55 protein-coding genes and 1 riboswitch (2 of these 56 cut by a window edge) are annotated in these 55,849 nt (G+C 73.1%); of the genes, 21 read left to right on the forward strand and 34 right to left on the reverse strand.

The features are described from left to right. Positions 1-658: the 5' portion of an extradiol ring-cleavage dioxygenase gene (locus tag E4622_RS08415; protein ID WP_134739772.1), read on the reverse strand. Its footprint begins 203 nt before the window's first position; the window shows 658 of its 861 coding nt (coding positions 1-658); it begins with the start codon at positions 656-658; the stop codon falls past the left edge of the window. A gap of 116 nt (positions 659-774) precedes the next feature. Here E4622_RS08415 and E4622_RS08420 point away from each other — a divergent pair, with 116 nt between their 5' ends. Then, positions 775-1,587 (forward strand): IclR family transcriptional regulator C-terminal domain-containing protein, encoded by an 813-nt coding sequence (locus tag E4622_RS08420; protein WP_134739773.1) that lies wholly within the window; start codon positions 775-777, stop codon positions 1,585-1,587. A gap of 18 nt (positions 1,588-1,605) precedes the next feature. Here the strand turns inward: E4622_RS08420 and E4622_RS08425 are convergent, their stop codons facing one another. After that, positions 1,606-3,066: an amidohydrolase family protein gene (locus E4622_RS08425; protein ID WP_134739774.1), complete on the reverse strand. Its 1,461-nt coding sequence runs from the start codon at positions 3,064-3,066 to the stop codon at positions 1,606-1,608. A 155-nt stretch (positions 3,067-3,221) separates the two neighbouring features. On the opposite strand from E4622_RS08425, the gene E4622_RS08430 reads away from it, so the two are divergent. Genes E4622_RS08430 through E4622_RS08440 form a run of 3 tightly spaced genes read left to right on the forward strand, consistent with a single transcriptional unit; the run spans position 3,222 to position 6,216 of the window. After that, entirely contained in the window at positions 3,222-4,385 is a 1,164-nt protein-coding gene (locus E4622_RS08430; protein ID WP_134739775.1) for a CoA transferase, read from the forward strand. Between the two features lie 26 nt (positions 4,386-4,411). Beyond that, entirely contained in the window at positions 4,412-5,230 is an 819-nt protein-coding gene (locus E4622_RS08435) for a citryl-CoA lyase (protein WP_134739776.1), read from the forward strand. Then, on the forward strand, positions 5,227-6,216 hold the full coding sequence (locus E4622_RS08440; RefSeq protein WP_209021844.1) for a zinc-binding dehydrogenase: 990 nt from the start codon (positions 5,227-5,229) through the stop codon (positions 6,214-6,216). Before E4622_RS08435 ends, E4622_RS08440 begins: the two co-directional genes overlap by 4 nt. Before the next feature lie 3 nt (positions 6,217-6,219). Here the strand turns inward: E4622_RS08440 and E4622_RS08445 are convergent, their stop codons facing one another. Next, positions 6,220-7,641, reverse strand: coding sequence for a cystathionine beta-synthase (locus tag E4622_RS08445; RefSeq protein ID WP_134739777.1), 1,422 nt, complete (start codon positions 7,639-7,641; stop codon positions 6,220-6,222). A gap of 36 nt (positions 7,642-7,677) precedes the next feature. Between E4622_RS08445 and E4622_RS08450 the strand changes: the two genes are divergently transcribed. After that, on the forward strand, positions 7,678-8,715 hold the full coding sequence (locus tag E4622_RS08450) for an SGNH/GDSL hydrolase family protein (RefSeq protein ID WP_134739778.1): 1,038 nt from the start codon (positions 7,678-7,680) through the stop codon (positions 8,713-8,715). 86 nt (positions 8,716-8,801) lie between these two features. On the opposite strand, the gene E4622_RS08455 is transcribed toward E4622_RS08450, so the two are convergent. The 12 genes from E4622_RS08455 to E4622_RS08510 all read right to left on the reverse strand — a co-directional run bounded on the left by E4622_RS08455 (position 8,802) and on the right by E4622_RS08510 (position 22,157). Further along, on the reverse strand, positions 8,802-9,689 hold the full coding sequence (locus E4622_RS08455) for a Bax inhibitor-1/YccA family protein (protein ID WP_134739779.1): 888 nt from the start codon (positions 9,687-9,689) through the stop codon (positions 8,802-8,804). 146 nt (positions 9,690-9,835) lie between these two features. Further along, the gene (locus tag E4622_RS08460; RefSeq protein ID WP_134739780.1) at positions 9,836-10,483 is read right to left on the reverse strand and encodes a class I SAM-dependent methyltransferase; all 648 of its coding nucleotides are present in this window, start codon (positions 10,481-10,483) and stop codon (positions 9,836-9,838) included. A 52-nt stretch (positions 10,484-10,535) separates the two neighbouring features. Then, positions 10,536-11,738: an HNH endonuclease signature motif containing protein gene (locus E4622_RS08465; RefSeq protein ID WP_134739781.1), complete on the reverse strand. Its 1,203-nt coding sequence runs from the start codon at positions 11,736-11,738 to the stop codon at positions 10,536-10,538. A 255-nt stretch (positions 11,739-11,993) separates the two neighbouring features. Continuing rightward, positions 11,994-12,680 carry an SRPBCC family protein gene (locus E4622_RS08470; protein WP_134739782.1) on the reverse strand — a complete coding sequence of 229 codons (687 nt, stop codon included), beginning with the start codon at positions 12,678-12,680 and terminating at the stop codon, positions 11,994-11,996. Continuing rightward, positions 12,680-13,537 carry a xanthine dehydrogenase family protein subunit M gene (locus E4622_RS08475; RefSeq protein WP_134739783.1) on the reverse strand — a complete coding sequence of 286 codons (858 nt, stop codon included), beginning with the start codon at positions 13,535-13,537 and terminating at the stop codon, positions 12,680-12,682. Before E4622_RS08475 ends, E4622_RS08470 begins: the two co-directional genes overlap by 1 nt. Further along, positions 13,537-16,032 (reverse strand): xanthine dehydrogenase family protein molybdopterin-binding subunit, encoded by a 2,496-nt coding sequence (locus E4622_RS08480; RefSeq protein WP_245155950.1) that lies wholly within the window; start codon positions 16,030-16,032, stop codon positions 13,537-13,539. The genes E4622_RS08475 and E4622_RS08480 overlap by 1 nt, the downstream gene beginning before the upstream one ends. Beyond that, positions 16,029-16,499, reverse strand: a complete 471-nt coding sequence (locus E4622_RS08485) for a (2Fe-2S)-binding protein (RefSeq protein ID WP_134739784.1) — start codon at positions 16,497-16,499, stop codon at positions 16,029-16,031. Before E4622_RS08485 ends, E4622_RS08480 begins: the two co-directional genes overlap by 4 nt. Before the next feature lie 180 nt (positions 16,500-16,679). Further along, complete coding sequence (locus E4622_RS08490; protein ID WP_134739785.1) at positions 16,680-17,915, reverse strand: transcriptional regulator; 1,236 nt, start codon at positions 17,913-17,915, stop codon at positions 16,680-16,682. 82 nt (positions 17,916-17,997) lie between these two features. Beyond that, a complete protein-coding gene (locus E4622_RS08495) occupies positions 17,998-19,053 on the reverse strand; it encodes an alpha/beta fold hydrolase (RefSeq protein ID WP_134739786.1) in 1,056 nt (351 codons plus the stop codon). Next, positions 19,050-20,189, reverse strand: a complete 1,140-nt coding sequence (locus E4622_RS08500; RefSeq protein WP_134739787.1) for an XdhC/CoxI family protein — start codon at positions 20,187-20,189, stop codon at positions 19,050-19,052. The genes E4622_RS08495 and E4622_RS08500 overlap by 4 nt, the downstream gene beginning before the upstream one ends. Beyond that, entirely contained in the window at positions 20,182-21,288 is a 1,107-nt protein-coding gene (locus tag E4622_RS08505) for a VWA domain-containing protein (protein ID WP_134739788.1), read from the reverse strand. Before E4622_RS08505 ends, E4622_RS08500 begins: the two co-directional genes overlap by 8 nt. Continuing rightward, on the reverse strand, positions 21,285-22,157 hold the full coding sequence (locus E4622_RS08510; protein WP_134739789.1) for a MoxR family ATPase: 873 nt from the start codon (positions 22,155-22,157) through the stop codon (positions 21,285-21,287). Before E4622_RS08510 ends, E4622_RS08505 begins: the two co-directional genes overlap by 4 nt. A 73-nt stretch (positions 22,158-22,230) precedes the next feature. On the opposite strand from E4622_RS08510, the gene E4622_RS08515 reads away from it, so the two are divergent. Continuing rightward, positions 22,231-22,485, forward strand: coding sequence for a DUF3253 domain-containing protein (locus tag E4622_RS08515; protein WP_134739790.1), 255 nt, complete (start codon positions 22,231-22,233; stop codon positions 22,483-22,485). Here the strand turns inward: E4622_RS08515 and E4622_RS23115 are convergent. From E4622_RS23115 to E4622_RS08525, 3 genes are read right to left on the reverse strand one after another with little or no spacing between them, the layout of a single operon-like run. Continuing rightward, the gene (locus E4622_RS23115) at positions 22,482-23,033 is read right to left on the reverse strand and encodes a nucleotidyltransferase family protein (RefSeq protein WP_167736019.1); all 552 of its coding nucleotides are present in this window, start codon (positions 23,031-23,033) and stop codon (positions 22,482-22,484) included. The genes E4622_RS08515 and E4622_RS23115 overlap by 4 nt on opposite strands. Beyond that, entirely contained in the window at positions 23,030-23,713 is a 684-nt protein-coding gene (locus E4622_RS23120; protein WP_167736020.1) for a hypothetical protein, read from the reverse strand. Before E4622_RS23120 ends, E4622_RS23115 begins: the two co-directional genes overlap by 4 nt. Further along, entirely contained in the window at positions 23,710-24,276 is a 567-nt protein-coding gene (locus E4622_RS08525) for a sigma-70 family RNA polymerase sigma factor (RefSeq protein ID WP_134739791.1), read from the reverse strand. The genes E4622_RS23120 and E4622_RS08525 overlap by 4 nt, the downstream gene beginning before the upstream one ends. Positions 24,277-24,560: 284 nt before the next feature. Here E4622_RS08525 and E4622_RS08530 point away from each other — a divergent pair, with 284 nt between their 5' ends. Continuing rightward, complete coding sequence (locus tag E4622_RS08530; protein ID WP_134739792.1) at positions 24,561-26,375, forward strand: serine/threonine-protein kinase; 1,815 nt, start codon at positions 24,561-24,563, stop codon at positions 26,373-26,375. Positions 26,376-26,703: 328 nt separating this feature from the next. On the opposite strand, the gene groL is transcribed toward E4622_RS08530, so the two are convergent. The 4 genes from groL to E4622_RS08550 all read right to left on the reverse strand — a co-directional run bounded on the left by groL (position 26,704) and on the right by E4622_RS08550 (position 31,126). Continuing rightward, a complete protein-coding gene (groL, locus tag E4622_RS08535) occupies positions 26,704-28,335 on the reverse strand; it encodes a chaperonin GroEL (RefSeq protein WP_134739793.1) in 1,632 nt (543 codons plus the stop codon). 198 nt (positions 28,336-28,533) lie between these two features. Then, on the reverse strand, positions 28,534-29,733 hold the full coding sequence (locus tag E4622_RS08540) for a hypothetical protein (protein ID WP_134739794.1): 1,200 nt from the start codon (positions 29,731-29,733) through the stop codon (positions 28,534-28,536). Then, the gene (locus E4622_RS08545) at positions 29,730-30,230 is read right to left on the reverse strand and encodes a SigE family RNA polymerase sigma factor (RefSeq protein WP_134739795.1); all 501 of its coding nucleotides are present in this window, start codon (positions 30,228-30,230) and stop codon (positions 29,730-29,732) included. Before E4622_RS08545 ends, E4622_RS08540 begins: the two co-directional genes overlap by 4 nt. Before the next feature lie 56 nt (positions 30,231-30,286). Continuing rightward, positions 30,287-31,126, reverse strand: a complete 840-nt coding sequence (locus E4622_RS08550; protein ID WP_134739796.1) for a hypothetical protein — start codon at positions 31,124-31,126, stop codon at positions 30,287-30,289. 91 nt (positions 31,127-31,217) lie between these two features. On the opposite strand from E4622_RS08550, the gene E4622_RS08555 reads away from it, so the two are divergent. The 3 genes from E4622_RS08555 to E4622_RS08565 all read left to right on the forward strand — a co-directional run bounded on the left by E4622_RS08555 (position 31,218) and on the right by E4622_RS08565 (position 33,195). Further along, positions 31,218-31,586: a YciI family protein gene (locus E4622_RS08555; RefSeq protein WP_167736021.1), complete on the forward strand. Its 369-nt coding sequence runs from the start codon at positions 31,218-31,220 to the stop codon at positions 31,584-31,586. Beyond that, the gene (locus tag E4622_RS08560; protein ID WP_245155951.1) at positions 31,583-31,936 is read left to right on the forward strand and encodes a YciI family protein; all 354 of its coding nucleotides are present in this window, start codon (positions 31,583-31,585) and stop codon (positions 31,934-31,936) included. Before E4622_RS08555 ends, E4622_RS08560 begins: the two co-directional genes overlap by 4 nt. A 71-nt stretch (positions 31,937-32,007) precedes the next feature. Next, complete coding sequence (locus E4622_RS08565) at positions 32,008-33,195, forward strand: DUF6596 domain-containing protein (RefSeq protein WP_245156011.1); 1,188 nt, start codon at positions 32,008-32,010, stop codon at positions 33,193-33,195. On the opposite strand, the gene E4622_RS08570 is transcribed toward E4622_RS08565, so the two are convergent. The 4 genes from E4622_RS08570 to otsB all read right to left on the reverse strand — a co-directional run bounded on the left by E4622_RS08570 (position 33,170) and on the right by otsB (position 38,425). After that, positions 33,170-33,445: a MoaD/ThiS family protein gene (locus E4622_RS08570; protein WP_134739798.1), complete on the reverse strand. Its 276-nt coding sequence runs from the start codon at positions 33,443-33,445 to the stop codon at positions 33,170-33,172. The two genes, E4622_RS08565 and E4622_RS08570, sit on opposite strands and share 26 nt — an antisense overlap. A gap of 40 nt (positions 33,446-33,485) precedes the next feature. Next, a complete protein-coding gene (gene thrC, locus E4622_RS08575; RefSeq protein ID WP_134739799.1) occupies positions 33,486-34,769 on the reverse strand; it encodes a threonine synthase in 1,284 nt (427 codons plus the stop codon). A 10-nt stretch (positions 34,770-34,779) separates the two neighbouring features. After that, positions 34,780-34,912: riboswitch (SAM riboswitch) on the reverse strand. A 97-nt stretch (positions 34,913-35,009) separates the two neighbouring features. Then, positions 35,010-37,331 (reverse strand): endopeptidase La, encoded by a 2,322-nt coding sequence (lon, locus tag E4622_RS08580; protein ID WP_134739800.1) that lies wholly within the window; start codon positions 37,329-37,331, stop codon positions 35,010-35,012. Positions 37,332-37,579: 248 nt separating this feature from the next. Next, positions 37,580-38,425 (reverse strand): trehalose-phosphatase, encoded by an 846-nt coding sequence (otsB, locus tag E4622_RS08585; protein ID WP_134739801.1) that lies wholly within the window; start codon positions 38,423-38,425, stop codon positions 37,580-37,582. 64 nt (positions 38,426-38,489) lie between these two features. On the opposite strand from otsB, the gene E4622_RS08590 reads away from it, so the two are divergent. Then, positions 38,490-39,287, forward strand: coding sequence for a hypothetical protein (locus E4622_RS08590; RefSeq protein ID WP_134739802.1), 798 nt, complete (start codon positions 38,490-38,492; stop codon positions 39,285-39,287). Positions 39,288-39,291: 4 nt separating this feature from the next. Here E4622_RS08590 and E4622_RS08595 read toward each other — a convergent pair whose 3' ends face one another. Together E4622_RS08595 and E4622_RS08600 are read right to left on the reverse strand one after the other, a co-directional pair. Beyond that, the gene (locus E4622_RS08595) at positions 39,292-39,753 is read right to left on the reverse strand and encodes a LytR C-terminal domain-containing protein (protein WP_245155952.1); all 462 of its coding nucleotides are present in this window, start codon (positions 39,751-39,753) and stop codon (positions 39,292-39,294) included. A gap of 35 nt (positions 39,754-39,788) precedes the next feature. Next, complete coding sequence (locus E4622_RS08600; protein ID WP_134739803.1) at positions 39,789-40,085, reverse strand: DUF3263 domain-containing protein; 297 nt, start codon at positions 40,083-40,085, stop codon at positions 39,789-39,791. Between the two features lie 127 nt (positions 40,086-40,212). On the opposite strand from E4622_RS08600, the gene E4622_RS08605 reads away from it, so the two are divergent. Beyond that, complete coding sequence (locus tag E4622_RS08605) at positions 40,213-41,202, forward strand: Gfo/Idh/MocA family oxidoreductase (protein ID WP_134739804.1); 990 nt, start codon at positions 40,213-40,215, stop codon at positions 41,200-41,202. A 127-nt stretch (positions 41,203-41,329) separates the two neighbouring features. Here the strand turns inward: E4622_RS08605 and E4622_RS08610 are convergent, their stop codons facing one another. Next, positions 41,330-41,971: a response regulator transcription factor gene (locus tag E4622_RS08610; protein ID WP_134739805.1), complete on the reverse strand. Its 642-nt coding sequence runs from the start codon at positions 41,969-41,971 to the stop codon at positions 41,330-41,332. Further along, positions 41,968-43,299, reverse strand: coding sequence for a sensor domain-containing protein (locus E4622_RS08615; protein ID WP_167736022.1), 1,332 nt, complete (start codon positions 43,297-43,299; stop codon positions 41,968-41,970). Before E4622_RS08615 ends, E4622_RS08610 begins: the two co-directional genes overlap by 4 nt. Positions 43,300-43,404: 105 nt before the next feature. Here E4622_RS08615 and E4622_RS08620 point away from each other — a divergent pair, with 105 nt between their 5' ends. The 6 genes from E4622_RS08620 (at position 43,405) to E4622_RS08645 (ending at position 50,042) form a co-directional block, all read left to right on the forward strand. After that, positions 43,405-44,832: a trehalose-6-phosphate synthase gene (locus tag E4622_RS08620; RefSeq protein ID WP_245155953.1), complete on the forward strand. Its 1,428-nt coding sequence runs from the start codon at positions 43,405-43,407 to the stop codon at positions 44,830-44,832. Then, positions 44,829-45,239 (forward strand): GNAT family N-acetyltransferase, encoded by a 411-nt coding sequence (locus E4622_RS08625; RefSeq protein ID WP_134739808.1) that lies wholly within the window; start codon positions 44,829-44,831, stop codon positions 45,237-45,239. The genes E4622_RS08620 and E4622_RS08625 overlap by 4 nt, the downstream gene beginning before the upstream one ends. A gap of 24 nt (positions 45,240-45,263) precedes the next feature. After that, the gene (locus tag E4622_RS08630) at positions 45,264-46,409 is read left to right on the forward strand and encodes an alpha/beta fold hydrolase (RefSeq protein ID WP_209021845.1); all 1,146 of its coding nucleotides are present in this window, start codon (positions 45,264-45,266) and stop codon (positions 46,407-46,409) included. Between the two features lie 86 nt (positions 46,410-46,495). Further along, positions 46,496-47,227 (forward strand): D-Ala-D-Ala carboxypeptidase family metallohydrolase, encoded by a 732-nt coding sequence (locus E4622_RS08635; protein ID WP_245155954.1) that lies wholly within the window; start codon positions 46,496-46,498, stop codon positions 47,225-47,227. Between the two features lie 35 nt (positions 47,228-47,262). Continuing rightward, the gene (locus E4622_RS08640; protein WP_134739810.1) at positions 47,263-48,597 is read left to right on the forward strand and encodes an MFS transporter; all 1,335 of its coding nucleotides are present in this window, start codon (positions 47,263-47,265) and stop codon (positions 48,595-48,597) included. Next, entirely contained in the window at positions 48,594-50,042 is a 1,449-nt protein-coding gene (locus E4622_RS08645; protein ID WP_134739811.1) for an aminotransferase class V-fold PLP-dependent enzyme, read from the forward strand. The genes E4622_RS08640 and E4622_RS08645 overlap by 4 nt, the downstream gene beginning before the upstream one ends. A gap of 29 nt (positions 50,043-50,071) precedes the next feature. Here the strand turns inward: E4622_RS08645 and E4622_RS08650 are convergent, their stop codons facing one another. The 4 genes from E4622_RS08650 to E4622_RS08665 are packed head-to-tail and all read right to left on the reverse strand — an operon-like array spanning position 50,072 to position 52,588. Continuing rightward, on the reverse strand, positions 50,072-50,353 hold the full coding sequence (locus E4622_RS08650) for a GNAT family N-acetyltransferase (protein ID WP_134739812.1): 282 nt from the start codon (positions 50,351-50,353) through the stop codon (positions 50,072-50,074). Positions 50,354-50,373: 20 nt separating this feature from the next. Then, positions 50,374-51,288 carry a sugar kinase gene (locus E4622_RS08655; RefSeq protein WP_134739813.1) on the reverse strand — a complete coding sequence of 305 codons (915 nt, stop codon included), beginning with the start codon at positions 51,286-51,288 and terminating at the stop codon, positions 50,374-50,376. Continuing rightward, positions 51,285-51,935, reverse strand: a complete 651-nt coding sequence (locus E4622_RS08660) for a class II aldolase/adducin family protein (RefSeq protein ID WP_134739814.1) — start codon at positions 51,933-51,935, stop codon at positions 51,285-51,287. The genes E4622_RS08655 and E4622_RS08660 overlap by 4 nt, the downstream gene beginning before the upstream one ends. Then, a complete protein-coding gene (locus E4622_RS08665; protein ID WP_167736023.1) occupies positions 51,932-52,588 on the reverse strand; it encodes a TetR/AcrR family transcriptional regulator in 657 nt (218 codons plus the stop codon). Before E4622_RS08665 ends, E4622_RS08660 begins: the two co-directional genes overlap by 4 nt. A gap of 66 nt (positions 52,589-52,654) precedes the next feature. On the opposite strand from E4622_RS08665, the gene E4622_RS08670 reads away from it, so the two are divergent. The 3 genes in view from E4622_RS08670 to E4622_RS08680 are tightly spaced (at most 44 nt apart) and all read left to right on the forward strand, a layout consistent with a single transcriptional unit that may run on beyond the window. Continuing rightward, positions 52,655-54,160 carry an FAD-dependent oxidoreductase gene (locus E4622_RS08670; RefSeq protein WP_134739816.1) on the forward strand — a complete coding sequence of 502 codons (1,506 nt, stop codon included), beginning with the start codon at positions 52,655-52,657 and terminating at the stop codon, positions 54,158-54,160. Then, positions 54,157-55,194, forward strand: coding sequence for a hypothetical protein (locus E4622_RS08675; RefSeq protein WP_134739817.1), 1,038 nt, complete (start codon positions 54,157-54,159; stop codon positions 55,192-55,194). Before E4622_RS08670 ends, E4622_RS08675 begins: the two co-directional genes overlap by 4 nt. 44 nt (positions 55,195-55,238) lie before the next feature. Further along, positions 55,239-55,849: the 5' portion of a uracil-DNA glycosylase gene (locus E4622_RS08680; protein ID WP_134739818.1), read on the forward strand. 94 nt of this gene lie beyond the right edge of the window; the window shows 611 of its 705 coding nt (coding positions 1-611); the start codon lies at positions 55,239-55,241; the stop codon falls past the right edge of the window.

The raw sequence follows: 55,849 nt of genomic DNA on the forward strand, positions 1-55,849 counted from the left end.
CGATCCACTCGACGGCCTTGGCGTCGAACTCCGGGTCCGGCCCGTGCGGCCCGAACTGGCGCGGCCCGCCGAGCTCGAGGGAGAGGTGGCCGGTGCCGATCACGGCGACGCGCAGGTGGCTGGGCCAGGCGTCGATGAGCTCGCGGATGGTCTGGCCGAACTTCACGAACCGCTCGGGTCGCGGCAGCGGCGGGGCGAAGATGTTGGTGTAGATCGGCACGATCGGCAGGTCGTTCTGGGGCCGCACCGTGAAGATCGGGCAGGTGATCGAGTGGTCGACGCGCAGCTCGTTGGAGAACGCCAGGTCGAAGCCCTTGTCGATGCCCTCGCGCAGCATGTACTCCGAGAGCCCCTCGTGGCCCTTGAAGAGCAGCTTGGGGAGCCCGAACTCCCGCATCTCGTTCTCCCAGTTGCCGTCGTAGAACGGCGCCTTGCCCACCAGGAACTGCGGCATGTTGTCCAGCCACAGCTGGTGGAAGTGGTCGGAGCCGACCATCACCAGCACGTCGGGGCGCATCCGCGTGAGCGTCTCTCGGTACGACGCCACCTTGCTCACCCACTCGGCGGCGAACGGCGGCGCCTCCTCCGGCGCCAGCTGGCTGGTCCGGTAGTAGAACGGGTGGTGGGTCGTGGCCAGGATCGCGACCAGCTTCGCCATCGTCAGCGGTTCCTCTCGGTGGGACTCGGGGTGGGACGCGACGTACAGGCGTCCGCTGTGCGGATGCGCAAGGGCAGAGGTCGCGGATCAGGCGTCCGCTGTGCGAACATGCTGCCATGGCAGGACGCGGACAGGGTGCCGACTTCGTGGAGGCGCTGGCGCGCGGGCTGGACGTGCTCACGTGCTTCGACGCGACCCGGCGCGAGATGAGCCTGAGCGAGATCGCCACGGCGACGGGGCTGGCCCGCCCCACCGCGCGCCGCCTGCTGCTGACGCTCGAGGAGCTGGGGTTCGTGCGCTCCGGCAAGGGCAGCTTCGCGCTGACCCCGCAGGTGCTCCGGCTCGGCTCGGCCTACGCCAGCTCGCTCGGCCTGTGGGAGATGGCGCGCCCGCACCTCGAGGACCTGGTGGTCCGCACCGGCGAGTCGTCGTCCATGTCGCAGCTCGACGGCGCCGACATCGTCTACGTCGCCCGCGCGGCCGTGCCGAAGATCATCGCGCTGCGCGTCGACATCGGCACGCTCTTCCCGGCCGTGCTCACCTCGCAGGGCAAGGTCCTGCTGGCCGCGCTGCCCGCCGAGGAGCGTGAGCGCGTGCTCGCGCTGCCGACGCGCTCCGGCCTCGTCCAGCCCGAGGTCGACCGCGACGCCCTGGAGACCGAGCTGCGCGCGGTGCGCGCCCGGGGCTGGGCGCTCGCCGACGAGGAGCTGGCGCGCGGCGTGCGGTCGATCGCCGTACCGGTGCGCGACGGCGAGGGCGCCGTGCGCGCCGCCATGAACGTCACCGTCCATGCCGCCGAGACCAGCGTCGAGACGCTCACCGGCACCTACCTGCCGCTGCTGCTCCAGGCCGCGGGCGAGATCTCCGCCGACTGGGCGCTGTGGCTCTCGCGGCCCATGACCGAGCCGACCCGGCGAGCCCACCCCTGACCTCATGACCACCCCGGCTCAGCGGTGGTGGTGCGTCGAGGAGTCGGCGTAGTCGGTGTAGGTGTAGGGGTTGTCGAGCACCTTGGACTCCGGGATGTCGGGGCTCATGCCGGCCAGCCACTCCTCCTCGCCCAGGGTGCTGCGCAGGTGCGAGATGGTGTCGTCGACCGCGGCGCGGGCCTTGGCCAGGTCGGCGTCGACCAGGCGGTGCTCGTGCTTCACGACGCGGCCGTTGACCAGGACCGTGTGCACGTCGCCGCGCTGGGCCTGGAAGACGACGTGGCCGTAGGGGTTGAGCACCGGGAACATCACCGGCGACGCGTCGTTCTTGACCAGCACCACGTCGGCCTTCTTGCCCACCTCCAGGCTGCCGACGACGTCACCGAGGCCGAGCGCCTCGGCGCCGCCCCGCGTCGCCCAGCCCACGACGTCGGCCGCGCGCAGGCCGATGTGGGTGACGGTCTCGTCCTTGGCGTGGGCCTCGTGGTGCTCGCGGGTGCGGTCCGAGGACAGCGTGGAGCGCATCGCCGAGAAGGCGTCGCCGCTCCACCAGACGCTGGTGTCGACCGAGAGCGAGATCGGCACGCCGTGCCGGCGCAGCGCCCAGCTCGACGGGTAGCCCTGGCCGCAGCTGGCCTCGCTCTCCGCCGAGACCGACGCGTGCCCGCCGGTGGCCGCGATGCGCTGGTAGGAGTCGTCGCTGAGGGTCGCGGCGTGGACGTAGACCGTCTCGGGCGTCATGAACCCGTGGTCGTGCATCAGCCGGATGCCGTCGTCGTTGGTGGCGCCCCAGACGCCGGCGTGGGTGGTGACGGGCGCGCCGAGGTCGCGGGCGACCTCGAAGGCCGCCTTCTCGGGGAACGCCGGGTCGCCGGTGACGTCGAAGGCCATCTGGAAGCCGAGCATGTCCGTGCGCTTCATGCGGCGCTCGACGAAGGAGCGGAAGTCCGGCGACGTCGCCCACTCCCACGGCCCGGCCTGGATGTTGCCGTAGGCGAGCACGAAGCGGCCCGGCACCTCCTCGAGGGCGTCGACGGCCGCCTCCGCGTGGTCGACGGTCTGCAGGTTGTGCGACCAGTCGACGCTGGTCGTCACTCCGGCCTCCAGTGCCTCGAGGCCGCTCAGCAGGTTGCCGGCGTAGATGTCCTGCGGGCGGAAGTGCTTGCCATGCTCCAGGTAGTTCCACACGAAGTACTGCGTGAGCGTCCAGTCGGCGCCGTAGCCGCGCAGCGCGGTCTGCCACATGTGGCGGTGGGTGTCGACCATGCCCGGCATCACGATCCCGCCGGTGGCGTCGATCTCGGCGGTGCCCTCGGGCACCTCGAGCTGCGGCCCCACGGCAGCGATGCTCTCGCCGACCACCAGGACGTCGGCGCCCTCCAGCACGGTGCGGCCCGCGTCCATGGTCAGGACCGTGCCGCCGCGGAAGACCACCGCGGGGGCGTCGGCGACGGCGCGCGTGTCGGTGCTGTGGGCCATGTCGGAACCTCCGTGCTCGCTGATGCGGACAGATGTCCGCAGGCGCTCACTTTTCTGTAACCCCCGTCACCCTGTCAAGGGCGAATTGGTCCGCTTGACACCCTCCCTGAGGCGGGTGAGAGTGGGCGGACAGTCGTCCGCAATCGAGGAGCCCCATGAGTGACACCGCCCGAGGACCCCTCGACGGGGTGCTCGTCGCCGACTTCTCGCGGGTCCTCGCCGGCCCCTACGCCACGATGCTGCTCGCCGACCTGGGCGCCGAGGTGGTCAAGGTCGAGAGCCCCGCCGGCGACGACACCCGCCACTGGGTCCCGCCCACCCGCGACGAGGTCGGCACCTACTACCTCGCGATCAACCGCAACAAGCGCTCGATCGTGCTCGACCTCAAGGACGACGACGACGTCGCGGTCGCCCACACGCTCTCGGAGCGCGCGGACGTCTTCATCCACAACTTCAAGCCCGGCGGGCTCGACCGCTTCGGGCTCGGCTACGACGACGTCGCGGCGCGCAACCCGGCCAGCGTCTACTGCTCGATCAGCGGCTTCGGCTCGGCCCAGGGCGCGTCCCTGCCGGGATACGACCTGCTGGTGCAGGGCATGTCGGGCCTGATGAGCCTGACCGGCAGCCCGGACGGGCCGGCCTACCGCGCGGGCATCTCGGTCTTCGACGTGATGACCGGGCTCAACTCCGTGATCGGGATCCTCGCGGCGCTGCGGCACCGTGACGCCACCGGCGAGGGCCAGCACGTCGAGACCAACCTGCTGTCCACGGCCCTGTCCTCGCTGGTCAACCAGACCTCGGCGTACGTCGCCGGCGGGGTCGTGCCGCACCGCATGGGCAACTCCCACCTCAGCCTGTTCCCCTACGAGCCGCTGGCCACGGGCGACGGCGACCTGATCGTGGTGGCCGGCAACGACGGGCAGTTCGCCCGGCTCGCCGGCGCGCTGGGGGTCCCCGAGCTCGTCGAGGACGAGCGCTTCTCCAGCGTGGGGCGGCGCAACGACCACCGCGAGGAGCTGCGCCCGCTGCTGCTCGAGGCCCTGTCGCGCCGGTCGGCGCAGGAGTGGTTCGACGTGCTGACCGAGGCCGGCGTGCCGTGCGGCCCCATCAACGACGTGCAGGGCGGCGTGGAGCTGGGCGAGCGGCTCGGCCTCGAGCCGGTGGTGCTCGCCGGCGACGTGCCGACCGTGCGCAACCCGATCCGGATGAGCGCCAGCCCGGCGCGCTACGACCTGCCGCCGCCGGGGCTGGACGAGCACGGCGACGAGATCCGGGCCTGGCTCGCTGAGCCGTCGAAGCCGTCCGACGCGACCTCCTGACCACCACCGAGCCGAAGGGGCCACCGATGTCCGCCACTCCCCCGCCCAGCAGCACGCCCAGCTTCCCCACGTCCCTGGGCACCTCGGACCTCACCAGCATGTCGCTGATGGGTCACGACGTGACCGAGGAGCTGATGGGCAACGTCTCGTTCGGAGAGCTGGCCTACTGGCTGATCACCCTCGAGCGCCCGACCAAGCAGCAGAGCCGGCTGTTCGAGGCGGTGCTGCTGGGCCTTGCCGACCACGGCTTCACGCCCACCGCGATCGCGACCCGGGTCACCTTCCTCAGCGCGCCCGACTCCATCCAGGGCGCCCTCGCAGCGGGGCTGCTCGGCGGTGGGTCCCGCTTCCTGGGGGTCACCGAGGACACCGGTCGCTTCCTGGGCGACGTGCTCGCGGGGCTGGACCGGCTGCCCGAGGACGAGGCCGGCTGGGACGAGGTGGCGCTCGGCGCCGTGCGCGCGCAGCGCGAGAAGGGCGCCTTCGTGCCCGGTCTGGGCCACCCCGTGCACAAGGACGGCGACCCGCGGACCCCGCGGCTGGTGCAGATCGCCCACGAGGAGGGCCTCTACGGCGCCCACCTGGCGCTCTTCGAGGCCATCGGCCGCACCCACGAGCAGGTCCTGGGCAAGCGGCTGCCGCTCAACGGCGCCGGCGTCAGCGGCGCCGCGCTCGCCGACCTCGGCATCCCCCAGGAGCTGCTGCGCGGCACGGTCCTGCTGGCCCGGTGCGCGGGGCTGCTCGGCCACATCGCCGAGGAGATCCGCAGCCCGGGCGTCGCGGCCGAGATCTACCGCACCGTCGACCGCAACGCGGTCTACGTCGACCCGGCGGCGCAGGCGTGAGCACCGTGCGCGCGGCGCTCGTCGACGTCTGCGGCCAGCCGCCGGTCGTGGGCGAGCGTCCCGCGCCGCAGGCCGGTCCCGGGCAGGCGCTCGTGCGCACCGTGACCGCGCCGATCACGCCACTCGACCTGCTGTGCGCGAGCGGGACGTCGTACTTCGGCGAGCCGGCCACGCCCTACGTGCCGGGCGTCCAGGGCGTCGGCGTCGTGGAGTCCTCCTCCACCGTGCCAGTCGGCACGTCGGTGTGGTTCCCGACGTCCGCCGGGATGGCGCCGGGAGACGGCAGCATCGCCGAGCGCGTGGTCGTGGCGGAGTCCGAGCTGGTCGTGCTCTCCGGCACCGTCGACGAGCAGCACCTGGCCGCGCTCGGCCTGTCCGCGATCGCCGCCTGGACCGCGCTGCTGCTGCGCGGGGCGCTGGAGGCCGGCGAGCGGGTGCTGGTCCTGGGCTCGAGCGGGGTCGTCGGCACGGTCGCCCTGCAGGCCGCACGGCTGCACGGGGCGGGGGCCGTCTGGGGGGCGGCCCTCGAGCCCGGCGCCCGGCAGGCCGCAACCGAGCTCGGGGCCGACGGGTTCGTGCAGCTGGAGCGCGACGACAGCGCCGAGGACCTGGCCGAGCGGATGCGCGACATCGTGGGCGAGGTCGACCTCGTGCTCGACCCGCTCTGCGGAGTGCCGGCCACCGCCGCGCTGAGCTGCCTGGCCCCGCACGGCCGCCTGGTCAACCTCGGCAGCAGCGCCGGGCCGACGGCGACGTTCGCCTCGGCACACCTGCGCAGCGGGCCGCGCACGATCCTGGGCTACACCAACAACGACCTGACGGCCGAGCAGCGCGCGGGCGCCATGGCCGCCATCGAGGAGCACGCCGCCGCGGGGCGGCTGGCGGTGCCCTACGAGGTCTTCGGCCTCCACCAGGTCGGCGAGGCCTGGACCCGCCAGGCCGCGGGCGAGGTCCACGGCCGCGCGGTCATCGACCTGCGGCAGTGAGCCTCAGGCGCGGGTGAGGAACGTCAGCAGGTCCTGACGGGTCAGCACGCCCACGGGCTTGCCGTCCTCCTGCACGAGCACCGCGTCGGCCGACCCGAGCAGGGTGGCGGCGTCGCGGGCGTCCTCGGTCGAGCCGATCGTCGGCAACGGCGGGGACATGTGGTCCTCGACCGGGTCGGTGAGCCGCGCGGTGCCGGCGTAGAGCGCGTCGAGGAGGGTGCGCTCGGAGACCGAGCCTGCCACCTCGGCCGCCACGATGGGCGGCTCGGCGCGCACGACGGGCATCTGCGAGACGCCGTACTCCTGGAGGATGTGGACCGCCTCGGCGATGGTCTCGCTCGGGTGGGTGTGCACGAGCTCGGGCAGTCGCTCCGACTTGCCGCGCAGCACCTCCCCCACCGTCTGGGCGGCGGTCTTCTGGCCGCTGTCGAAGCCGTACTGGGCGAGCCACTCGTCGTTGAACACCTTGGTGAGGTAGCCGCGGCCCGAGTCGGGCAGCAGCACCACGATCACCGCGCCCTCGCCCTCGGGGGTGCCGGCGATCTCGTGGGCGAGCTGCTTCGCGGCGTACGCCGCCATGCCGGACGAGCCGCCGACTAGCAGCGCCTCCTCGCGGGCCAGCCGGCGGGTGAACGCGAAGGAGTCGGCGTCGGAGACCTCGATGACCCGGTCGGCGACCGTGCGGTCGTAGGTGTCGGGCCAGAAGTCCTCGCCGACTCCCTCGACGAGGTAGGGGCGGCCGCTGCCGCCGGAGTAGACCGAGCCCGCCGGGTCGGCGCCGATCACCTTGATGTCGGGGTTCTGCTCCTTGAGGTATCGCCCCACGCCGGTGATGGTGCCGCCGGTGCCCATGCCCGTGACGAAGTGCGTGATGCGGCCCTCGGTCTGCGCCCAGATCTCGGGGCCGGTGGTCTCGTAGTGCGAGCGCGGGTTGTGGACGTTGGCGTACTGGTTGGGCTTCCAGGCGCCCGGCTGCGAGCTCAGGCGGTCGGAGACGTTGTAGTAGGAGTCGGGGTGCTCGGGTGCCACGGCGGTCGGGCAGACCACGACCTCGGCGCCGTAGGCCTTGAGGACGTTGCGCTTGTCCTCGCTGACCTTGTCGGGGCACACGAAGATGCATTTGTAGCCCTTCGCCTGCGCCACCATCGCCAGGCCCACGCCGGTGTTGCCCGAGGTCGGCTCGACGATGGTGCCGCCGGGCTGGAGCTCGCCCGAGGCCTCGGCAGCCTCGATCATCCGGGTGGCGATGCGGTCCTTCACCGACCCGCCCGGGTTGAGGTACTCGATCTTCGCGAGCACCAGGGGCCCCGTGGGGACGCCGCCGGCGTCCTCGGTGTCCGCCCCTCCCGGCAGGTCCAGGGTGCGCGAGAGGCGCAACAGCGGGGTGTTGCCGATCAGGTCGAGGAGAGAGTTCACATACTGCACACGTCCAACATAGAGCGCTTGCGTAGACTCACCTACGTGGGGAGAGCCGGTGCTGCCAGAAAGCTGGCTGCCGCCGCGGCATACGGCGGTGGCGGCCTGTCCGTGCTCGGCGGCGGGCTGTACGCCGTCCTGGCCGCCGAGGCCAAGCTCGCCCGCAAGGCGATCGGGCGCACCAGCGGCGCCCCGCCCGACGCGACCGGGTGGTACGGCCGAGGCCGTCCCGGCCCCGCCCTCAAGATCGCGCTGCTGGGTGACTCGAGTGCCGCCGGCTACGGCGTCGGCGACGTCACCGAGACGCCGGGCGCCGTCCTCGCCAACGGCCTGGCCGAGTACGCCGAGCGCCGGGTCTACCTGCGCGCGTTCTGCGTCGTGGGCGCCAAGTCCTCCCAGCTCGACGACCAGATCGACAAGGCGCTGACGATCGAGCCCGACGTCGCCGTCATCCTCGTCGGCGCCAACGACGTCACCCACAAGATGCTGCCGTCGGAGTCGGTGCGCCACCTCTCCGAGGGCGTACGTCGCCTGGTCGACGCCGGCGTCCAGGTCATCGTCGGCACCTGCCCGGACCTCGGCACGGTCAAGCCGATCGGCCCTCCGCTCAAGCAGATCGCCCGCACCTGGTCACGCCGGCTGGCCGCCGCCCAGACGATCGCGGTGATCAACGAGGGCGGGCGCACCGTGTCGCTCGCGGCGGTGCTCGGCAAGGAGTTCGCGGCGGCTCCGTCGCTGCTCTTCGGGCCCGACCAGTTCCACCCCTCCGCCCACGGCTACCGCGCCCTGGCGACGGTGCTGCTGCCGTCCGTGCTCGCCGCCCTCGGGCTGGCCCCGGACGACGAGGAGCACCCGGAGGCCTACCGCGGCGAGGGCGTGATGCCGGTCGCGACGGCCGCGGTCCAGGCCGTGCAGACCCCCGGCACCGAGCTCGACGGCACCGAGGTGGCCGGCAACCGCCTCGGCGTGCGCGGCCTGTGGGTCGAGCTGCGCCACCGCCGCCGCCGCCCGCAGGCCAAGGGCGAGGCCCCGGTCCCCGACGCCGAGGCCGAGGCCGCCGTCACGGGTCCGACGACCTCGTAGCCTCGGCCACACCTCGGGCACGGCAAAGGCCCCGGGGAGAACCCCGGGGCCCTTGGCGTTGTCGGCCGAGCGCGTCGACCGCCCGCTCAGTCCTGGCTGAAGAACGCCAGGATGCGGAGCAGGTTCGTGTAGATCCAGACGAGGCTCACGGTCATCGCGAACGCGGCTCGCCACGACTCGCGCTCGGGGAGCCGGTTGGCCACACCCTGCTCGACGAAGTCGAAGTCCATGATCAGCATGAACACACCGAGCACGAGGCCAGCGACGGCCGTGACCATGCCCAGGCCGCTGACGCCGAACAGGCCGATCTCGGCACCGAAGAGGCTCAGGACGAACTCCATCAGGCTGAGGCCGATCATGCCGAAGACCGCGGCGACGACGAACTTGCGGAACTTGTCGCCCACCTTGATGTTGAGCACCTTGTAGGCGGTCAGCGTGCCGGCGAAGGCGGCGAAGGTGCCGATGACGGCCCCGGAGACGACTCCGTCACCGAACTGGGCGTCGAAGAACTTGCTCAGCGCACCGAGGGCCACGCCCTCGAGCACGCAGAACGCCAGGACCAGGGCCGGGCTGATGACCCGCTTGAACGAGTTGACCATGGAGAGGGCGAAGGCGCCCAGGCTGCCGATGGTCATGGCAGCCATGAGGCCGCCGAGGTCCTCGTTGGTCGTGCTCGGGGTGATCTCGGGCGTGAGGATCCACGTCGCCAGGGCGGCGACGATCACGACACCCAGCGAGATCGCGGTCTTCTGGACCACCGAGTCGATGGTCATGGGGCCCGACGACGCGGGTGCCTGCGTCGGCGTCTCGGGCGAGCCGGGCTGGCCGGTACCCCAGGCCGCGGGGTCGGTGCCGTAGCCCTGGTAGCTCGAGCCGTTGCCGGCGTAGGTCTGGTTGCCGTAGGCGTTCGCGTTGGCGTTGCCGCCGCGCTGGAACTCCTCCGAGCGGTTGAACACCGGGTTGTTGCTCTGCATTGGTCTCCTCCTTGGAGGCCTGGTCACCGTCTCCGTGACGGCTGGACCCTGTCTAGACCCCCAGTCTAGGGGTCGTCACCGGTTCCAACGCCTGCGCGGGCCGCGACGTTCCCGCCGTACCTGAGAGATGGGTGTGAATCCGCCCGTCAGCGGCGCCGCGCCAGCACGACCGTGTCGGTGACGGTCACGGGTCCGTCGTCGGTCGGGTGGTCACGGGTCGGTACGTCGGCGACGAGGACCTCCCAGTCGGCCTCGGGCAGCGCCGCGGTCACGCGGTCCGGCGTGAACAGCAGGTCGGGCCCGTGCGGCTTGCGGACGCCGGTCTCGAGGTCCGCCGGGTGGTGCCCGACCACGAGCAGGTGGCCGCCGGGCCGCACGGCCGCGCCCATCCGCTGCGTCAGCTCGGCGAAGCGGTCGACCGGCGGGTGGAAGAACTGGACCGACACCAGGTCCATGTCACCCGGCAGCTCGCCGCCACCCATCAGGTCGACCCGCTCCCAGGCCACCTTGTCCTCCACCCCGGCACCCTCGGCGTGCTCGGCCGCGCGCAGCAGCGCCACCTCGGACACGTCGACGCCGGTGGCCTGCCAGCCCTGCTGCGCCAGCCAGACCACGTCCGCGCCCTCCCCGCACCCGATGTCGAGGGCACGCCCCGGCGTCAGGTCGGCGACGTGCTCGACCAGCCGGGGGTTGGGGTTGCCGCTCCAGATGCGCTCGGACTCGGCGTAGCGCGCGTCCCAGGTCTCCTGGCTGTACATCGTCGCGAGGTCGACCTCGTGGTGTTCGTGGCTCATGCCCACACTCTGCCTCTTCAGGTCGACCTGAAGGCAAGCCGACAGTCGGCCCTCACTCCCGCTTGTGGAAGGAGACCTTGCCGCCGGGGTGGTGGGCCAAGGGGTGGTGGCGGGGGCAGAGGAGGCCGCCGCGCTCGGCGGAGGTGCTGCCGCCTTGCGACCAGGGGTCGAGGTGGTGGGCGTGACACCAGGCCGAAGGACGATCGCAGCCCAGGGTGATGCAGCCACCGTCTCGCACTGCCATCGCGATCCTCTGGGCCTTGCTGTGCAGCCGTCTCTTGCGGCCGAGGTCGAGGATCTCCGACCTCCCGCCGAGGACGACGGGGATGACACCGGCCTCGCAGGCCATGCGGCGGGCCAGGCCGGGGCTGATGCGGGTGCCGGTGTCGAGCTGGGCTGCCTCGAGTCCGCCCAGGAGGGTCTCCAGGGACATGGTCACCACGACGGTCGCGTCCATCCCGCCGGCCTGGGGCAGCTTGTTGGTCGGGTAGCGGTCGATGTAGTCGATGAGCGCGAGGCCCATGCCGTGGGGGGTGGCGCCTTGACCGCCGGCCTTGGGGGCGGCGAGGGCCTGGGCCGCCTTGCGGAGCTTGTCGGCGGCGTGGGTGGGGATCGAGAACCGGCCGTGGGTGGTGCCCTGGCCGTCGTCGTGCATCGTGAGGCGGGCCTTGGCCTGGGCCTTGTGCTCCTGGGCCTCGAGCTGGCGGGTCTCCTCGGCCTCGCCGATCTCGGGGGCGACGACCTCGAGGGCGTGCCGGCCCAGGACGCGCAGCCGCTGGGCGTCGAAGTGCGCCGCCTCGGCGAGCAGGTGGTCCCGGACCTGGACCTTGACCTCTGCTCCGACGTCGTCGGGCAGCGCGTCGACGGCTTCGACGACCACCTTCGCCTGGTCGGCGAGGATGTGGCCCTTGGCGAGGCTCTCCTCGACCGGGGCGTGGCCGTGGAGGGCCTTGGCGAGCTTCATCCTGGACGCGGCGTCGCGCTGGGTCAGGTGGGTCTGGTGGGCCCAGTAGGCCGCGGTCGAGGTGGCGCCCTGGGCGGCGCCGACCTCACACCGGTCGGCGTGGGAGGCCAGGCGGAGCTCGAGGTCGGCGGCCTGGGCGTTGAGGCGGGTGGTCTCAACCAGGGTGGTGGCGGCCTCCTCGGGGGTCATGGACCACAGCGCGGCCTCGTTGAGCTCGGCGAGCTCGGCCCGCAGGCGCGCCACCTTCTGTGCCACGGGGTGGCTCGGCGGGTGGGTGGCGCGGCTGCTCATGTCCTCACCCAAGCAGCCGCCACCGACAGTGAGGGGCCGAGAAGGCCGGTTATCCACAGGGTGTGGAGGGTAAGTGGCTATCTTTCTCTGATTTTGCTTTCGGCCCTGGGGTGGGGTCGACCTCGTGGGTTGAGGAGGTTGCGCAGCAACCGTCGCGAAACCCCGCCCGAACGCCTGCCTCGGCTCACGGGGTCTCGACGGGCGCTCGTCGCTGACGCTCCTCACTGCTCGACCACCGGAAGGATGGATGCGAGGTCAGCGGAGGAGGCGCCTCAGGAGGGCGACCACCAGCACGGCCCCGAGAGCCTGCTTCCAGTAGGTCTTGAGGAGGATCGGGACGACGGCGGCGCCGAGGTCCAGGGAGTCGTCGGTGGGTGGCGCGACGGAGGCCGGTCGTGGCGGGGTCGGCGGTGGGACGGGGGCGGCAGTGGCGGCGGCCGCCTCGTCGGCGAGCGGGGTCGGCTCGTCGGCGAGCTCCGCGGCAGCCTCCGGCTCCGCGGCCGGGGAGAGGCGCTGCTCGAGGCAGGCCACGAACTGGCCGAGCAGCTTGTCCGAGACGTCCTGCATGACGCCGCGGCCGAACTGCGCCGGCTTGCCCGTGATGTTGAGATCGGTGACGACCTCGACGTCCGTGGCGCCGGAGGCGTCGGTCATCGTGCAGGTGACGACCGCGCCGGCGGTGCCGTTGCCGCGCTTGTCCTTGCCCTTGGCGTCGACGACGAAGCGGTGCGCCGTCTCGTCCTTCTCCAGGAAGGTCCCCGAGCCGTTGTAGACCAGGGCGATCGGGCCGAGCTTGACCTTGCAGGAGCCCTGGAAGGTGTCGCCCTCCACCGAGGAGACGGTCGCGCCCGGGAAGCACTCCGCCACCGACGCGATGTCCTGGAAGTGCGACCAGGTCTCCTCGACGCCGGTCGGGACGGTGAACCGGTGGGTCAGGTCCATCAGGTGGTCCCGGCCGCGGACAGCACTGCCCGACGTACGAGCACGGTGGCCAGGTGCGCGCGGTACGCCGCCTCGCCGTTGAGGTCCGAGGGCGGGTTGGTGCCCTCGGCCGCATGGGCCGCGGCGGCGCGCACGGCGTCCTCGGTGGCCGGCTGCCCGACGAGGGCCGCCTCCACCGCACGGGCCCGCAGGGGGGTCGAGCCCATGTTGGTGAGGCCGATGCGCGCCTCCGCGATCGTGCCGCCCTCGACGCGGACGGTCGCCGCGACCGCGACGATCGGCCACTGGTGGGCGACCCGCACGAACTTCTCGTACGTCGCCCCCCAGCCGGTGTGCTTGGGCACCCGGATCTCCGTGAGGATCTCGTCCTCGCCGATGGCGGTCTCGAAGAGGTCGACGAAGAAGTCGTCGGCCGCGACGGTGCGGGTGCCCGCGGGCCCGGCGATCACGAACTGCGCCTCGAGGGCCAGCGCCGGCGCGCCGAGGTCGCCCGCAGGGTCGGCGTGGGCGAGGGCGCCGCCGAACGTGCCGCGGTGCCGGATCTGGTGGTCGGCGAGGTGCTCGACGGCCTTGGAGATCAGCGTCGCGTGCTCGGCGACCAGCGGGTCGTGCTCGACGACGGAGTGCTGGGTCATCGCGCCGATGACGAGGGCGTCACCGTCGTCGCGGATGCCGCGCAGGCTGTGGATCTTGCCGAGGTCGATGACGACCTCGGGCGCGTTGAGCCGCATCCGGAGGACGGGGAGCAGGCTCTGCCCCCCGGCCAGGATCTTGGCGTCGTCGCCGTGCTGGCCGAGGGCGGCGAGCGCCTCCTCGACCGTGGTCGGGGCGAGGTAGTCGAACGGTGCGGGGATCATCAGTTGCCTCCACTCGTGCGGTCCACGGTGCCGTCCATGCCGGTCGACTCGTCGAAGTGCGGTGCGGCGGCGCCGACCGTCTCGGCCTGCGCACCACCTCGCGCGTCGTTGATGGCCTTCCACACCCGCTCGGGCGTGCAGGGCATCCGGACGTCGGTGACGCCCAGGTGTCGCACGGCGTCCACGACGGCGTTGACGACCGCCGGGGTCGAGGCGATCGTGCCGGCCTCGCCGACTCCCTTGGTGCCGAGCGTGTTGGTCGTCGCGGGCGAGGTCGTGTGGTCGAGGTCGAAGCTGATCGTGTCGGCCGCCGTCGGCAGCAGGTAGTCGACGAACGAGCCCGTCACCAGCGTGCCGGAGTCGTCGTAGACCGCCTCCTCCCACAGGGCTTGCGCGATGCCCTGCACCAGCCCGCCGTGCAGCTGCCCGGAGACGATCAGCGGGTTGATGATGTTGCCGATGTCGTCGCAGGCGGCGTACTTGCGCATCGTCACCTCCCCGGTCTCGGTGTCCACCTCCATCGCGCAGAGGTGCGTGCCGTGGGGGTAGTTGAAGTTCACCGGGTCGAAGGTCGCGTCGGAGTCGAGCGACGGCTCGACGCCGTCGGGCAGGTTGTGCGCGGCGAACGTCGCCAGCGCGATCTCCGCCATCGCCAGCCCCTGGTCGGTGCCCTTGACCGAGAACCGTCCGGCGTTGAACTCGATGTCGTCGACCGAGGCCTCGAGCAGGTGCGCCGCAATCGGCTTGGCCTTCTCGATGACCTTGTCGGCGGCCTTGACGATCGCCTCCCCACCGACGACCAGCGAGCGCGAGCCGTAGGTGTCGAGACCCTTGTGGCTGACCATGGTGTCGCCGTGCAGCACCTCGACGTCCTCGAAGGCGACGCCGAGCCGGTCGGCCACGATCTGGCTGAACGCCGTCTCGTGGCCCTGACCGTGGGCGGACGCTCCGGTGAGCACCTCGACCTTGCCGGTGGGCAGCATCCGCACGCTCGCGTGCTCCCAGCCGCCGGCGCCGTAGTCGAGCGAGCCCAGGACCCGCGACGGCGCCAAGCCGCACATCTCCGTGAAGGTCGAGACGCCGATCCCGAGCTGGACCTGGTCCCCCGCGTCTCGGCGCCGCTTCTGCTCGGCCCGCAGCTCGTCGTACCCGAAGAGCTCCTTGGCGCGCGCGGTGGCGGCCTCGTAGTTGCCGGAGTCGTACTCCAGCCCGGCCACCGTCGTGAACGGGAACTCCTCGTGCTTGATCCAGTTCTTCTCGCGGACCTCGAACGGGTCGACGCCGAGCTCGGCGGCGAGCTCGTCCATGATCCGCTCGATGGCGTACGTCGCCTCCGGCCGTCCGGCGCCGCGGTAGGCGTCGGTCCAGGTCTTGTTGGTGAGGACCGTCTGACAGTTGAACTGGTAGGCCGGGAACTTGTAGATCGCGTTGAACATGAACGCGCCGAGCACCGGCACGCCGCCGCCCACCAGCGACACGTGGGAGCCCAGGTCGGCCAGCAGCTCGACCTTGAAGCCGGTCACCGTGCCGTCCTTCTCCGCCGAGAGCGTGAGCTTCTGCCACTGGTCGCGTCCGTGGTGGGCCGCCATCAGCGACTCCGAGCGGGTCTCGGTGTACTTCACCGGCTTGCCGACCTGGCGGGCCACCAGGAAGGTGATGAACTCCTCCGGCGTGGTCTGCAGCTTGCCGCCGAAGCCGCCGCCGACGTCCGGGGCGATGACGCGGATCTTGGACTCCGACACCCCGGTCACCGCGGCCAGCAGGAACTTCAGGATGTGCGGGATCTGGGTGGAGGACCACATCGTGATCTGCTCGCCGGTCGGGTCGACCACGGTCGACCGCGGCTCCATGAAGGCGGGGATCAGCCGCTGCTGGCGGTACTCGCGCTCGATCACGATGCCGTCCGTGCGCGCCTTGGCGATGGCCTGGTCGACGTTGCCGCCGGTGCCGGCCTCCTCGGAGTCGAACCTCCAGAACGCCGACTTGTTGGTGCCGAGCTCGGGGTGCGCGAGCACCTTGTCCTCCGCCGCCTCCTTGAGGTCGAGCGCGGCCGGCAGCTCGTCGTAGTCGATGTCGACGAGCTCTGCCGCGTCGCGGGCCTCGGCGGCGGAACGGGCCACGATGACCGCCACGATCTCGCCCGCGAAGACGACACGGTCGACGGCGATCGGCGGGTGGTTGGGCGTGACCTGGTCGGGGGTGATCGGCCAGGCGTTGGGCAGGCCGCCCTGCTCGTCGGCGACGTCGGCGCCGGTGATGACGCGGACGACGTTGGGCGAGGCCTCGGCCGCCGACTTGTCGATGTTCGTGATCGTCGCGTGGGCGAACGGGCTGCGCACCATCGCGAGGTGCAGCATGCCGGGCAGCGTCAGGTTGTCGGTCCAGCGCGTGCGGCCGGTGATCAGCCGCTGGTCCTCCTTGCGGCGCCGGTCCTTGCCGATCTCGAGCGTCGAGTCGGGCGCGGTCTGGGTCATCTCGTCCTCGGTGAGGGTCACTGGGCACCTCCCTGCGCGGCCGCGTGCTGCACGGACTTCACGATGTTGTGGTAGCCGGTGCAGCGGCACAGGTTGCCCTCGAGGCCGACCCGGATCTCCTGCTCGGTGGGGTGCGGGTTCTCCTTGAGGAGGTCCACGCTCTGCATGATCATCCCTGGCGTGCAGAAGCCGCACTGGAGGCCGTGGCACTCCCGGAAGGACTTCTGGACCTGGTGCAGCTCACCGTCCTGGGCCAGGCCCTCGATGGTGGTCACCTCGGACCCGTCCGCCTGCACGGCGAGCACGTTGCACGACTTCACGCTCGTGCCGTCCAGGTGCACGGTGCACGCCCCGCAGTTGCTGGTGTCGCAGCCGATGACCGTCCCGGTCTTCCCGAGCTTCTCGCGCAGGTACTGCACCAGCAGCATCCGGGGTTCGACGTCGTCGGAGACCTTCGATCCGTCGACGGTCAGGTTGATCCGGGTCATGGACGACTCCCTCGAGCGTGGGTGTGGTGACCTGGGTCACGCTAGGGACGCTCGGTTGGCGGAAGGTAGGTCCGTGGTCGCGGGCCCGGCGGGCGTGAGGTTCTGGGCCTTTACCGGCGCTTCTGGGGCAGAGTTCTGGCCCGGAGGCGCCGGGTTTTCAGCATCTGCTGAAAACCCTGCTCAGCGCGCAGCGACCGCCAGCCGGCCCTTGAGCAGCGGGACGGCGGGGTGGGTGGTGCCGGCCAGGCGGGCGAGGCAGACCTCGATCACCTGGCTGTCGTACGGCGCCAGCTCGCTGTAGCGGACCACGGCGTCGGGGACCGGGTCGACGAGCAGCGCCTCGCGGACCGCGACCGCGACGTACTCGGCGAGGTCGCCGAGCGCGGGCGAGTTGGTGCCGGGGAGCAGGTCGCCGCCGTAGGCGTCGACGGCCGCGGCGACGTGGCCACCGCGGAGCAGGGCGAGGACGTGCTCGACGTCGGTGGCGACCGGCATCAGCAGCCGGTAGGGGCGCGAGGAGAGCTGGCCGCCGAGGGCGGCCCGCAGGTGGGAGACCTCAGCCTTGAGCGTGGAGAAGGTGACGGCCTGGTCGCCGTAGACCAGGGCGTGCAGCTGCTCGAGCGAGAGGCCCTCGGGGTGGAGGGCGAGCAGGGCGAGGACCTCGGTCTGGCGGCGGTTGAGCAGCAGCCGCTGGCCGTCGAGGCGCACCTCTGCGGTGCCGAGCAGGGTCATCACCAGGCCCGGGTCCTGGGTGAGGTCGTCGGCCAGCGCGGAGGGGTGCTGCGACGACTTCGGCAGCGCCGACTCGATCAGGCGCGCCATCACGCGGGCAGTGGCGAGGCCGATGGGGTGGGTGCGGTCCCAGGTGGTCGACAGGTCCAGGACGCCGAGCTGCAGACCGGTGGCCGGGTCGACGACCGGCGCGGCCCAGCACACCCAGTTGTGGACGATCGAGGCGTAGTGCTCGGCGCTGAACACCATCGACGGCTCGCCCAGCCGGTTGGCGAGGTCGAGGGCGTTGGTCCCCATCGACTGGTCGTCCCAGCGCCCGCCGGCCACGAAGTTGACGGTCTCGGCCTTGCGGCGCATCACCCGACCGCCGTAGGTCCACAGGATGCGGGTCTCGGCGTCGGTGACGGCGAGCACGAGGTCGCCGTCCTCGGCCGTGCGGCGCAGCTCGGCCTCGACGTTCTCGACCGCCGCCTGCAGCGGCGAGTCCTTCCAGATCGAAGCCGTCTCGTCCTCGTCGGCGAGCGGCGCCTCGGTGACGTCGGGCGTGATCGCGGCCGTGGAGCGGGTCCAGCTGGTCAGGATCTCGGGCCGTACGACGGGCTCGGCCAGGTCGCCGCTCTCGACGAACGTGGTCCAGGCGCGCATCGCCTCACGCTTGCGGTCGCGCAGGTCACCGCGGCCCATGGCTACCCCCGTTCCTGGTGTGGCGCCAACGTAGCACCGGCGCGGTGACGTGGGTCACACACGCATCAGCGCCCTCGCACGGTCAGCGCAGGCGGCGGCGCAGGAACTGGATCGTGCGGTCCATCGAGCGCTGCCAGTCGAAGGTGAACGCGTGCGCCTCGCCCTCGTAGACCTCGAGCCGGCTGTCCACGCCGGCTCGCCGCATCGCGTTCTGCGTGTCGAGGGCCCAGGGGAACGGGCACACCTCGTCGGTGTCGGCGTGGTGCGCCAGGACCGGTTCGGTGATGCGGTCGAAGTAGCGCCGGGCGGAGAGTCCGGCGTAGACCTCGGGCGACCCCTCAGGGCTGCCGAGCTCGTCGTAGAGGGCCGCGACCTCGTCGGGGCGCTCGGGCTCGGCGAAGTGGCGCACGTTGTCGAGGTAGCGCGAGGACACCGAGGCGTAGATGACGGCGGCGTCGACGAGCCCGGGCGCGACGACGAGCGCGTTCATGGTGACGCCGCCGCCCATCGAGCGCCCCAGCATCGCCATCCGGTCCTCGTCGACGTACGGCTCGCGCTCCAGCGCCAGCACGGCGTGGATCGCGTCGCGCGTGTAGCCCAGCCGCGTCTCGCGCGACAGCGGGCTGGCGGGGTCGGAGCCGGCGTGGCCGCGGTAGTCGGTGTGCAGCACCGCGAACCCGGCATCGGCCAGGGCGACCTGCTCGCGGGCGAGGCCCTGACCGCTGGTGTAGACCGACGGCTCGATGTAGCCGTGGTTGAGGACGATCCCGGGGAACGGTCCGCGACCGCGCGGGCGCAGCAGGATGCCGGACACGGTCACGTCGCCGCTGCGGTAGGTGACCTCGTTGCGGGTGTAGCGGTCGGTCTCCTCGATGACGTCGCCGTAGCGGACCCGGCTCGGCCGGAACTCCTCGCGCATCAGGCCGGGTAGCGAGCGGGGGCCGGTGACCGGCGGCAGGGTGTCCTCCGGCGCCGGTGGCACGGAGGGGGCCGAGGTGCTCGGCGGCGACGGGGTGGCGGACGGGCTCGTGCTCGGCGACTCCTCGGACGGTTGGAGCCCGCGCTCCTCGGTGTCGGTGCTGCACGCGGCAAGCGGCAGCAGCAGGACCAGGGCGAGCCAACCGGCCGAGCGCCTCATGGCGCGTGGTCGATGTCGCGGTGGATGCGGCCGCCGGTGGCGGCCAGGCGCTCGCCGCTGCCACCCCAGCGGCCGGCGATGATCTCCGCGGCGATGCTGATCGCCGTCTCCTCGGGAGTGCGCGCGCCGAGGTCGAGGCCGATCGGGCTGGAGAGCCGCGCCAGCTCGACGTCGGTGAGGCCGACCTCCTGCAGGCGGGCGATCCGGTCGTCGTGGGTACGGCGCGAGCCCATGGCGCCGACGTAGGCGACCTCCGGCAGCCGCAGGGCGACCTCGAGGAGCGGCACGTCGAACTTGGGGTCGTGGGTGAGGACCGTGATCACGGTCCGCCCGTCGAGGCGGCCCGCCGCCTGCTCGGCCTGGAGGTAGCGGTGCGGCCAGTCGACGACCACCTCGTGGGCGTCGGGGAAGCGGCTGGTGGTGGCGAAGACGGGGCGGGCGTCGCAGACGGTGACCTGGTAGCCCAGGAAGCCGCCGACCCGCGCGACCGCGGCGGCGAAGTCGATGGCACCGAACACCAGCAGCCGCGGCTTGGGGGCGAAGGCCCAGACGAAGACCCGCATGCCCTCGCCGCGGCGCTCGCCGTCGGCGCCGTAGGTGAGGGTCGCGTTGGTGCCGGACGCGAGCAGCCCGAGGGCGTCGTCGTGCACCGCGTCGTCGGCGCGCGACGAGCCGAGGCCGCCGGTGCAGTCGGCCCGGTCGGCGCGCACGACCATCCGGCGCCCGATCCGCTCGGGGTCGGGGTGGTCGATGACCGTGGCCAGCGCGACCGGCGTGCCGGCCTCGATGTCGGCGGCGAGGTCGCCGAGGTCGGGGAAGGTCTCGCGCGAGACCTTCTCGACGAAGACGTCGAGGATGCCCCCGCACGTCAGGCCGACCGCGAAGGCATCGTCGTCGCTGACGCCGTAGCGCTCCAGGACGGGCTCGCCCGAGGTGACCACCGACTGGGCGAGGTCGTAGACCGCGCCCTCCACGCAGCCGCCGGAGACCGAGCCGACGGCCGCGCCGTCGCCCAGCACCAGCATCGAGGCGCCGGGCGGGCGGGGTGCGGAGCGGAACGTCGCCACGACGGTGCCGACGCCGACCTCCTCGCCGGCCTCCCAGCGCTTCATCAGGTCCTCGAGGACGTCACGCACGGGCCACCACCTCCAGGACCTCCGCGAACGTCGCCAGCGAGTGGCCGGCGACGAAGTCGTCCACGTGCGGCAGGACCGCGAGCACGCCCTGCTGCACGGGCTCGTAGCCCTCCTTGCCGCGGTGGGGGTTGACCCACACGACCCGGTGGGCGACCCGGCGCAGGCGCGCCATCTGCGCCCCCAGCAGGGCGGCGTCGCCGCGCTCCCAGCCGTCGCTGAACACCACGACGACGGCGCCGCGGGCCATGCCGCGTCGGCCCCAGCGGTCGAGGAACACCTGCAGGGTCTCCCCCAGGCGGGTGCCGCCCGACCAGTCGGGGACGGCCTCGCCTGCGGCGACGAGCGCCCGCTCGGCGTCGCGGTTGTGCAGGGCGCGCGTGAGGTGGGTCAGGCGGGTGCCGACCGTGAACGTCTCCACGACGCCGGGCCCCTGCGAGATCCGGTGGGCGAGGCGCAGCAGCGCGTCGGCGTAGCCGTTCATCGAGCCGGACACGTCGACCAGGAGCACGACCCGCCGCGGCCGCACGGCCCGGCGCCGCCACTCGATCACCGCCGGCTCCCCGAGCCTGCGCAGGCTGGCCCGCAGCGTGCGGGAGGCGTCGACCTGGCCGCGGTGCCAGCCCCGGTGCCGCGCCGTACGGCGGACCGGTGCGCGCGGGCGCAGCGTGGCGAACATGGCGTCGAGGCGGTGCTTCTCGGCCGCCGAGAGGGTGGCCACGTCGCGCTGGCGCAGCACCTCGGCGGCGCTGGCGCGCGCGTGGACGGTCTCCTCGGCGGCCTCGCCGGAGCCGGAGGTCTCGTCGGCCGGCAGGTCGGAGAAGGACGGCACCGACGGCGAGGCGGGCCGCGGACGGGGCAGGCCGTCGCGGGCGTTGAACCACGCGGTGAAGACCTGGTCGTAGCGGACGAGGTCGTCCGGGGAGCCGCAGAGGGTGGCCCGCCCTGCTGTGTAGGTGGCGCGCTGGTCGTCGACGCCGACGATCGAGACGGCCTCGACGAAGGTCTGGGCACGGTCCTGGGTGACCGGGACCCCGGCCGCGCGCAGCGCGCGGGTGAACCCGACGAGCACCTCGTCGACCTCGTGGCGGACCGGGCTCATGCGCGCAGCATCTGGTCGAGCGCCTGGCGGACCCGCTCGGTGTCCTCGCGGTACTTCACCAGCGCTCCGAGCGTGCGCGCGGCCGACGCCAGGTCCAGCTCCACGGTGCCGAGGTGGTGCAGCGCCCGCGCCCAGTCGAGCGTCTCCGCCACGCCCGGCGGCTTCTCCAGGTCGTGGCGGTCGCGCAGCTGCTGCACGACGGTGGCGACCTGGCGGGCCAGCAGCGCGGGCACCTCGGGGGCGCGGGAGCGCAGGATCTCGACCTCGCGCTCGAGACCGGGGTGGTCGATCCAGTGGTAGAGGCAGCGCCGCTTGAGGGCGTCGTGCAGCTCGCGGGTGCGGTTGGAGGTGAGCACCACGATGGGCGGAGTGGCGGCCTTGACGGTGCCGAGCTCGGGGATGCTCACCTGGTAGGTGGACAGCACCTCCAGCAGGAACGCCTCGAACTCGTCGTCGGCACGGTCCACCTCGTCGACCAGCAGCACGGCCGGGCTCTGCTGCAGCGCGGCGAGCACCGGGCGCGCGAGCAGGAAGCGCTCGTCGTAGAGGCTCTTCTCGGCCTCCTCGACGTCGGCGCCGCCGGCGGCCTCGAGGGCGCGCAGGTGCAGGATCTGGCGCGGGAAGTCCCAGTCGTAGAGCGCCTGGGTGGCGTCGATGCCCTCGTAGCACTGGAGGCGGACGAGCGGCAGCCCGAGGCTCTCGGCGATCGCCTCGGCGAGCGCGGTCTTGCCCGTGCCGGGCTCGCCCTCGAGCAGCAGCGGGCGCTCCATGCGCAGCGCCAGGAACGCGACCGTCGCCAGGGAGTCGTCGCAGAGATAGCCGGTCTCGCCGAGCTGCGCGGCGAGGGCGTGGGCGGACGCGGACTCCATGACCCGAATCTAGCCGGGGAGGCGTTGGCCGCGGGTTGGCGTGGCCTCAGGACCGGGACGGCAGACTGGAGGCATGGGCGAGGAGACCGACGCGCGGCTGGAGGCCACGATCCTCGACCTGCTGTCGCGTCGTGCGCCGGGCGCGACGATCTGCCCCTCCGACGCCGCCCGCGCCGTCGGGCCGGAGGACGGCTGGCGCGACCTGATGGAGCCGACCAGGCGCGCCGCCCAGCGGCTCGTGGACGCCGGCGAGGTCGACGTCACCCAGGGCGGCGAGGTCGTGGACCTGGCGACGGCCCGTGGGCCGGTGCGGATCCGGCGGCGCTAGCGCGAGTCGACGTCGCGGCCCGTGGCGAGGTCGCCGCACTCGACGGCCCGGGCGCCCGCCGAGGCGAGGTAGTCGCGGGCGCCGTGGTCGCCGGCCGCGGACTCGCGCACGGCCGGCCAGTGGGCCCGCCCGAGGAGGACGGGGTGGCCCGGCCTGCCGTCGTAGGACGCGCGGGCGAGGTCGCCCGGCCCCGCGCCGGCGGCGACCACACGCCGTACGACCTCGGGGGTGACGTCGGGCAGGTCGACGAGCAGCACCACGGCGGCGTCGGCGTCGGCGGGGAGCGCAGCGAGCCCGGCGCGCAGCGAGGCCGACATCCCCTCGGCCCAGTCGGCGGCGATCGCGACGTCGACGCCCAGACCGTCGAGCAGCCGCATCGCCTCGTCGGCCGCGGCGCCGAGCACGACCGTCACGTCGTCGCAGCCGCCGTCGCGCAGCACCTGCACGCCGCGGGCCAGCCAGGACTCCTCGCCGTCGTGGACCAGCGCCTTGGGCATCCCCATGCGGCTGCCGGCGCCGGCCGCGAGCAGCAGGCCGGCGGTGCTCACCCGGGGAACGCCTCGACGTAGAGCGCCTCCAGGTCGGGGCTGAACGGCCCGCTGAAGCCGCACACGGTGACCTGGCCGTCGTTGGCGCTGACGAGGTAGCGCTGGCCCTCCTCGAACGACACGGCGCCGACCAGGGCCGTCATCAGCTCGGGCGGAGCCTCGACCTCGACGCTGTCGGTCGGCTCGCCGGCGTAGAAGCGGTCGGGCACGATCGTGACCCGGTCGGCGGCGACCGAGGCGACCGTGCCCGAGAAGGCGACCTGCGCGGTGGACAGCAGCTCGGCGTTGGGCACCATGCACTTGGCGTTCGCGGCGGCGGGAGCACCGAGCTCGGTGACGGTGGGCGACGTGGTCGTGGCACCTTCCGACGCCGAGCTGCTGCCCGTCGCCGAGGGCACGTCGTCGGACTCGGGGTCGTTGCCGAGCAGGCTGAACACGCCGACCCCGGCGATGAGGACGGCGGCGGCCGCGACCACCCAGGTGAGGGGGCCGCGGCGGCGGGCTGTGCGGCCGGGGGCGCCGGGGCCCGTGCCGGGGCCGGTGCTTTCGGTGGACGTGTCGGTGAGGTCGGTGTTCATGGTGTCCTCCAGGAGTCGGGCCACCCGGGCGGGGTCCGCCGGGGTCAGGTCGGACGCCGGGTCGATCGCCCGGAGTCGCTGCTGCAGCTCGTCGTCGTTCACGGTGTCCTTCCTTCCGTCGACTCCTCATGTCCGGACGCGGTCGCGTCCTTTCGCATGATCTCTTTCAGCTTCTCGCGGGCGCGGTGCAGGCGGATGCTCACCGCGTTGGGCGTCAGGTCCATGACGCCGGCGATCTCGGAGGGGGTCAGCTGCTCCCACGCCCACAGGCGGATGAGCTCGGCCTCGGTGTCGGTCAGCCGGACCAGCGCCGCGTGCAGCCGGTCGTCGCCGTCGTGGCCGTCGGGGCCGCCCGGTCCGGGGCTGGTCTCGGCGGGCGGGTCCACGGTCGCGACCTTGGCGGCCAGACGGCCCTGACGGCGCGCGGAGCGCTGCGCGTTGGCCAGGCAGTGGCGGGCGACGCCGTACGCCCAGGGCAGCGCGGCATCGGCGGGTACGTCGTCGAGGCGCCGCCAGCACACCAGCAGGGTCTCGCTCAGCACGTCCTCGGCGGTCGCTGCGTCGGTGCGCCGGGCCAGGAAGCGCCGCAGCGGCTCCACGAGCTCGGGCGCCAGGGCCTCGAACCGCGCGCGCCGCTCCGTCGCCCGAGAGTCGTCGTTCGCCACGCCCCCACCCTCACACGCCCCGCCGACGCCCCGCACCCCGACGGCCCGCCAGCACCCGCCGTACGCGCCGTGGCGGCGCCGTAGTGGCACTGTCGCCCCACCCGCCCCACTGCCCGTACGGAACTCACGCTTCCGGTGTGAAACTTCGTACCGGAAGCGTGAGTTTCACCGGGTACCCGGTGAAACTCCTCGCCGTTCCCGCCCCCGATCAACCCACCGTGTTTCAGCACGCCGCACAACGGATAGGTTTCCCTCGCTGGACCGCCCGCGACGGAGGAGACGAGATGGCCCGCTTCCCCTCGGTGGGCGAGGAGTTCGGTGGCTACCGCATCACCGGCACCCTCGGCCGCGGCGGCATGGGCGTGGTGTTCGCCGCCGAGCAGCGCGGGCTGTCACGCACCGTCGCCCTCAAGGTGCTGGCCCCCGAGCTGGCCGAGCAGCCCGACTACCGGCGCCGGTTCGCCCACGAGGCGTCAGTGCTGGCGCGCCTGGACTCGCCGCACATCATCCAGGTGTTCGACCACGGCGAGCAGGACGGCTGCCTCTACATCGCCACGCAGTACGTCGCCGGCGGGGACCTCAGCGAGGCCATGCGGCGCCACGGCTCGGTGCCCACCGCGCCCGCCGCGCTCATCGTGGGCCAGCTCGCCTGGGCGCTCGCCGACGCCCACGCCGCCGGGATCGTGCACCGCGACCTCAAGCCCAGCAACGTGCTGCTGCGCAACGGCGACGCCACCGACGTGTTCGCCTACCTCTGCGACTTCGGCATCGCCCAGGACCGCAGCCCCGGGCTCACGGCCCCCGGGGCGGTCGCCGGCACGTTCGCCTACCTCGCCCCCGAGCGGCTCCGCGGCGAGCCGGCCACCCCGAGCGCCGACCTCTACGCCCTCGGGTGCGTGCTGTGGACGGCCCTGACCAACGCCACGCCGTACGCCGGCAGCGACGTACAGATCGCCATGAGCCACATCAGCGACCCGGTGCCGCAGCTCGCCGACACCTCGCCGGTCGCGCGCGGCGTCAACGACGTGCTGCAGCGCGCGATGGCCAAGGAGCCCGCCCAGCGCTACCCCACGGCCGCCGCCATGCGCGCGGACCTGCAGCAGCTGGCGCGCCTGGCGCAGACCACCCCGCACCCGCCGCTGGTGCCGCACCGCTCGACGTCACCCGGCCCGCCCCCTCCCCCGCCGCCGTCGCAGCCCTCGAGCCCCTCCCACCCGGCGCACTTCTCTCCGCCGCCGCCGTCGCCCCCGCGGCCGTCGTACCCGTCCCACCCGTCCCACCCGTCGGCGCCGACGATGCTGCCGTTCCGACCGCCGCCGCCCGCGCCGTCGCGCAGCGGCCGGCGCACGGCGCTCGTGGTGGCCGCCGCCGTCGCCCTCGTGGCCGGGACCGTCGCCGTCGTCGCGAACCAGGGGTCCGACGACGACCCGACCACCACCTCGACGTCCTCCTCGGAGCCCACCTCGACCGGGTCCAGCAGCGACCCCACCGAGTCCCCCACCGAGTCCCCCACCGACTCGCCCACGATCGAGATCGACCCGAGCCTGCCCACGGTCAGCGCTCCCCCACCGCCTCCCACCAGCACGGGGCCGAAGCCGACGTACCCGGACGTGCCGCCCGCCACGGGCATCAAGCTCGCGGTCGGCAAGGCCGAGATGCGCGCCCCCGCCGGCTGGGGCCGGGTCACCGAGACCAAGATCCCCAACAACGGCGTGGGCTCGCGCGACTACTCCGACTACGAGGGCTACTACTCCTCGGTCTTCCTCGAGCGCACCGAGCCGCGCTTCCCGCTGTCCTCGCTGAGCCTGCTCGAGCTCGTCGCCATGGGTGCGGTGCAGGCGCTGGCCGACAACAACCCCGAGATCAAGCTGATCGGCCAGGACAAGCTGAAGCCGGGCTGGCTCGACGGCGAGCAGGCCGCCCGCGTGCGCGGCGTCTACTCCAACTCCAAGACCGGCTTCTCCTTCGCCGAGGAGTCGTGGTTCGTGCAGCGCGGCAAGTTCCTCTACCGGATCACCTTCCAGCACAGCAAGGTCGACCCCCTGGAGAAGCGGCGCGCCGACATCGACCCGGTCACCGTGTCGTTCCGCTGGCGCTGAGCCGCTCGGGTCGGTCGGTGCGAGTCGCCGCCCTGCAGTTTCCCCAAGGTATGCAGGGAAGCTGTCACTTCCCGGGGGCTGCACACCGAGGGAAGTGACGGCTCGGCTGCATACCTTGGGGAAACTGCGCTGCCGTACGCCGCCCGCAACGCCGACAGGGCCCCCGCCGAAGCGGAGGCCCTGCTGGATGGTGCTCGATGCTGGGTCGTGCTGCAGAGCTGGCTGGGTCTCGAGACGCGTCGCACGTCCCGGGCTCCGCCCGATCCGTGCCGACGCTCCTCGACCTGCCGGTCGCTTCCCCGCGGCTGCGCCGCGGGGAGGCGGGCCGTCAGAAGTCCATGCCGCCCATGCCGCCGGTCGGGTCGCCGCCGCCCATGGGCGCGGCCTTCTCCGGCTTGTCGGCCACGACGGCCTCGGTGGTGAGGAAGAGCGCCGCGATGGAGGCGGCGTTCTGCAGCGCGGAGCGCGTGACCTTCGCCGGGTCGATGATGCCCTCGGCGATCATGTCGACGTACTCGCCCGTGGCCGCGTTGAGGCCCTGGCCGGAAGGCAGGTTGCGCACCTTCTCGGACACGACGCCGCCCTCGAGGCCGGCGTTGATGGCGATCTGCTTGAGCGGGGCCTCGGTCGCGACGCGCACGATGTTGGCACCGGTCGCCTCGTCACCCGTGAGGTCCAGCTTGTCGAACGCGACGACCGCAGCCTGCACGAGCGCCACGCCGCCACCGGCGACGATGCCCTCCTCGACGGCCGCCTTCGCGTTGCGAACGGCGTCCTCGATGCGGTGCTTGCGCTCCTTGAGCTCGACCTCGGTGGCCGCGCCGACCTTGATGACCGCCACGCCGCCGGCCAGCTTGGCCAGGCGCTCCTGCAGCTTCTCGCGGTCGTAGTCGGAGTCCGACTTCTCGATCTCGGCGCGGATCTGGTTGACCCGGCCGGCGATCTGGTCGGCGTCGCCCGAGCCCTCGACGATGGTGGTCTCGTCCTTGGTGATGACGACCTTGCGGGCCTGGCCGAGCAGCTCGATGCCGGTCGACTCCAGCTTGAGGCCGACCTCCTCCGAGATGACCTGGCCGCCGGTCAGGATCGCGATGTCCTGCAGCATGGCCTTGCGGCGGTCACCGAAGCCCGGGGCCTTGACGGCGACGGACTTGAAGGTGCCACGGATCTTGTTGACGACCAGCGTGGACAGGGCCTCGCCGTCGACGTCCTCGGCGAGGATCAGCAGGGGCTTGCCCGACTGCATGACCTTCTCGAGGAGCGGCAGCAGGTCCTTGACCGAGGAGATCTTCTGGTTGGCGATGAGGACGTAGGGGTCCTCGAGGACCGTCTCCATGCGCTCGGGGTCGGTCACGAAGTAGGCCGAGATGTAGCCCTTGTCGAACCGCATACCCTCGGTCAGCTCGAGGTCGAGGCCGAAGGTGTTGGACTCCTCGACCGTGATCACGCCCTCCTTGCCGACCTTGTCCATCGCCTCGGCGATGATCTCGCCCACGGTGGTGTCGGCGGCGGAGATCGACGCGGTGGACGCGATCTGGGCCTTGGTCTCGATCTCGACGGCCATGGCGGACAGCTGCGCCGAGACGGCGTCGACGGCGGCCTCGATGCCCCGCTTGAGGCCCATCGGGTTGGCGCCGGCCGCGACGTTGCGCAGGCCCTCGCGGACCATCGCCTGGGCGAGCACGGTGGCGGTGGTGGTGCCGTCGCCAGCGACGTCGTCCGTCTTCTTGGCGACCTCCTTGACGAGCTCGGCACCGATCTTCTCGTAGGGGTCCTCGAGCTCGATCTCCTTGGCGATGGACACACCATCGTTGGTGATCGTCGGGGCGCCCCACTTCTTCTCGAGCACGACGTTGCGGCCCTTGGGACCGAGGGTGACCTTGACGGCGTCTGCGAGCGTGTTCATGCCACGCTCCAGGCCGCGCCGGGCCTCTTCGTTGAAAGCGATCAGCTTCGACATATCTGCTGCGATCCTTCGCACTTCAGAGCTGTGGACGGACCGGTTCGCTGCCCGCGACGGACGGTCAGGCTGCCCGGCAAACCCTTCTCGCCGGCGCTTCGGACCTCAGCTCCCCGGTCCGGGGAAAGTTGTCACTCTCATGAGGAGAGTGCCAACCTCATGTTTAGCACTCGGGCAAGGCGAGTGCAAACGATCGGGTCACATCCACCACCGCGCGTAGCTGCCCGCAAAGACCTCCTCGCCGGGCGTGAACCCGACGATGCGCGACACCGTCTCGAAGCGGTGCGTGCCCACCCACCAGGCGACGAGCTGGGGTGCCTCGCGGCGCGACTCGTAGACGATGACCCGCTGGTTGGCCCAGCTCGCGACGGGACAGCAGGCCTTCCAGCGCTCGGTCCCGGCGGTGAAGGCCAGCACGCTCGGCCGCCCGGACGTCGCCACCAGCACCTCGGGGCCGTCAAGGCGGCCCTCCGGGAGGGAGAGCGCGACGTCGGCGTACCAGGACTGGGCGTCCCCGGCCGGGCCCGTGCGGTGCCGTCCGTACGGCGTCGCGCCGGCGCCGAGGTCCAGGCCGCCCGACGGTGCGTCGTAGCGCATCCGCCCGCTGGACTCCCCCCTCTCGATGTCGTAGACGGGCCCCTCCCCGCCCGTCGCCCGTGGCCGCAGGTAGACCTGGGTGTCGTTGGCCCAGGTCGCGTGCTCGGTGACGTTCGCGCCGGTGCCGACCCGTCGCCACTCGCGCAGGCCCAGGTCGTAGACCATCAGGTGCCCGTCCTGGGGGAACTGCAGGTAGGCGCCGGTGGGCGAGAGCATCGAGTCCCCGGTGGGCGGACCCTCGTAGCCGTCCTCGTGCGTCACCGGCTCGAGCCGGGACACGTCGAGCGTGCGGTAGGAGCCGTCGGGCGCGACCAGCACCACACGTGAGCCGCCGCGGTCGTCGGAGACCGCGAACGCGGCCTCGGCGCGGTCGACCGGGTCGGTCTCGACCGGCCGGGCGTCGGCGGACAGGTCGACCACCTCGGGCAGCGGCGGGCGGGCCAGGTCCATGACCGGCAGCGCGTCCTCCTGCGCGGGCGTGGGCGAGAAGTAGACCGGTGCGCCGTCGAGGCGGGTGTCGGGCCTCGCGCTGGTCACGTCGGGGCCGGTGGCCGTGGCCGGCGAGGTCGGGGGCGCGGGCGAGGACGTGGCCGGCCCGGGCGAGGAGCGCCCCGGGTCGTCGTCGAGCACGGTCACGACGCCGGCCACCCCGACGACCGCCGCGGCCGCGCCGGCCATGACGGCGAGGGTCCGCCGGCGGCGTACCCGCTGCGCCCGGCGCCAGGCCGCGTCCGAGACGTCGGGCATGGTCACGTCGGCCACCTGCTCGTGCAGGAGGTCCCTCAGGTTCTCGGTGGTCATCTCAGCTCCTGGAGCAGGTCGGCGAGCTCGGGGGCGGCCTCGCGCAGGCGGCGCAGCGCGAGGTGGGTCTGGCTCTTGACGGTGCCGACGCCCACGCCCAGCACCTCGGCGGTCTCGCGCTCGGGCAGGTCGTCGTAGTAGCGCAGCACGATGACGGCGCGCTGCCGAGGGGTCAGCGCGCCCAGCGCCTCGTCCAGCAGTCGGCGACGGTCGGCCACGCCGTAGCCGTCGGAGGCGTCACTGCGGTCGGGCACGTCGGCGACCAGCTCGCGGCGGTGCTTGCGCCACCACGAGATGTTGTCGCGCACGATCACCTGGCGGGCGTAGGCCTCCGGGTTGCCGTCGCGCAGCCGCCGCCACCGCACGGCCACCTTGGTCAGCGCCTCCTGGACGAGGTCCTCGGCGCGGTGGTGGTCGCCCGTGACGAGTACGGCGGTCCGCAGCAGCGCGAGCTGCCGCTCGCCCGCCCACCGCGTGAATGCCTCGTGGTCGTCCACGGTCCTCCGTCCGTCCTCACCCCATCAACGCACGGCGGGCCCGGATGGTTGGAGGGTCAGAGCCGCGAGACCAGGGCGTCGGCGAAGAGCCGGGCGTTGTCGGGGATCACGTCGAGGTAGAGGCCGGGCTCGGTCACCTCGACCTCGCTGACCTTGAGCTCGCCCTCGTGGCGCAGCAGGTCGATCCGGGCGTAGACGATCTCGCGACCCACCAGCTCCGACGTGGCGGCGGTCGCGGCCTCGGCGATCCCGGCCGCCTCCGGGGAGAGGTCCGCGAGCGAGGAGGTGCCGCCGTACTCCTCGTGCACGCGCACGTCGTCGGCGCCGGCCACCTTGTGCACCTGGCTCACCGCCCGCCCGTCGATCACGAACACCGACTCCTCGCCCTCCCGCTGCACCGAGGGCACCAGCGGCTGCACCACCCACGAGCCGGGCTCGCCCGCCGGCCCCCACGACTCGTCGCGGACGACGACCAGGCCACGCCCGCCCGCGCCCACGCGCGGCTTGACCACCGCCGGCATGACGCGGGCGACGGCGGCGCGCAGGTCGGCCACCGTGGCCGGCACCTCGGTCGGGACCACCGGCACGGACCCGAGGCCCGCGAGCTCGACGAGGTAGGCCTTGTCGGTGTTCCACCGGAAGACGTCGGCGCCGTGGAGCAGGCGCGGCCCCACCCCCTCGGCCCAGGCCAGGAAGTCCGCGAGCCGGTCCTCGTAATCCCAGGTCGAGCGCACCGCCACCAGCGACGCCTCCGCCCAGTCGACCGACGGGTCGTCCCACACCGCCCACCTGCTGCGGACGCCGCGCTCGGCGAACGCCGCGTCGAGCACCGCGTGCCCGAGCTCGCCCTCCTCGTGAGCGCGGTCGGTGGCCAGCAGGAAGAGCGGGACGGTCATGCCGCCAAGACTGTCACCCCTGTCGATCCAGGGCTGTCTCGCCCGTCATGGGGGTGTCAGAATCCGACAGCAACGAAGCGAGAGGTCCCCCATGACCGAGACCAGCACCACCTACGTCGTCCTCCTGCCCGGCGACGAGTCCGCCTGGGAGGCCGCCTCCGAGGAGGAGCGGCGGGCGGTCTACGCCGTCCACGAGGAGTTCTCCGCAGCTCTCGAGGCACGCGGCCACACGATCACCGGAGGGCTCGAGCTCGGCCCCTCACGGGAGGCGCGGACCCTGCGCACGGCCTCCGACGGCTCGACGACCGTGACCGACGGCCCCTACGCCGAGGCGACCGAGCAGCTGACGGGCTTCTACGTCGTGGAGTCCTCCGACCTCGACGACCTGGTCGACGTGTGCCGCATCCTCGCCCGCGGCGAGGGCGCCATCGAGGTCCGGGCCAAGGCGGTGTCCCCGTGAAGTTCCTGGTGCTCATGGCCGAGGAGGACCACTTCGCCCGCTGGGACGCCGCCGACGAGAACGAGCGGCAGGCGGTGTTCGAGTGCTTCCACGCCTTCGACGCGGCCGTGAAGGAGCGCGGCGCGGTCCTGGGCGGCGAGGCGCTCGCCGCACCCTCGGAGGCGAGGACCGTCGGGCCCGGTCCCGAGCGCGCCGTGACCGACGGGCCGTACGCCGAGACGGTCGAGCAGACCGGCGGCTTCTACCTCGTGGAGCTGCCGTCGCACGAGGTCGCGGTCGAGCTCGCCGCGCTCCTGCCGCCGGCGTACACGATCGAGGTGCGCCCCGTCGTGGACGTGGTCTTCGACTGAGCGCCGTCGACGACGTCAGCGAGGCGGCCCTCGAGCGGGCGCTGCGCGACGAGTGGGGCCGGCTGCTCGCCCTGCTCGTCGCGCAGTACCGGCGCCTGGAACTCGCCGAGGACGGCCTGGCCGACGCCTTCGAGGCGGCGGCCCGCACCTGGCGCGCCGACGGCGTGCCGGACAACCCGGCGGCGTGGCTGCTGACCGCCGCGCGCCGTCGCATCCTCGACCGGCTGCGCGCCGAGGCCGTGGCCGCCCGCAAGCTGCCGCTGCTCGCCGTCGAGGCCGACCTGACCGAGGAGGCGCAGCGGACCATGACCTCGGTGGGGGCCCATCCCGGAGCGCCCGGCGAGCTCGGCGACGAGCGGCTGCGGCTGGTGCTGCTGTGCAGCCATCCCGACCTGGCACCGGAGGCGGCCGCGGCGCTGACGCTGCGCCTGGTGATGGGCGTGCCGACGGGCGACATCGCGCGGCTGTTCCTGGTGAGCACGACGACGATGGCCGCGCGCCTGACCCGTGCCCGCAAGCGGCTGGCGGGCGCGTCGTTCGCGCTGCCCACCGGCGCCGCCCTCGAGGCGCGCCTCGCCTCGGTGGCCGACGTCGCCTACCTCGCGTTCACCGCCGGCTACGCGCCGGGCACCGGCGAGGACGTGCTGCGCGCGGACGTCGCCGCCGAGGCTATCCGCCTCGTGCGGGTCGTGCGCGCCCTGGCGCCGAGCGACGACCTCGACGCCCTGCTCGCGCTGATGCTGCTCCAGCACTCCCGGCGCCACGCGCGGGTCGTCGACGGCGACCTCGTGCTGCTGCCCGACCAGGACCGGTCCCGCTGGCACCACGACGAGGCCGCCGAGGCGCTGCGGCTGCTGACGCCCTTGGCCGCGAAGCCCGCGACACCGCTGCTCCTGCAGGCGCTCATCGCAGGAGAGCACGCCATCGCGCGCCGGGCCGAGGACACCGCCTGGCCCCGCATCGTGCGCCACTACGACGAGCTCCTCGAGCTCACCGACACCCCCGTGGTCCGGCTCAACCGCGCGGTCGCGGTGGCCGAGGCGGACGGGCCCTTGGCCGGTCTCGCGGCGCTGGCGGGTCTCGCGCTGCCGGGCCACCGCCTGCCCGCCGTACGCGCGGAGCTGCTGGCGCGCGCCGGCCGCGCCGCCGATGCCCGGGCGGCGTACGACGAAGCGCTCGCGGCCTGTGAGAACGACGCGGAGGCGGCGTTCCTGCGGCGGCGCCGCGAGAGGCTCAGCCCCCGGCGACCGCCGGGATGACCGAGACCTGGGTGCCGTCGGGCGTGGGCGTGGCGAGGTCCTCGAGGAAGCGCACGTCCTCGTTGCCGACGTAGACGTTGACGAAGCGGCGCAGGGCGCCGTTGTCGTCGAGGATGCGCGCCTTGATGCCCGTGTAGCTGGCCTCCAGGTCGTCCAGCACCTCGCCGAGGGTGGCGCCCGTGGCGCTGACCTCGGACTCCCCGCCGGTGTAGGTGCGAAGGATGGTGGGGACGCGGACGGAAACGCTCACGGGTGGCTCCTGGCTCTCGGTCTGTCGGGGTCGGTCCGGCTCAGGCCAGACCGGTCTTGACGAAGGCGGCGTACGACGGCTCGATGGTCGCGACCGGGCCGACCGCGTCGGAGACCGCGTCGAGGGTCTTGAGGCCGTGGCCGGTGTTGATGACGACGGTCTCGAGCGTGGTGTCGAGCTGGCCGGTCTCGACGAGCTTCTTCAGGACGCCGACCGTGGTGCCGCCGGCGGTCTCGGTGAAGATGCCCTCGGTGCGGGCCAGCAGGACGATGCCCTGGCGCACCTCGTCGTCGGTGATGTCCTCGACGGCGCCGCCGGTCTGGCGGCAGATGTCGAGCACGTAGATGCCGTCGGCGGGGTTGCCGATCGCGAGGCTCTTGGCGATCGTGTCGGGCTTGACCGGGCGGATCGCGTCGGTGCCGCCCTTGTAGGCCGCGGAGACGGGCGAGCAGCCTTCGGCCTGCGCGCCGTAGACCTTGTAGGGCTTGTCCTCGACCAGCCCGAGCTTGATCAGCTCCTGGAAGGCCTTGTGCACCTTGGTCAGCTGGGAGCCGGAGGCGACCGGGATGACGATCTGGTCGGGCAGGCGCCAGCCGAGCTGCTCGGCGATCTCGTAGCCCAGGGTCTTGGAGCCCTCGGCGTAGTAGGGCCGGACGTTGACGTTGACGAACGCCCAGCCGTCCTCCTCGCCCGCGATCTCGGAGGCGAGCTTGTTGACGTCGTCGTAGTTGCCGTTGACGGCGACGAGCGACTCGGTGAACACCGCGGAGTTGACCTGCTTGGGCTTCTCGAGGTTGCTGGGGATGAAGACCACGGTCTTGATCCCGGCGCGGGCGCCGGCGGCAGCGACCGCGTTGGCGAGGTTGCCCGTGGACGGACACGCGAAGACCTTGGAGCCGAACTCCGTGGCCGCGCTCAGCGCGCAGGCGACGACGCGGTCCTTGAAGGAGTTGGTGGGGTTGGTGCTGTCGTCCTTGACCCACAGGTTGTCGATCCCGAGCTCGCGGCCGAGGTTGCCGGCCTTGAGCAGCCGGGTGAAGCCGGGCTCCATGTTGGGGCTCTGCTCGATGTCGGTGGGGACCGGCAGCAGCGCCTTGTAGCGCCAGATGTTGCGCGGGCCGGCCTCGATCTCCTCGCGGGTCACCGCGGGGAAGTCGTAGGCGATCTCGAGGGGGCCGAAGCACTCCATGCACGCGTAGTGCGGGCCCAGCTCGACCTCGTGGCCGCACTCGCGGCAGCTGAGGGCCCGGGCGTTGCCGAAGGCACCCTCGCGGATGGTGGGGGTGTTGGTGGTCTCGGCCTGCTCGGCGATGACGGCGCTCATGTGATCCTCCTTCTCATCTTCCCCGGCACGTACCTCGCGCCGGGACGGAATTAGCACCGTTTCCGCGACTGCACGATGGCAGGGAGCACGCGGCGGTTGCCGGGACTTCACTGGGCCGTACCCTCAGTCCCTCTTGATGAGCTGGGTGAAACAGTACGGGGCGCGTCTCACGATGTGCACATCGGGTCCGGATGCTGGACCCTCCGTCCACGCCGCGAGACGCGCCCCGACGTACGGCGGTCAGGCCGCCGCGGTGTGCGCCTCCGCCTCGGGCACCAGGGCCCCGCGGACCACGTCGAGCACGTCTCCGACGACGTGGACGGTGACCGTCTCCAGCACCTCCGCGGGCACGTCGTCGAGGTCCGGCTCGTTGCGCAGCGGCACGAAGACCTCGGTCAGGCCGTTGCGCTGGGCGGCGAGCAGCTTCTGCTTCAGGCCGCCGATGGGCAGCACCCGGCCGTTGAGGGTGACCTCCCCGGTCATGCCGACCTCCGAGCGCACCGGTCGCCCGGTGGCGAGCGACGTCAGCGCCGTGACCATGGTGATGCCCGCGGACGGACCGTCCTTGGGCGTGGCGCCGGCGGGCACGTGCACGTGGATCGCCCGGTCGAAGAACGCCGGGTCGACGCCGAGCTCCCCCGCGTGGGCACGGACGAACGACAGCGCGATCTGGGCCGACTCCTTCATCACGTCGCCGAGCTGACCGGTGAGCGTCAGCCCCGCGGTGCCCTCGTGGGCGGAGGCCTCGATGAAGAGGACGTCACCGCCCATGCCCGTGACGGCCAGGCCGGTCGCCACGCCGGGCACCGAGGTGCGCTCGTGCGCCTCGGGGGTGAAGCGCGGGCGGCCGACGAGCTCCTTGAGGTCGGCCACGTCGATCTCCACCGTGGTGGCCTCCGTCGTCGCGAGCCGGGTCGCCGCCTTGCGCAGCGCCTTGGCGAGCAGCCGCTCCATCTGCCGCACGCCCGCCTCGCGGGTGTAGTCGGCGGCCAGCTCGTGGAGGGCGGCGTCGCTGACCGTGACCTCCTCGGCGGTCAGCGCCGCGCGCTCCAGCTGCCGGGGCAGCAGGAAGTCGCGGGCGATGGCGACCTTGTCGTCCTCGGTGTAGCCGTCGAGGGTGACCATCTCCATGCGGTCCAGGAGCGGGCCGGGGATCTGCTCCACCACGTTGGCCGTGGCGATGAACAGCACGTCCGAGAGGTCCAGGTCGAGCTCGAGGTAGTGGTCGCGGAAGGTGTGGTTCTGCGCCGGGTCGAGCACCTCGAGCAGCGCCGCGGCGGGGTCGCCGCGGTAGCCCTCGGCGCCGACCTTGTCGACCTCGTCGAGCAGCACGACCGGGTTCATCGAGCCGGACTCCTTGATCGCGCGCACGATCCGGCCGGGCAGCGCGCCGACGTAGGTCCGCCGGTGACCACGGATCTCCGCCTCGTCGCGGACGCCGCCGAGCGCGACGCGCACGAACTTGCGGTCCAGCGCCCGGGCGACGGACTCGCCCAGCGAGGTCTTGCCGACTCCCGGAGGACCGGCCAGCAGGATCACCGCGCCGGAGCCACGGCCACCGACGACCTCGAGCCCGCGGGAGGCACGACGGGCGCGGACGGCGAGGTACTCCACGATCCGCTCCTTCACCTCGTCGAGGCCGTGGTGGTCGGCGTCGAGCACGGCGCGCGCGGCGGCGACGTCGGTGGAGTCCTCGGTGCGCACCGACCACGGCAGGTCGAGCACCGTGTCGAGCCACGTGCGGATCCAGGACGTCTCGGGGCTCTGGTCGCTGGAGCGCTCGAGCTTGTCGACCTCGCGCAGGAGCGCCTCACGGACGTGGTCGGGGACGTCGGCGGCCTCGACGCGGCCGCGGTAGTCGTCGGCCCCCTCGGGCTCGCCCTCGCCCAGCTCCTTGCGGATGGCGGCGAGCTGCTGGCGCAGCAGGTACTCGCGCTGGGTCTTCTCCATCCCCTCGCGCACCTCCGCCCCGATCTTGTCGGTGAGCTCGGCCTCGGCGAGGTGCTCGCGCGTCCAGGCGATGACGATCTCGAGCCGCTTCTCGATGTCGGGGGTCTCGAGCAGCTCGCGCTTCTGCTCGCCGGTGAGGTACGGCGCGTAGCCGGCGGCGTCGGCGATCGCGCTGGGGTCGGTCATCTGGTGCACCGAGTCGATGACCTGCCAGGCCTCGCGGCGCTGCAGCACGGCCACGACCAGCCGCTTGTACTCCTCGGCCAGCTCGCGGGCCCGGTCGGTGACGGTCTCCTCCACCGGCTCCACCTCGACCCACAGCGCCGCACCCGGGCCGGTCACACCGGCCCCGATCCGGGCGCGGGTCTCGGCCCGCAGCACGGCCGCGGGCGACCCGCCCGCGAACTTCCCGACCCGCTCGATCGTGGCCACCACGCCGTACGAGGCGTAGCGGTCCTCCAGCCGCGGGGCGACCAGCAGCCGGCTCTCGCTGCCGGCACGCGCGGCGTCGACCGCGGCCTGCGCGGCCTCGTCGAGCTCGATGGGGACGACCATGCCGGGCAGCACGACGAGGTCGTTGACGAACAACACAGGCAGACGGGTGACGGACATGCGGCGCCTCTTTCAAGGGAGAGATCAAACGTTGAGCGTGATCGACTCAACCTCTGACCCGGGGACGGTGTTCCGCTGTTCGTCCTGAGCGAACGCGAGGGGGTGCCGACCGCGTGCGGCCGCGGTCGGTGGCGTGCGCGAGCCTGGGCCGGGCGGTAGGTTCTGGGCCTTTTCCCTCGCTTCTGGGCCGCTATTTCGGCCCAGAAGCGAGGGGTTTTCAGCATCTGCTGAAAACCCTGCCGCGCGGGCTACGCCCGCAGCCCGGCGGCGTCGGCGGCGAGCTGGCGGAGGAGGTCGAGGACGCCGTCGGGGCCGGAGACGACGACGTCGGCGAGGTCCTTGAGGCGGCTCTCCTCGTCGGAGGCCGAGCAGACCCGGAGGGTGGCCAGGCCCTGCTTCTCGAGGGCGGCGACGGCCTCGAAGGCCTCGATGTCGCCCAGGTCGTCGCCGGCGAAGAGGAAGCCGCCGGCGCGGAGGTCCTCGGCGAGCCGCGCCACGACCTGGCCCTTGTGGACGCCGGCCGAGCGGACCTCGATCACCTGGCGCCCGGGCTCGATGACCAGGTCGTGGCGGGCGGCGAGGTCCTCGAGGTCGGGGAGCAGCCGGCGGAAGGCGGCCTCGGGCTCGGGCAGGCGCCGGGTGTGGATGGCCACCGAGAGCACCTTGTCCTCGACGTGGGCGTCGGCGGCGTCGGCGCGGCGCAGCACGCGGGGCAGCTCCCGCTCGAAGCTGGCGAGGCCGGCGGGAGGGCGGGGGCCGATGACGCGGCGGTTGGTCGAGCTCCAGCGCTCGTTGCCGTACTGGCCGAAGAGGTAGAGCTCCTTGCCGGCGTCGCCGATGGCGTTGCCGACCTCCTCGAGCCCGCCGAGGTCGAGCGCCTGGCGGGCCGGGCGCCCGGTGATCACCGCGATGGCGGACACCTGGGCGGCGAGCGCCAGGAGCACCTCACCGGCGTCGGGGTGGATGTGGGCCTGCGAGGGGTCCTCGACGATCGGCGACAGGGTGCCGTCGAAGTCGAGCCCGATGACGGTCTCGGCCGCGGCGCGTACCAGGGCGGCGTACTTCTGCTCACCGGCACTCGATGTGAAATCCACCCGCCAACCCAACCATGCCGGGCGGTGGGTTTGCTCAGGTGTCCCCCGCGGCAGGCTCCCCTGCATGCGACTCACCCTGACCGTCCTGGCCGCGTGCGTCCTCGTCGCGTCCGGGTGCTCGGCGGAGGAGCAGACGCGAGAGCCGCCCCCCGAGCCGACGCAGGTGACGCTGACCGGGGCGGAGCGGGACGACTTCATTGACCGGGTGGTCGACCTGGGCTACACCTGCCGGGAGGCGGTGCCGGACACGTCGGCGTACGTCGCCTGCACGCGGCCGGGCCGCTACCCCGACGCGATCGCCGACACGGTGACGATCGCCAGCTCCGAGGACGGGGAGCAGGTCCTCGGTGTCGCCTACTGCGGACCGGAGGCCGGCGTCGCGCCGGCGTTCTCCGAGGCGTTCCTCGGCGAGGTCGAGTCCCCGGACCTGCAGGCTCAGGTGCCGCCGCTGGAGGGCGTGACGCTCCGGAGCTGCCGGTCGGCGGCGGGCGACGGGTTCCGCGCGGGTGGGCGGGTGCCGGTGCTGCGTCAGCTGGAGCTCCCGCGGCTGCGCCAGAGCCTGGTCCGACGAGGATGGTCCTGCCAGGACGACGAGGCGGCCTACTGCACGCTGCCCGGCAGCCGCGGCGGGCGCACCCTGGTCTGGGGCATCCCCGGAGAGGCCCGCGTCGTCGCTGAGTCCGCCGGCGAGCTGGCCGAGGCGGCGACCGTGCTCGGGCTGAGCCCGATCGTCGCGGAGGCGGCCACGTCGTGCCTCACGAGGACCGTGTGCGACCACCTGCTGGTCGACGGGTTCGACCTGTTCTTCGACACCGACGCGCGCTACCACCGCATGCGGGTGCGCGAGCGGACCGACTTCTAGGGGGTCAGCGCAGCTCGCCGGTGAGGATCACGGTGAGGCGGTCGAGCCGCATCGGGTCGACGGCCAGGGAGGTGCGCTGGATGCCGAGGTCGAGGGCGAGCAGCTTGGCGGCGGCCTTGAGGCGCTGGGGGTAGAAGACGGTGTTGCCGTTGACCGAGCCGACCCAGTTGTCGGTGCCGACGACCTGCCAGCCGGCGTCGGTGGCGCGCGTGGCGACGCTGCCGGCCAGACCGGTGATGCCGGAGTTGTTGTAGACCTCGACGTAGACCTTGCCGCGCTTGACGACCGGCTTGGGCTTGGGCTTCGGCTTGACGCTGGGGCTCGCGCTGGTGCTCGGCGCGGACGGCTGCGCGGAGGACGGCACGACCTCACGCTCGGTGGGCTCGCCGCCGCGGGTGGCGACGAACGCGACGGCGGCCATGGCCACGGCGATGATGCTGAGCATCACGACCGGCGAGGGGAACACGACCCCCCGCTCGTCACGCCGACGCGCCGACACGGTCAGACCTCGAAGCCGAGTCGGCGGGCGGAGCGCTGGCGCTGGCGCTGCGAGCGCAGCCGGCGCAGGCGACGGACCAGGAGCGGGTCGGCCTCGAGGGCCTCGGGACGGTCGATGAGGGCGTTGAGGACCTGGTAGTAGCGCGTGGAGCTCATGTCGAACTTCTCGCGGACCGCGGTCTCCTTGGCGCCGGCGAACTTCCACCACTGCCGCTCGAACTCCAGGATCTCGCGGTCGCGGTCGCTCAGGGTCGGCGTGGCCCCGGCCTGCTGGCCGTTGAGGGCGTTCGCGGCGTCCATGCGCTGTCTCCCGTGCGGTGTGTGCGGTGCTCGTCGGGTCCACTGTAGGCGACGAACCACAGCGATGTCATTCGCCTCGCACAAGTGGCCGCTGCGGACCCGACCGGGGCTGTCCTAGGGTCGGGGCATGGCAGAGACGACCCGCTGGGGCATCCTCGCGACCGGCAAGATCGCCCACAAGCTCGCGGAGGACCTGGCGCTCACCCCCGGCAACGAGCTGGCGGCTGTCGGCTCGCGCCGGCTGGAGGCCGCCGAGGCATTCGCACAGCAGCACGGGGCCGGGGCGGCGTACGGCTCCTACGAGGAGCTGGCGGCCGACCCGGACGTCGACGTCATCTACGTCGCCACGCCGCACTCGCTGCACCTCGAGGGCGCGCGACTGGCCTTCGAGGGCGGCAAGCACGTCCTGTGCGAGAAGCCGCTGACGCTCAACATCGCCCAGGCCGAGGAGATGGTCGCGCTGGCCCGCCAGCACGACCGCTTCCTGATGGAGGCCATGTGGACCGCCTGCAACCCCGTCATCCGGCGCCTGGGCGACGACCTGCGCGCGGGCCGATTCGGCACACCACGCCAGGCGCACGCCGAGCTGGGCTTCCGCGTCGACGGCGGCCCGGACCACCGGCTGCTCGACCCCGACCTCGGCGGCGGCGCGCTGCTCGACATGGGCATCTACCCGCTCACGTTCGCCCACCTCATGCTCGGCCCGGCCGAGGAGCTCACCGCGACGGCGACGCTGTCGGAGGCCGGCGTGGACCTCGACGTCGCCATCACCGGTCGCTACGCCGGCGGCGCGCTGGCCACGATGACCGCCTCCCTGACCTCCGGCGCCTCGCGCGCCGCCGCCGTGGCGACCGACGAGGGCCGCCTCGACGTGCCGGCGGAGTTCCACCACCCGACGTACGCCGTGTGGACGCCCACCGGCGGCGAGCCCGAGCGCATCGAGGCCGACGAGCCCGTCATCGGCGTCGGCTACGGCAACGAGATCGCCGAGGTCGGCCGCTGCATCCAGGCCGGCCTGCGCGAGAGCCCGCTCGTGCCCCTGGACCGCACGCTGCTGCTCATGCGGCAGATGGACGACCTACGGCGCCAGATCGGGGTGCGGTACGCCACGGACTGAGCGCAGGTTTATCAGCAGCTGCTGAAAAACCTGACGTTCTGGGGCGAAATAACGGCCCAGAAGCGCCAGTTCCGGCCCAGAACCTCCCCCGGCCCGCCCTCGGCGCGCCCCCTGACGTTGCGCCGTCTCATCCCGAGCGCAGGTAGCTCAGCACCGCCTGGACCCGCCGGTGGGCGGTGTCGTCGGGCAGCAGGCCGAGCTTGGCGAAGATCCGCTGGGTGTGCTTCTCCACCGCGCCCAGCGTCACGGTCAGCTCCTCGGCGACCGCTGCGTTGGATCGACCCTCGGCCATCAGCGCGAGCACCTGGCGCTCCCGCGGCGTGAGCCCGGCGATCGGGTCGCGGCGGCGCCCCATGAGCTGGCGCACGACCTGGGGGTCGAGCACGGTGCCGCCGCCGGCCACGGTGACCAGCGCGTCGAGGAAGTCGTCGACGTCGCTGACCCGGTCCTTCAGCAGGTAGCCGATCCCGCCGTCGCCGGTGGTGAGGAGGTCGTCGGCGTAGGACACCTCGACGTACTGCGACAGCACCATCAGCCGCGCCGCCGGCCAGGACCGACGCACCTCCACGGCGGCGCGCAGGCCCTCGTCGGTGTGGGTCGGCGGCATCCGGACGTCGACGACGGCGAGGTCCGGCCGCTGCTCGAGTACGGCGGTCACCAGCGACGGGCCGTCGGCCACGGAGGCCACGACCTCGTGCCCCGCCTCCGCGAGCAGCAGCTGGAGACCCTCGCGCAGCAGCACGGAGTCGTCCGCGACGACGATCCTCATCGGCCACCCACGTACGGCACGTGGGCCGTGAGGACGGTGGGGCCGCCCTCGGGCGAGACGACCTCGAGCCGGCCCTCGACGCCGACCAGCCGCTGCTGGAGGCCGGCGAGCCCGTGGCCCTTGGCGGGGTGGGCGCCGCCGATGCCGTCGTCGGCCACGCGCACCTGGATCTCCTCGGCCAGCGTGGTGACCTCGACCCGCGCGGTCGCGGCGGCGCTGTGCTTGGCGACGTTGGTCAGCGCCTCGGAGACCACGAAGTAGACCGCGGTCTCGACCTGGGGCGGCAGTGACTCCGGCACCTCGACGACCGCCTCGACCGGCACCGGGCTGCGCGAGAGCATCTCCTCCAGCGCCACCGCCAGGCCGCGGTCGACCAGCAACGGCGGGGCGATGCCGCGCGAGAGCGAGCGCAGCTCGTCGACGGTCTCGCGGGCCTGGCGCAGCGCCTCGTCGATCGTCTCCCCCGCCCGCTGCGGGTCGTCGGCCAGCTGCTTGCGGGCCCGCCCGAGGTCCATGGTCAGCCGCACGAGCCGCTGCTGCGGACCGTCGTGCAGGTCGCGCTCGAGCCGCCGCAGCGAGTCGGCCTCGGCCAGGTGGGCGGCGTCGCGGCTGTCGGCCACCCGGCGCACCTCGCCCTGCAGCTCGGCACGGCTCGAGAGCAGGACGGTCGCCAGGCTCGCGTGGACGACCGCCGCGAGCCGCACCGCCAGGGGAAGCGTCAGCACCGCGAAGACGCCGATCCCGAGCATCAGCCACCGCTCGGGCCCACGCCCCTCACCGAGCCCGATCAGCGAGGCCACGGTGACGTTGTCGTCGGGGTCGTAGGGGATGAACTGCGACCAGAACCAGTAGCTCAGGCCGCCGAGCGCCGCCAGCCACCAGACGAGCGCGAGGGCGCTCGCGACCACCGAGGTGGCCAGGCCCAGGACGGCCCACAGCACGTCGAGCCACGACTGCGGGTCGCGCAGCGGCGTGAGCACCCGCCGCACGACCCCGGCGCCGGGCTCCGCGCGCAGGTAGTCGGGAGTCGGCGCCGTGCGTCCCTGGAGCGAGCGCAACCGGACCCGCTCGAGCGCCGCGACCGCGCGGGCGACCTGGGTCGCGAGCGCCACCACCGCGACGCCCGCCACCACGACGCTGAGCCCGACGCCGAGCGCCAGCGTGACGACGACCAGCACGAACGCCGGCAGCGCGATGACGAACGCCGTCAGCGCGTAGCCGCTGTCGCGCAGCGTGCGCCGCAGGACGGTCGGGGACGCCACCGGCGCCGCAGGGGCGGGGTCGGTGGCGGGTGCCTGGGTGGGGCTCATGGGCAGCGTCTCGGTCATGTCTCCAGCCTCGCGACGGCGAGGGTCGCGCACGATCCTGCCAGCCCGACACCCCTTGTCGGGCCAGCCCGACAGCGGCGCCGTGGACGACATAGGGTGAGGACCGTGCCAGCGGACCTCGTGATCGTCGCCAACCGACTGCCCGTCGACCGGGTCCAGCTCAGCGACGGGACCCCCGGCTGGCGCGGCTCGCCCGGCGGCCTGGTGACCGCGATCGAGCCCGTGATGCGCGCCAACGACGGCACCTGGATCGGCTGGCCGGGCGGCACCGAGACCGACCTGGAGCCGTTCGAGTTCGACGGCATGAGCCTGGTGCCGATGACGATGTCGCAGAGCGAGATCGAGCTCTTCTACGAGGGCTTCTCCAACGCCACGATCTGGCCGCTCTACCACGACCTGGTCGCCAAGCCGGAGTTCCACCGGGAGTGGTGGGACGCCTACGTCGCGGTCAACCAGCGCTTCGCCGAGAAGGCCGCGTCGCTGGCCAACAAGGGCGCCACGGTCTGGGTCCACGACTACCAGCTGCAGCTGGTGCCGCAGATGCTGCGCGAGCTGCGACCCGACCTGCGCATCGGCTTCTACCTCCACATCCCCTTCCCGCCGGCCGAGCTGTTCCAGCAGCTGCCGTGGCGGCGTCAGATCCTCGAGGGGCTGCTCGGCGCCGACCTGGTCGGCTTCCAGCTGCCCGGCGGCGCCGGCAACTTCGTGCGCCTGGTCCGCCAGCGGGTGGGCCACAAGACCCACCGCGACCTGGTCTACCTGCCCGACGGGCGCACGGTGCGCGCGGCGGCGTTCCCGATCTCCATCGACGCCGCGGGCTTCGAGGAGCTGGCGCAGAGCGACGCGGTCGCCAAGCGCGCCACCGCGATCCGCGAGGCGCTGGGCAACCCGCGCCGGATCTTCCTCGGCATCGACCGGCTCGACTACACCAAGGGCATCTACGCCCGGCTGCGCGCGTTCAGCGAGCTGATCGCCGACGGCCACCTCGACGTCGAGGACGCGGTCTTCGTGCAGGTGGCGGTGCCCTCGCGCGAGCAGGTGGAGCAGTACCGCATCCTGCGCGACGAGATCGACCGCCTGGTCGGCCGCATCAACGGCGACCTGGGCCGCATCGGCAAGCCGGCGATCAGCTACCTGCACTCCTCCTACCCGCGCGAGGAGATGGCCGCGCTCTACCGCGCCGCCGACATCATGGTCGTCACGCCCTACCGCGACGGCATGAACCTCGTCGCCAAGGAGTACGTCGCCTGCCGCTTCGAGGACGACGGCGCGCTGGTCCTCTCCGAGTTCGCCGGGGCGGCCGACGAGCTGCGCCAGGCGTGGCTGGTCAACCCCTACGACATCAACGCCATGAAGTCCTCCATGCTCGAGGCCTACGCCGCCGACGAGAAGGAGCTGACCAAGCGCATGCGCGCCATGCGCAAGACGATCCGTCAGCACGACGTCGCGGCGTGGGCCGACAGCTTCATGTCCGAGCTGGCCGACGTGGACAACACCCACGCCAAGCCGGTCCGGCCCGCCAAGCGCTCGTGACGCTCGAGGTCACGACCGACCCCGCCCGCCTCGACGTCGGTCTCGTCCACCGCTGGCTCTCCGAGGACGCCTACTGGGCGCTGGGCCGCTCCCTCGAGGTGATGGAGCGCGCCGTCGCCGGCTCGCTCAGCTTCGTGGCCCTCGACGACGACCGCCAGGTCGGCTACGCCCGCGTGGTGACCGACCGCGCGACGTTCGCATGGCTCTGCGACGTCTACGTCGCCCGCGAGGCGCGCGGGCAGGGCGTGGGCAAGGCCCTGGTCGCCGCCGTGGACGCCACCCTCACCGACCTCGGCGTCCGCCGGACGCTGCTCGCGACCGAGGACGCGCACGCGCTCTACACCCCGGTCGGCTTCGAGCCACTCACCGACGTGCACCGCTGGCTCATCCGCACCCGCGCCACCTGACGGCGCCGGGTATACGTTCGGGGCATGGATCTGATCCCCAAGCCCGGTCAGGTCGTCTCGGCGGCGGGCAACGTGGCCACCCTCCTGGTGCGGGGCGGGCTCGCCGACCTCCGCCCGATGCCGCGCACCCTCGTCGACGAGGGCCCGCTGCGCGAGCTCTACCACTACCGTCCGGCCACCACGGTCGTCGAGCAGGGCGACCCGGTGCTGCTGGTGACGCCGCCCGCGGCGCCCTCGCTCTGCTACGACCTGCGCCGCGGGTGCTCGCTGGTCGAGCACCTGGTCGCCGGCGGGCGGGCGACCTACCTCGTGGAGTACGGCGAGCTGTCGCTGACCGACCGCGACCTCGCCATGGACCCGTGGGTCGACGACGTCCTGCCGGCCGCGGTCCGCGAGGTCTCCGACCACGCCGGCGGCCGACCGGTCCACCTCGTGGGCTGGAGCCTCGGCGGCATCCTCGCGCTGCTCACCGCCGCCGACGACCCGTCGCTGCCCATCGCCTCGCTGACGCTGCTGGGCTCCCCCGTCGACCTCGCGCAGGTGCCGCTCGTGGCGCCCCCGCGCCCCCTCCTGGACCCGACCCAGGCCGGTGGCCTCACCGGGCGGGGCGCGCAGGTGCTCGGCAGCATCCCGATCGTGAGGTGGGCCGCGGACCTCGGCCCGGTCCAGCGGCTCGTCGCCAAGCCGCTGGCGATCGGCACCCGCCTGGACGACGCGGAGTTCCTCGCGCAGGTGGAGGCGGTCGACCGCTTCAGCGCCGGCATGGCCGCCTACTCCGGCCGGACCTACGGCCAACTCTACCACCGGTTCGTGCGCGGCAACGCCCTCGTCGCCGGCGAGATCGAGCTGGGCGAGCGGACCGTCGAGCTGGCCGCGGTCGACAAGCCGGTCCTGGTGGTCGCGGGCGCCACCGACGGCATCGCCCCGCTGGGCGCGGTCCGGCCGCTGGTGGAGCTCCTCGAGGGCTCCCCCGAGGTCCAGCTCGAGATCGTCCCCGGCGGCCACCTCGGCCTGCTCACCGGTCGCGAGGCGCGCACCAGCACCTGGCCGGCGCTCGACGACTGGCTGGCCCAGTGGTCCGACCTGCCGCCGACCGCCCCCGCGACGCCCATCGGTACCTCGCGCCGGCGCAAGCACGGCTCGAAGGCGTCGCGGTCCCTCTCGACCTGACCGCCGGAAGGTTCCGGTTTCGGTGCGGACGCCCGGGGCAAGGGACCTGCACCTGATCCCGACGGAAGGCCTCCCCCATGTCCCGGATGCGTGCCTCTCTCGTGGCGGCGCTGGTCGCGATGACCAGCCTCGTGGCACTCACCGCAGCCACCACCGCCCCCGCCCATGCCGACGAGTGCTACTCGTGGGGCCGCAGCCTCGGCCCCGGCGCGACCGGCGACGACGTCGCCCAGCTCCAGGTCCGCGTCGCGGGCTGGGCCGGCTACGGCGTCAACATGTCCATCGACGGCAGCTACGGCGCCCAGACGACCGAGGCGGTGCGCGGCTTCCAGGCGGCCTACGGACTCGGCGCGGACGGCGTCGCCGGCCCGGCGACGTACGCCAAGATCTACGAGCTCCAGGACGCCGACTGCACCCCGGCCCACTTCTCCTACGCCGAGGTGGACGGCGGCTGCGGTGCCGGCGGCTACGGCGGTGGGTCGGTCGGCGCGGCCACCGTCCGGCAGAACCTGCTGCGCGCCATGTGGCGCGCCGAGGCCCTGCGGCACCGGCTGGGCGACCGGCCGCTGACCGTGACCTCCGGCTTCCGCTCGCAGGCCTGCGACCGCCAGGTGGGCGGCAGCGGCACCGGCCAGCACACCTACGGCACCGCCCTCGACCTGGTCGGCTCCTCGGCCAGCCTGTGCACGATCGCGCAGGGCGCGCGCTACGCCGGCTTCGGCGGCCTCTTCGGCCCGGGCTACCCCGACCACGACGACCACGTGCACGTGGACGTCCGGCCGGGCCGGTCCTGGAGCGCGCCGAGCTGCGGGATCTGACCGCGAAGGCCGCGGTTTCGCCCTAGGGTGCGGGCATGTCCGCACCTGTGGCGACCACCGCCGCCCTGCCTCGCGCCGTCCGCATCGGCTACGGCTCCGGGTCCGTCGCGACCGGCGCCTTCGGCACCGTGCCCGGCCTGATGCTGCTGCCCTACCTCACCGACAGCCTCGGGATCGCGGCCGTCGCGGCCGGGTTCATCGTGTTCCTCCCCAAGGCCTGGGACGTCATTCTCAACCCGATCGCCGGGCGCATCAGCGACCGCACCGTGGACCCGCGTGGCCCACGGCGGCCCTGGCTGCTGCGCGCGGGCCTGACTCTGTCGGTGGCCTTCGCCGTCATCTTCGCCGCCCCCGAGCTGGGCTCGAAGGTCGCCGAGGCGGCCTGGGTGCTGGTCGCGTTCCTGGGCTGCGCGACGGCCTACGCGTTCTTCCAGGTGCCCTACGTCGCCATGCCGGCCGAGATGACCGGCTCCTACGACGAGCGCACCCGGCTGATGACGTGGCGGGTGGCGATCCTGGCGTTCACGATCATGCTCGCGGGCGCCACCGCGCCGGTGATCCGCGACGCGGTCGGCGGGCGCGACGGCTACCGCGTGATGGGCGTGGTGATGGCGGTCGTCATCGCGATCGGCGTGGTCGGCTCCTACCGCGGCACCCGGCACGCGCCGGTGGGCTCGGTCGAGGCCGGTCCGGGGTCGCTGCGCGACCAGCTGCGGATGGTCGCGACCGCCCACGACTTCCGCAACCTGCTGATCACCTTCGTCATCCAGGCGCTCGCGACCGGCTGCATGCTCGCCGGCGTCGCCTACCTCGCCGAGGACGTGCTCGACAGCAAGGGTGCCGCCACCGTGCTGTTCGTGTGCTTCGTGGGCCCGGCGCTGCTGCTGACCCCGGTGTGGTCGGCCATCGGCGGGCGGATCGGCAAGAAGCGCGGTTACCTCTACTCCTCGCTCATCCTGGCCGCGGGGGCCGCGCTCGCCGTCCTCGCCCAGTCGGCGCCGGCGGCGGTCGTCTTCCTCGCCACCGGCCTGGTCGGCGTCGGGTACGCCGGCTGCCAGGTCTTCCCGATGGCGATGCTGCCCGACGCGGCCGCGGTCGACGCCCGGCGCACCGGCACCAACCGGGCCGGCGTCTACACCGGCGTCTGGACCGCGGGCGAGACCCTCGGGCTGGCGCTGGGGCCGGGCGTGTTCGCACTCGTGCTCGCGATCGGCGGCTACCGCTCGAGCACCGACGGCGACGCCGCCCAGCCCGACTCCGCGCTCACCGCGATCGTCCTCGGCTTCTCGCTCCTGCCCGCTGTCCTCACGCTGCTCAGCCTCTGGTGGCTCAGCCGCTACACCCTCGACGCCTCGGAGGTCGACGCATGACCCGCTCCGCCGACATCCTCGCCCGCCTCGCCGTGATGCGCGCCGGGGACGTGCCCGTCCACGGCGGCCGCACGCTGGCCTACGTCTACGACTCCGGCATGGCCGAGGTCGAGCAGGTCGGACGCGACGCGGTCGCCGCGTTCGCCGGCTCCAACGGCCTGGACCCCACCGCCTTCCCGAGCCTGCTGCAGATGGAGAACGACCTCGTGGCGTTCGCCGCGGGCCTGCTGGACGCCCCCCAGACGGTGGTCGGCTCGGTCACCTCGGGCGGCACCGAGTCGGTGCTGCTGGCGGTGCAGACCGCGCGCGACTCGCGCCCCGACGTGGCCACGCCGACGATGGTGCTGCCGAGCTCGGCGCACGCCGCGTTCCACAAGGCCGCGCACTACTTCGGGGTGCGCGCCGTGGTGGTGCCGTGCGGCCCCGACCATCGCGCGGACGCCGCCGCGATGGCGGCCGCCATCGACGACACCACGGTGCTGGTGGTCGCCAGCGCGCCGTCGTACGCGCACGGGGTGGTGGACCCCGTCACCGAGATCGCCGCTGCGGCCGCGGCACGCGGAGTGCGCTGCCACGTGGACGCGTGCATCGGCGGCTGGGTCCTGCCCTACGCCGCCCGGCTCGGGCGTGACGTGGCGCCGTGGACCTTCGCCGTCCCGGGCGTCACGTCGGTCTCGGTCGACCTGCACAAGTACGGCTACGCCCCCAAGGGCGTCTCCCTGCTGCTGCACGCGACCCCGGCGCTGCGACGCCCGCAGTTCTTCGCCTCCGCCGACTGGCCGGGCTACACGATGCTCAACTCCACGATGCAGTCCACCCGCTCCGGCGGCCCCACGGCAGGTGCCTGGGCGGTCGTGCAGATGCTGGGCGACGCGGGCTACGAGAAGCTCGCCCGCGACGTCTTCGAGGCCACGGACCGGATCGCCGACGGCATCGCCTCGATCGCGGGCCTGCGGCTGCTCGCGCGCCCCGACTCGACGCTGGTCGCCCTGACGACCGACGAGACCTGCGACCCGTTCACCATCAGCGACGAGATGGGCGCGCGCGACTGGTACGTCCAGCCCCAGCTCACCTACGGCGACGTCCCGGCCAACATCCACCTCTCGGTGAGCGCTGCGACGCTCGCGCACGTGGACGACTTCCTCGCCTCCCTGGCCGAGTCGGTGCGGGTCGCCGCGGCGGCCGGCCCGGTGCAGGTCGACGCCGGCGTGGCGGCGTACGTCGCCGGGCTGGACCCCGCCTCGATCACCGAGGAGGACTTCGACGGGCTCCTGGCCGCCGCCGGGCTCGTCGGCGGCGAGGCCGCGGCCGGCGAGGGCCTGGCGCTGCCCGACCGCAAGGCCGACATCAACGCCCTGCTCGACGTCGCCTCGCCCCCGCTGCGCGAGGCCGTGCTGCTGGCCTTCCTCGACCGACTCTCCCGCCCGTCGCGGCCCGGGGGTTGAGGAGGCACGACGTCCCGTCTCGAAGCCCCTCAGGCCACGAGGTCGGCGTACGCCGGGTGCCGCTCGATGTAGTCGGCCACGAAGCTGCAGGTGGGCGTGACGCGCAGCCCGCGGTCGCGGGCGGCGTCGAGCGCGTGCTTGACGAGCGTGCCGCCGACGCCCTTGCCCTCGAACTCGTCGCGCACGACGGTGTGGGTGAGGTCGATGCCGCCGTCGGAGAGCTCGTACTCCACGAAGCCGGCCAGCTCGCCGTCGGCGGTGATCTCGAAGCGGTGGTGGGCGGGGTTGTCGGTGACCTGGGTGGCAGCCATGGCTCCCAACCTACGGGCGCTCACCCAGCGGCGAGTGCGGTCACCGACTCCAGCGAGTAGCTGCCCGCGTCGGTGCCGAGGCCCTGGGCGACCTGCGCCGCCGTGGCGCAGCCCAGGCGGGCCGCGGCAGGGGCGTCGAGCCCGAGCGCGAGGCCGCGCAGGAAGCCCGCCGAGAAGGCGTCACCGCAGCCGGTGGTGTCGACGACCTCGACCGGGTAGGCCGCCACCTCCACGACGTCGTCGGCGGTGACGACCAGCGCGCCCTGGGCGCCCTGGGTGACGGCCACGCAGCCGGCACCGGCGGCGACCAGGGCGCGGGCGCCCTCGGCGAGGTCCGTGGCGCCGGTGAAGCCGAGGACCTGCTCGTCGTTGGGGAGCAGGTAGTCGGTGTGGGGCAGCGCATCGGCGATCCAGGCGAGCATGTCGGGGTCGCCGGGGGCGAGCACGTCGAGGGAGGTCGTGGCCCCGAGCGAGCGCGCGTGCGCGAGCAGCTGCCCGGCCGCCTCGCCGCCCAGGAACTCGGGACCGCCCAGGTGCAGGTGCGTGATGCCGTCGAGCGCGGCCAGGTCGAGGTCGTCGAGCGTGAAGGCACCGTTGGCGCCGATGCAGTGCCAGGCCGGACGGTCGCCGTCGGGGCGCACCGGGATCACGGAGGAGGAGGTCTGGTGGCCGTCCTTGCGGACCAGCCCGGAGACGTCCACGCCTTCCCGGCCCAGCAGGGCGAGCAGGGTGTCGCCGATGGTGTCGGTGCCGAGCGCGCCGAAGGAGACCACCTCGGCGCCGAGCCGCGCGAGGACCACGGCGGTGCCGCCCGCCGTGCCGGCCGGCGACCAGCGGATCGTCTCGACGAGCTGACCGTCCGATCCCTGCGGGATGGACTCGACCCCGATGACGTGGGTGTCGAGGACGTGCACTCCGACGGTGGCGACTCTCATGGGTTCTCCTGCGGGGTTCCGTAGCTGCGGGCGATGGCCGCGGCGACCACCGCGGCCTGGTCGGCCTCGGTCAGGGTGCGGGGCGTCCCGAGGACGCTGGCCCGGTGGTGGAGGGTGGCGAGCCACTCCAGGAGCAGGGCGTGCTCGACCGCCTGGGTCAGGTCGCCGCCGATGGCGACCGAGCCGTGGTTGGCCATCAGCGCCGCCTGCCGGTCGACCAGCGCGTCGCGCACGTGGGCGGCGAGCTCGGGGGTGCCGAACGTGGCGTACGGCGCGACGCGCACGGCGCCGCCGAGGGCCAGCTGCTGGTAGTGCAGGACCGGGAGCTCCTCCAGCACGCACGCGACGGCGGTGCTGTAGGGCGCGTGGGTGTGCACGACGGCGGCCGCGCCGGTGCTGGCGTAGAGGCCGAGGTGCAGGTCGATCTCCGAGGTGGGACGCAGCGCGCCCTCGAGCACCTCGCCGTCCATCGAGACGACCGTGACGTCGTGGGTGGTGCAGTCGCCCAGCACGACGCCGGAGGCCGTGACGGCCACCCGGTCCCCCACGCGCGCGCTGACGTTGCCCGCCGTGCCGACCAGGAGGCCGGCCTCCGCCAGGCGACGCGACGCCGCCGCGACGGAGGTGCGCAGGTCGTCGGCCGTCACGTCTCGACCCGGCGGCTCGAGGCGGGGGCCGCGTAGCGCTCGAGGTAGGCGGTCACGAGCGTGATGCCCTCCTCGACGAGCTCCTGGTCGCCCTCGTCGTCGTGCTCGTAGGCCAGCTGGAAGACGCGGTCACCGATCTCCACGGCCAGCAGCGCGGTCTTGACCGGCAGCGTCGGCAGCGCGAGGCCCTTCTCGATCGCGAAGCCGCGCAGCGTGGCCGCCACCCGCGCGTTGTGCTCGCGCCCGAACTGGTGGAGCGCGGCGTTGGTCCGCCCGCGCAGGTAGATCTCCACGAAGGCCCGACGTCGCTGGTAGACGGTGACGAACGCCCCCATGGTCGTGCGCACCAGCGACGCCAGCGTCAGGTCGCGCAGACCGGACAGGTCGGCCAGCACCTGGTCGTCCATCTCGGCCATGTCCCGCTCGGCGAGCGCGATCAGGACGTCCTCCTTGTCGGCGAAGTACTGGTAGAGCGAGGCCACCGGGACGCCGGACGCGAGCGCGATGTCGCGGGTCGTGAGCGCTTCGACGCCGCGCTCGACCACGAGCCGGGAGGCGGTGTCGAGGACGTGCTCGACCTTGCGGCGGCTGCGCGCCTGGGTGGGCACCCGACGGCGGGGAGTGAGGGCGGCCTCAGTCGGTTCCGATGACACGCACGAAAGTGTAGGGTACGAAACCGAAACTGACACATGTTCATGTTTTCGACGAAGGAGCCTCCCATGACCGAGCTCTCCCTCACCCGCCGCGGCGCCCTCGGCGCTGGCGCCCTCGGCGGCGCCGCCCTGGGCGCCGGCGCCTTCTCCGGCCTGACCGACCCGGCTCAGGCCGCGGCGCCAGGCGGCCTCCAGGGCCGGCTCCCGCGCACGGTCGACGTGGTCGTCGTCGGCGCCGGCATCGCGGGGCTGGTCGCCGCCCGCCGGGTCGCGCGCGGCGGCGCCTCGGTGCTGCTGGTGGAGGCCCGCCACCGCGTCGGCGGACGCGTGCTCAACCACCACCTCGACGGCGGTGGCACGATCGAGTCGGGTGGCGCCTTCGTCGGGCCGACCCAGCGCCACATCCTGGCGCTCGCCCGGGAGCTGAAGGTGCCGACGTTCCTCGAGCACAACGAGGGCCGCAGCGTCTACATCTCGTCCACCACCGGCCGGATGGAGTACACCGGCACGGTCCCGCCCGACCCCACGATCCTCCCGGACGCCGCGCTGCTGCTGGCGCAGATCGACCGGTACGCCGCCGAGATCGCGGTCGACGCACCGTGGACGCACCCGCGGGCGGCCGAGTGGGACGCGATGACGCTCGGCGACTTCATCCGGCGCAGCTCGGTCAACGCGCGCGGCGTCGAGAACCTGATCCGCAGCTGGACCCAGCCCGGCTTCGGCGCCGACCCCGACGAGCTGTCGTTCCTCTACACGCTCTGGTACGTCGCCTGCTCGGGCGACGAGCGCCACGTCGGCACGTTCGCGCGCAACTCCGACACGGCGGACGGCGCGCAGGAGCGACGCTTCGTCGGTGGCTCGCAGCTGATCCCGCTGCGGCTCGCCCGGCGGCTGGGCGACATCGTGGCACTCGGCGCACCGGTCGAGCGGATCGTGCAGCGCGACCACCGCGTCGTCGTCCACACCAAGCGGGGCCGGGTCGTGGCCCGCCGCGTCATCGTGGCCGCTCCCCCACCGATGGTGCTGGGCATCGACTGGTTCCCCCGCCTGCCCACCCGGCGCGCGCAGCTCATGCGCCACCTCGACATGGGTCAGCTGATGAAGTGCGACGCCGTCTACAAGACGCCCTTCTGGCGCGCCGACGGCCTCAACGGGTTCGGCATCAACGACGCCGGCGCGGCCCGCGCGGTCTTCGACAACACCCCCCGATCGGGCGGCCCCGGGGTGCTGCTGGCGTTCGTCGGCGGCTCCACCTGGCGCACGTACGGCGTGAAGACCAGGGCGGCGCGCCGCCAGGCGGTCCTCGAGGGCTTCGCGGAGCTCTTCGGCCCGAAGGCGCTGAGGCCCCTCGACTACGTCGAGCACGACTGGACCAAGGAGCGGTGGACGCGCGGTGGCCCGACCGCCATCCACGCGCCGGGGTCGATGGTCCGGTTCGGGTCCGCGATCCGGCGACCCTTCGGCCGGGTGCACTGGGCCGGCACGGAGACGTCGACGTACTGGTCGGGCTACATGGACGGCGCGGTGCGCTCCGGCAAGCGCGCCGCGGCCGAGGTCCTGGAGCGGCTGTGAGGCGGTTCCTCGTCCTGCTGCTCGCAGCCGGCCTGCTCGTCGCGCCGGCTCCGGCCACCGAGGCGGCAGCGCCGCCGACGTGGCGCACCACCGTCTTCGCGAAGGTCCCCTCCCCGGGCTACCCGGCCTACGTCTTCCGCCACCGCAACCACCGCGTCTACGCCGGCACCTACGTCGACTCCGACAGCCGGGCTCGGTCGCGGGTCTTCGAGTGGACCGCGCACGGCACGCTCCAGCGCTCCTGGACGGTGCCGCGCCAGCTGCTCGACGGTAGCCAGGGCGTGCAGGTGGCCAACCAGACCCGCGACGGCAGGCTGGTCCTGCTCGAGACCTCGCGCTCCCGCGTGCTGACGCTCGACCTGCGGACCGGTCGCTTCCGGCACGTCGCCACCCTTCCTGGGGGAGGCGTGCCCAACTACGCGACGTGGGGGCCGCGCCGCGCCCTCTACGTCACCGACTACTCCGACGGCGTGATCTGGCGCGTCAGCCGCGCCGGTCGCGTCACGCGGTGGTTCGACTCGACGTCACTCGACGGCGTGGAGTTCGGGACGACCGGCATCGTCTACCGCCCGGGTCGACGCGACTTCCTGATCAGCCAGCAGACCTCCGCCGGCGCGGGCTCCCCACCGAGCACCGGCCACCTCTTCCGTCTGACGACCCGCAAGGGCGGACGTGCGGGGACCCTCTCCACCCTGTGGACCTCCGGACCCGGCGAGCTGCCCGACGGCTTCGGCATCGGCCGCTCGGGCCACGTCTACCTCGCCCTGGCGGGCCTCAGCGCGCAGCTCGTCGAGCTGTCGGCCGGCGGTCGGGAGCTCGACCGCTTCCCTGACACGCCGCTCCTCGGCGACAACGGGTCGTCGATCCCCTTCGACACCCCGTGCAGCGCGACGTTCCACGGCACCACGGTGCTCGTCGCCAACCAGTCCGCGATCGCGGGCGACGCCTCCCACCAGGCGATCCTCGCGGTCGAGGTCGGGGAGCGCGGGCGGGCGCCGTACCTCCCGAGGCGCGCGACCTTCCGTCGGCGCTAGGCACCGACCTCCTGCCGCCGGCAGGTGCCTGGTGAGATGTCCCCATGAGCGCGCTCGCGGGGCTGGTGGACAAGGGACTGATGGCGCCCGACTGGGCCGAGGCCCTGGCGCCGGTCGACGACCGGATCGGGCGGATGGGGGCGTTCCTGCGCGAGGAGCTCGCCGCCGGCCACGACTACCTGCCGGCCGGCGACCACGTCTTCCGGGCGTTCCGTCGGCCCCTCGCGGACGTCCGCGTCCTGGTGGTCGGGCAGGACCCCTATCCGACGCCCGGCCACCCGATCGGCCTGAGCTTCGCCGTCGACGCGCACGTGCGTCCGGTGCCGCGCAGCCTGGCCAACATCTACCGCGAATTAGGCACCGACCTCGACCTCGCCACCCCCGAGCACGGCGACCTCACCGCCTGGTCCGAGCAGGGGGTCATGCTCCTCAACCGGGTCCTCACGGTGCGCCCGGGCGAGTCGGCCTCCCACCGGGGACGCGGCTGGGAGGAGGTCACCGAGTGCGCGATCGCCGCCCTCGTACGGCGCGTGGCCGACGGCGGCCCGCCGCTCGCCGCCATCCTCTGGGGCCGCGACGCCCAGTCGCTCAAGCCGCTGCTCGGCTCCGTGCCCTGGGTCGAGTCCGCCCACCCCTCCCCCCTGTCCGCCTCCCG

The sequence above is a fragment of the Nocardioides sp. 503 genome (assembly GCF_004522095.1).
Classification (GTDB): domain Bacteria; phylum Actinomycetota; class Actinomycetes; order Propionibacteriales; family Nocardioidaceae; genus Nocardioides.

Coding starts and splice junctions, on each gene's coding strand:
- E4622_RS08420 (WP_134739773.1), top strand. CDS start 775: ATGGCAGGACGCGGACAGGGTGCCGACTTCGTGGAGGCGCTGGCGCGC.
- E4622_RS08425 (WP_134739774.1), bottom strand. CDS start 3,066: ATGGCCCACAGCACCGACACGCGCGCCGTCGCCGACGCCCCCGCGGTG.
- E4622_RS08430 (WP_134739775.1), top strand. CDS start 3,222: ATGAGTGACACCGCCCGAGGACCCCTCGACGGGGTGCTCGTCGCCGAC.
- E4622_RS08435 (WP_134739776.1), top strand. CDS start 4,412: ATGTCCGCCACTCCCCCGCCCAGCAGCACGCCCAGCTTCCCCACGTCC.
- E4622_RS08455 (WP_134739779.1), bottom strand. CDS start 9,689: ATGCAGAGCAACAACCCGGTGTTCAACCGCTCGGAGGAGTTCCAGCGC.
- E4622_RS08460 (WP_134739780.1), bottom strand. CDS start 10,483: ATGAGCCACGAACACCACGAGGTCGACCTCGCGACGATGTACAGCCAG.
- E4622_RS08465 (WP_134739781.1), bottom strand. CDS start 11,738: ATGAGCAGCCGCGCCACCCACCCGCCGAGCCACCCCGTGGCACAGAAG.
- E4622_RS08470 (WP_134739782.1), bottom strand. CDS start 12,680: ATGGACCTGACCCACCGGTTCACCGTCCCGACCGGCGTCGAGGAGACC.
- E4622_RS08475 (WP_134739783.1), bottom strand. CDS start 13,537: ATGATCCCCGCACCGTTCGACTACCTCGCCCCGACCACGGTCGAGGAG.
- E4622_RS08485 (WP_134739784.1), bottom strand. CDS start 16,499: ATGACCCGGATCAACCTGACCGTCGACGGATCGAAGGTCTCCGACGAC.
- E4622_RS08490 (WP_134739785.1), bottom strand. CDS start 17,915: ATGGGCCGCGGTGACCTGCGCGACCGCAAGCGTGAGGCGATGCGCGCC.
- E4622_RS08495 (WP_134739786.1), bottom strand. CDS start 19,053: ATGAGGCGCTCGGCCGGTTGGCTCGCCCTGGTCCTGCTGCTGCCGCTT.
- E4622_RS08505 (WP_134739788.1), bottom strand. CDS start 21,288: ATGAGCCCGGTCCGCCACGAGGTCGACGAGGTGCTCGTCGGGTTCACC.
- E4622_RS08510 (WP_134739789.1), bottom strand. CDS start 22,157: ATGGAGTCCGCGTCCGCCCACGCCCTCGCCGCGCAGCTCGGCGAGACC.
- E4622_RS08515 (WP_134739790.1), top strand. CDS start 22,231: ATGGGCGAGGAGACCGACGCGCGGCTGGAGGCCACGATCCTCGACCTG.
- E4622_RS08530 (WP_134739792.1), top strand. CDS start 24,561: ATGGCCCGCTTCCCCTCGGTGGGCGAGGAGTTCGGTGGCTACCGCATC.
- groL (WP_134739793.1), bottom strand. CDS start 28,335: ATGTCGAAGCTGATCGCTTTCAACGAAGAGGCCCGGCGCGGCCTGGAG.
- E4622_RS08540 (WP_134739794.1), bottom strand. CDS start 29,733: ATGACCACCGAGAACCTGAGGGACCTCCTGCACGAGCAGGTGGCCGAC.
- E4622_RS08550 (WP_134739796.1), bottom strand. CDS start 31,126: ATGACCGTCCCGCTCTTCCTGCTGGCCACCGACCGCGCTCACGAGGAG.
- E4622_RS08555 (WP_167736021.1), top strand. CDS start 31,218: ATGACCGAGACCAGCACCACCTACGTCGTCCTCCTGCCCGGCGACGAG.
- thrC (WP_134739799.1), bottom strand. CDS start 34,769: ATGAGCGCCGTCATCGCCGAGCAGGCCGAGACCACCAACACCCCCACC.
- lon (WP_134739800.1), bottom strand. CDS start 37,331: ATGTCCGTCACCCGTCTGCCTGTGTTGTTCGTCAACGACCTCGTCGTG.
- E4622_RS08590 (WP_134739802.1), top strand. CDS start 38,490: ATGCGACTCACCCTGACCGTCCTGGCCGCGTGCGTCCTCGTCGCGTCC.
- E4622_RS08600 (WP_134739803.1), bottom strand. CDS start 40,085: ATGGACGCCGCGAACGCCCTCAACGGCCAGCAGGCCGGGGCCACGCCG.
- E4622_RS08605 (WP_134739804.1), top strand. CDS start 40,213: ATGGCAGAGACGACCCGCTGGGGCATCCTCGCGACCGGCAAGATCGCC.
- E4622_RS08610 (WP_134739805.1), bottom strand. CDS start 41,971: ATGAGGATCGTCGTCGCGGACGACTCCGTGCTGCTGCGCGAGGGTCTC.
- E4622_RS08615 (WP_167736022.1), bottom strand. CDS start 43,299: ATGACCGAGACGCTGCCCATGAGCCCCACCCAGGCACCCGCCACCGAC.
- E4622_RS08630 (WP_209021845.1), top strand. CDS start 45,264: ATGGATCTGATCCCCAAGCCCGGTCAGGTCGTCTCGGCGGCGGGCAAC.
- E4622_RS08635 (WP_245155954.1), top strand. CDS start 46,496: ATGCGTGCCTCTCTCGTGGCGGCGCTGGTCGCGATGACCAGCCTCGTG.
- E4622_RS08640 (WP_134739810.1), top strand. CDS start 47,263: ATGTCCGCACCTGTGGCGACCACCGCCGCCCTGCCTCGCGCCGTCCGC.
- E4622_RS08645 (WP_134739811.1), top strand. CDS start 48,594: ATGACCCGCTCCGCCGACATCCTCGCCCGCCTCGCCGTGATGCGCGCC.
- E4622_RS08650 (WP_134739812.1), bottom strand. CDS start 50,353: ATGGCTGCCACCCAGGTCACCGACAACCCCGCCCACCACCGCTTCGAG.
- E4622_RS08655 (WP_134739813.1), bottom strand. CDS start 51,288: ATGAGAGTCGCCACCGTCGGAGTGCACGTCCTCGACACCCACGTCATC.
- E4622_RS08670 (WP_134739816.1), top strand. CDS start 52,655: ATGACCGAGCTCTCCCTCACCCGCCGCGGCGCCCTCGGCGCTGGCGCC.